Raw genomic sequence first — 41,114 nt, forward strand, 5'->3', positions numbered from 1 at the left:
AAAAACATGAGAACCCACATGAATAGGGGCAAAACGTTGATAACGTTTACCTTGCGCATCATAAACGAGGCAGGTACTACCATCATGAGTAATAAACTTAACGCCTGAGGTGACTGTAACGTGATTCCCTAGATGAATCAGAAAAGGTTCAGAACCCCAGCTCTTGATATAAATTCGACAATGCTCACCGATAGTCACACCTTTTTTACGCGCATAAGCAATACTGCCCTTGAACATAAAATAGGCTAAATCAAACACTGTGTTGAAAATTGACCGAATCAATGCCATGTATCAAAAAGACCCAAGATAAATAGATAAATGTGCAACAAAAGTACTGCAACGGGCTATTTTACTCTCAATTGTGCAACACGGATATGCTCTGTCCAACAGAGTTTTATTTTATTTTTTTCGCAGGTGTTCCCACGTAAACACCTGCCTCTGGAAGGCTTTTACTGACCAATGAACAGGCGCCAACCACCACGTTATTGGCAATGTTGACTCCATCAAGTACTGTTACTCGGGCACCAAACCAAATGTTTTCACCGATTTGAATCCCCTGTTTGGTAATTTGGTCTTTGACCAAAACCTCAGGATCATCAAACTTATGGTTACTGGCGATCATAATACTTTGCGTACCAATTCGGGTGTTATCCCCAATGTTCAAACCACCACAGCCATTGAGAAAAGATTTGGAGTTAATACTAACATTCTGTCCAATTTCGACCTTGCCACCAAAACATTTGATATAACAACTTTCACCAATAAAACTGTGATCACCAATACAAAGCGTGGCGCCTTTTTCCACAATAATCGTGACATCATCACCAATATAGACATTTTTCCCGATACTCACGACGCCAGCAATATCAAGCCTGGTGCGTTTACCAAAATATTTAAACTGACTTGAAAATGCCATGTTATACAGCGCTTTACGACACTGTGCAGAGAACCAGTTGAGCAACTTCAAAGTTTTAAAAAACATCACAATTTTGCTCTCCACACCACATATAAAATGGAAAAATTATAAAAAATGAGTGCTACGGGAACAGCCAAAAGCATATAAATTTTATCATTCATCATGGCATAGAGCGCAGCAAACAAAACGAACTTTAAAATCAATTCCACAATTTGCAGTTTAAATAAAACTTGGCTGTTTCGTTTTGCAATCAGATAAGCTGAACTAGGCGGATTACAAAAGACTGCCCAATAGCCCAATGCCAAAATTTGGAAATAGGTTGAAATACCAACCCATTCATGACCAAAAGCCCACAAATAAACACTTTCAGGTAATACAAAAAATACTGCAAAAAATGGCAATGAAATCAGGCTTAAAAGCACACTACTGTGCAAAGCTTGATGATTGGTATCTACGTGTTTAAATTTGCGAATAAAAAATTGGCGAAGGGTTTGCGACATTAGGTTAATTGGGACACGGAGCGTGCGTTCAACAATGGCGTAAAAGCCCATTGCCTGTACCCCGACAAAATGTGAAACCACATAGTAGGGAAGATTATGTGAAAAGCTATTTAGAAGTGCATGCGGCGTATTGCTATAGATAAAATCTTTATAATGTTTAAATGCCTGCCAACTCACGGTATAGAGTTGATTTTTGAGAATATAAAGCACAACTATCATAAGCATGATCACTGAACTGACCGCATAGCTACTCACCAGACCAATGCTCATCCATAAAGGCAAGCTTAACTGTACCACCACCACAACTAAGCTTCTAAAAATATTCAGCCCTGCACAAAAATATTCGGCATGTACTGAAAACTTATAGTTATAAAGGCTTTGAATCAAGGTATTGGCAAGTATTCCACTACAAATTGCCCAGACCATCGGTCCATCGAAGAACCAACTCAAAATACCAGCTGAAAGCAATGAAATAATAGTGGCAAAAACCGCACCTTCGAAAATGAGGCTTTTTTGATGCTGTTGTTCAGCCACCAATTGCGCTTGGTCCAAACGCAAATTCGCTACTGTCGATAAAACACTGACGATGGCTAAAGCAATGCCATATTCACCAAAGTCTTGAACCGAATATAAACGCGTTAAAAAAGGTAGGGCGATAAATGTCATTATCGCACCCACCAATAAACTGCTGGTGATTAAACCAATCGACTGGTATTTGGCGAACAGACGCGCAATCATGTCAGCCCGTTCAGGTCAAATTGTTGACATACCAGCGCATTGCCAACTGAATACCTTCAGCAATCGGGTATTCAGGCGCATATCCCAAAGCCTGTTGAATTTTGGCGATACTGGCTTGTGAATGACGGACATCCCCTGCACGAAACTCACGGTAAACTGCAGGCTTTCCGTAGTTAATCGAGTTTTCAAGCAAGGCGACTTGAATCGCAGCATACAGATCATTCAAAGTGGTACGATCACCCACAGCCACATTATAGACTTGGTTTTTCGCCTCTTCGGGAGCAGTAGCAGCCAAAATATTGGCTTGAACTGTGTTACCGATGAAACAGAAATCACGGCTGGTTTCACCATCGCCATTGATGAAGACATCATCACCTGCAATCATCGTTGCGGTCCACTTGGGAATCACGGCCGCATAAGCACCCTTTGGATCTTGACGCCGTCCAAAGACATTAAAATAACGCAAACCAATTGCTTTAAAGCCATAACTCCGCGCAAACACATCTGCATACAGCTCATTCACATATTTGGTCACAGCATATGGCGACAGTGGTTTCCCAATATTTTCTTCTACTTTGGGTAATGCAGGATGATCACCATAAGTTGAACTGCTTGCCGCATAAGTAAAACTTGCAACCGCAGCATCACGTGCTGCGGTTAGCATATTCAAAAAGCCACTGATGTTGGTGTCATTGGTTGTAATCGGGTCAGCAATTGAGCGGGGGACTGATCCCAAAGCCGCTTGGTGTAGGACATAGTCCACCCCATTACAGGCCTTTTGACAGTCTGCAAATTGACGGATGTCCCCTTCAATAAAGTCAAAATTACTCCATTGTTCCGTAGTTACACTTGCTTGGACTTCATCAAGATTATGTTGATGACCTGTTGCAAAGTTATCTAAACCGACGACTTTTTGATCTAGCTTTAACAAGGTTTCAAGCAGGTTTGAACCAATGAATCCTGCAACACCTGTGATCAACCACGTCTTTGGGGCGCGTTTTAATTGCTCGCAAACCGTTTGATACTGGTTCATGCTCTTTCCTACTTTAAACATTATAAACGAAGATCAGATTCAGCTTGATCCAGCACATACTTTAGGTCATATAAAACATGACTTTCTTTACCTAAAGCACGAATAGCATCAGCACCCATGACTTTAAATTGCTCATGTGCAACCGCAAGAATAACTGCATCATAGGTCTGGGCATTTAAAGTAGGAACTGGGGTAATACCATATTCACTTTCAGCTTCAATCGGATTCACCCACGGGTCATATACATCAACATCAATATGATATTCTTCAAGTTCTTTCACAATGTCGATAATACGGGTATTACGAATATCAGGGCAGTTTTCTTTAAAACTGAGCCCCAAAACTAAAACTTTTGCGCCTTCAACCTGAATCTTCTTTTTCACCATACTTTTAACAAGTTGGGTGACCACATAAGCCCCCATGCCATCGTTGAGACGGCGACCTGCCAAGATAATTTCAGGATGATAACCCATCGACTGTGCTTTATGGGTTAAGTAATACGGGTCAACCCCAATACAATGCCCACCTACTAAACCCGGACGAAACGGTAAAAAGTTCCATTTCGTTCCCGCGGCTTTCAGGACATCTTCGGTATCGATGCCCATTTTATTGAAGATCAACGCAAGTTCATTGATTAAAGCAATATTGACATCACGTTGTGTGTTTTCAATCACTTTTGCCGCTTCTGCGACTTTAATACTCGGCGCCTTGTGCGTCCCTGCTTCAATAATAAGGTTATAAACCTCATCGACAAAATCAGCAGTTTCAGGTGTAGAACCTGCCGTAATTTTTAAAATATTGGTCACACGGTGAAGCTTATCACCTGGATTAATCCGTTCAGGACTATAACCCGCAAAGAAATCTTGATTGAATTTTAAACCTGATACTTGTTCTAAGACAGGAATGCAAGCTTCTTCTGTTGCACCTGGATAAACGGTCGACTCATACACCACGATATTGCCTGACTTTAGGACTTGGCCGATGCTCTGTGATGCTTTAATCAGCGGAGTTAAATCAGGTTGTTTGAACTCATCAATCGGTGTTGGAACGGTTACGATATAAAAGTTACAACTTTTTAAATCTGCTAAATTGGCACTGTAGGTCAATTGGCTCGCCTGAGCCAACTCTTCAGGAGAAACTTCTAAGGTATGATCTTTGCCTGACACAAGCTCATTGATACGCGCTTGATGAATATCAAATCCAACCACAGGCACTTTTTTACCAAACTCTACGGCCAAGGGTAGACCAACATAACCTAATCCGATGATGGCAATTTTTAGATCAGCGAGTTGTAGCATGGTACAGCCTTGTGCAATTTTAAGAAAAGAAGATCAGAGACCTGAATGCAGCACAATATAGCAGAAATTTGATTTTTTTTAATGACTAAATTGTGTTACAGCAAGGCGGCAGCAGCAGAATTTCGTTGTAGGAACCTTACGCTTTAGCAACATCTTAGGCTATGTTAAATATATTAATTGATATAAAATCCACCTGTTTTATATAAATACTTTGGGTTCTCAGAAACCCTCATTCAATATTCAAATTATTTATAAATAGGATTTATTTTCGAGTGAGTTACTACCGTTATAATATGTTGTTAGCACTCAGTCTAGGAATGACTGGTTGTGCAGTGACCTCTGGACTTCAAACCTATGACCTTCCTGAGCAAGGCGCTTATAAAACGGATCAAGGTGCTGAACTCAATGTGGTACAACTAACGCAAAATAATATCGCCAATATTGCACCAGCTACGGACAATAATTTTTCAGATATTTATCCCTTGTTTAATAAAAGGCAAAATATTTATCGCTTAAATTACGGTGATGTCCTGTCTATCCAGCTGTGGGCATATCCTGAAATCACCCCACCCATTCAAGATGCTACCAATATCCGAACTGTGGGCTACCCCATAGACCCAAACGGCAATGTCCAATTACCCTTAATTGGATCTGTGAAAGTTTCGGGTAAAACACTGGCAGAAACACATAGTTTTCTTCGGAGTCAATTTAGTAAATATCTCAAGAACCCAGATGTTATTGTTCGTATCTTATCCTTTGAAGCGAATCGCTACTTTGTAAATGGGCAAGTTATGAAAGGTGGTCAATATACATTGAATGACCTGCCGATTAGTCTATATACCGCTTTAGGTCAAGCTGGCGGTATCGACACTAAAACTGGTGATACCACCAATATTCAGCTGATACGTAATGGCCGTACTTTTAATCTCAACACCATCCAACTCGAAAAACGTGGACTATCCCTACATAATCTGCTGATTCAGCCGAATGACACCATTTTCGTCAATACAAAACAAGAACAAAAGCTTTATGTCATGGGTGAGTCAAGTAAAAGCCAAGCTCTTAATTTAAGAGATCAGGACATGACCTTAAGCGACGTACTCGGTGAAAGTGAAGGGATTAATCCCTATTCTGCGAGTGCGGCGCGTATTTATGTGATGCGCACAGATTTAAATACCAAGCAATCGACGATTTATCATTTAAATTTGAGCAGTCTGGGTAACTTGGCCTTAGCCAATCAATTCAACATGAAAAAGAATGATATTGTCTATATTGATGCAACAGGTCTCACCCGTTGGCAACGTGTGATGAATCAAATTGTTCCGTTCTCAAGTACTTTGTATACCTTTGATCAACTTGGGAAGTAAGTCATGGCCATACAAAATATTTTAGTGGTTTGCGTCGGAAACATTTGTAGAAGTCCCATGGCAGAATATTTCCTGAAACATGAAAACCCGCAATTAAAGATTGATTCTGCTGGTTTATCAGCCATGGTGGGTTACGCCGCCGATGACAAGGCTATCCAGTGTATGGATCGGTTTAATATTGATATGCGCCAGCATGTAGCGAAACAGATTAATGCCAGCCTCATCAAAGCGGCCGATTTAATTTTAGTGATGAGCAACAACCAAGCACAACATATCGAAAAACAATGGCCATTTGCCAAAGGAAAAGTGTTTCGTCTAGGGCATTGGAAAAACCAAAATGTTGCTGACCCCTATCAGCATGATCAGGCTTTTTTTGATCTCACTTGTCGCAATATTCAAAGCTTTATTGCCGATTGGAAACTACATTTTTAATAAATTATTACGATATTAACTTATGAATCAAAATTCTAGCACTAGCGAAGATACAATCGACTTAAAAGAGCTGTTTTTTTCACTGATTGCGCAGTGGAAACTGATTGCTCTGTGTACCATCTTCAGTTTAATTTGTGCACTGCTCTATTTAAGAGTCACCCAACCAGTTTACTCCACAGATGCTCTGATACTGGTTGAAGATGGGAAAAGTGCCGCATCCGCTGCACTTCTGGGGGAATTAAGCCAGCTTTCTGGGGGAATGGGGCAAAAATCTCCTGCAGATGCAGAAATTGAAGTACTAAAGTCTCGAATGGTTTTGGGCCAAGTCATTCAAGATTTGAATCTTAATATCAAAATTAAGGATTCAGCAGATTCAGTGCTAAATCGTTTAGTGTCTACAAAACAATCAGAAGTCCAGTACACCCCAAGTGAAGTGGCTTATCAGAATGGAACCACCTCTGTTCAGATTAAACAATTGAACATTCCTGATTTTTATTTAGACAAACCTCTACAACTAAACTTCAATACGCCGAATACCTTTCAAATACACTATAAAGATGCTGTAGTTTTTGAGGGTAAAACTAATATCAAAAACCAAACTCCAAGTCAGTATGGTTTATGGGAAATCCATATTGCAAAAGACAGTACTTCAACGCCAGAGTTTGAAATAACCAAATACTCCTTGCCAACAGCAATGAAAAATTTGATGTTGGATTATGCTGTGGCTGAACGTGGCAAAATGACAGGCGTGATTGGTTTAAATTACCAAGGCACAGATAAAGAACATATCACTAAAGTTCTCAATCATATTTTAAGTGTGTACCACAAACAAAATATTGAGCGGAAATCTCTAGAATCAACGCAAACGCTTGCTTTCCTAGATAAGCAACTGCCTATACTCAAGCAGCAACTCGATGACTCTGAAATTCAATTCAATAAATTCCGTGAAAAATATAATACAGTTGATGTGACGCAAGAATCTGAACTGCTATTGAAGCAAAATATTGAACTCGAACGTTTAATGATTGAATTAAAGCAAAAACAAGCTGAGTTTTCAGCTAAATATACCAGTGACCATCCTTTAATGGCGGAGATTAATGCCCAATTAACAGAATTAAGCAGTAAAAAAGAACAGTTAAACAAGGCTTTGAAGCAACTACCAGAAACTCAACGTTTATATTTACAACTTTATCGTGATGTCAAAGTCAATGCTGAACAATACACTGCGCTCTTAAATAACTACCAACAACTCAAAATTGCAAATGCAGGTGAGATTGGCAATGTCCGTATTGTCGATACAGCGGTTAAACCGTTTGAGAAAATTAAGCCAAAGACACTGATTGTGCTCATCTTATCCATTTTTGTTGGTGGCTTCCTCGGTACACTCTTGGCATTATTGCGTAACATGATGCGTTCAGGGATCAAAGACTCTGCTCAAATTGAAAATGAGTTAGATCTGCCCGTTTATGCAACTGTTCCTCGCTCTCCAGTGCAGGAAAGCCGCATTAATGTTTTAAAGAAGAAAAAGAATATTCCTATATTAGCTGTGAAGCACAGCGATGATATTGCCATTGAAAGCTTACGTAGCATGCGTACAGCCATTCATTTCGCTCTAAGCTCTGCCCGAAATAATCTGATCACAATTTCAGGTCCAGCACCAGAAATTGGCAAATCCTTTATTTCGACCAACTTAGCTACGATTTTGGCACAAAGTGATAAACGCGTTTTAATCGTGGATGCTGATTTACGTCGTGGTTATTTACATAAATACTTTAACTATGACACGCAACCAGGTTTAACCGAATTCCTGAACGGTCAACAGACACTCGATGCCGTGATTCGTCCGACTGAAGTACCTGGTTTGAGTATTATTTCTCGTGGTAAAAGTCCTGCCAATCCATCCGAACTTTTAAGCTCTGCGCAATTTAAAGCGTTATTGGAACAGCTATCCGAAAAATTTGACCATGTGATTATTGATACTCCTCCAATCTTAGCCGTGACGGATGGCATCATTATTGCTCAATACACAGGGGTTAACTTAGTGATTGCCCGTTATGCGAAAACACAGATGAAGGAGCTTGAATTAACTCTCAATCGCTTCGAACAAGCTGGCGTGAAAGTGAATGGATTTATTTTGAATGACATTCAACGTTCAGCAGGTTCTGGTTATGGCTATAATTATGCTTATGCCTATAAAGCCAATAAAGAATCAGACTAAATACATCCTCTAACCAATAAAAAGCCAGAACTTAATTTCTGGCTTTTTATTTTGTATGACAAACGTTTATATATTCAAATCCTTATAGTTTTTTTAAGGACTTCGGCATATATTAATTTGAAAATGTACTGGTGGTACAAAACACGTCATTCATGAAGTCTGCTAAGATGCTAAAAAACTTTCTGAATGTAATAGAATTAGGAAAAATTTCACATGAGTAAAGCCTTACCCATTGCTGTAGCTGTTATTCTAGGCGGTGCTGCACTTGTTCCCGTTTATTATGCATCTCAACACCCAGCTTCAGCCGAAGCCCAAGTTTCAAAAAATGCATCTGCCGTAGAAAAAATTAGCTATGCACTGGGTTATGAGGTTGCTCATCAAACTCCACCAGAACTCGATATTAACAGTTTTGTAACGGGTGTCCGTGCCGGTCATGCCCGTAGCCAACCGGCCTATAGCGAAGAAGAATTAAAACAAGCCTATGAGCAGTTCCAACAAGAAATGCAGCAAAAACAGGCCAATGATGCGAAGCAAGCACAAACAACCAGCGACAGCTTCTTAACTGAAAATGAGAAAAAACCTGGGGTGAAAACCACAGCGTCAGGCTTACAGTACAAAATTACGCAAGAAGGCACAGGCAAGCAACCCACTGCCAGCTCTGTCGTGACCGTGCATTACAAAGGCCAACTGGTCGACGGTAAAGTCTTTGATAGTTCGCTTGAACGTGGTGAACCGATTGAGTTTCCTTTAAACCAAGTGATTCCAGGTTGGACCGAAGGCCTACAACTCATGAAAGAAGGTGGGAAAGCAACGCTCTACATCCCTTCGAACTTAGGCTACGGCCCACAAGGTGTACCCGGCATGATTCCAGCCAACAGCACGCTTATTTTTGATGTTGAACTGATCAAAGTAAAATAAGACAAGTCAATCAAAGGAGAGCTTTTGCTCTCCTCTTTTTATTGAGAATACAATATGAAAATTCAAACAACATTACTCTGTGGCTTGTTACTTTCTACACCTGTTTTTGCTGCACCGATTAATAATAAAAGCAGCATCAACCAACAAGTCGGTTATAGCTTTGGCTATCTCATGGGTCGGAGCAATGCCGAGTCAATTCAAGATTTAGACCTCGATGCTTTTGTGCAAGGGTTACGTGAAGCCTCTAAAGGCCAAGCTGCGTCATTAAGCGATGAAGAAATGGCGCGTGTACTCACCCAATATAAACGCCAAGCCGAGGCAAAACAGTTATTAGAAGTTAAACAACTGGCAGATAAAAATGCCAAAATTGGTGCAGCCTTTTTAGCTGAAAATGCGAAAAAAACCGAGGTAAAAACCACGGCTTCAGGCCTGCAGTATATGGTTTTACAACAAGGTCAAGGCAAGTCACCTAAAGCCAACAGCAAAGTCAAAGTTCACTATGAAGGGCGTCTGATTGATCAAACTGTTTTTGACAGTTCGATTGCACGCCAACAGCCTGCGGAGTTTCAAGTCAGCCAAGTGATTCAAGGTTGGACTGAAGGCTTACAGCTAATGAAAGAAGGCTCAAAATATCGCTTCTTTATTCCCGCTAAACTGGGCTATGGCCAAATTGGTTCAGGCGATGTGATTGAACCGAACAGCACCTTGATTTTTGATGTGGAACTGATTGAAGTGTTGCCAAAATAAGGCAGCAATGCAAAGGCAATGCTATATACAAAATAAAAGCCTGATCTTCGTGATCAGGCTTTTTATTAATTTCAATATATTCTTCAATCAAGCCATGCTTTTTTAAGCTATGCGCTTCGCTTGCAGTATAAAATAAAGTACTGCTTTGTTTTATGCTTCATGTTTGAGATGACGTGGTCTAAACCCGGTAAAGAGCAAACCAACCGCATAAGCCACAACTCCGACCACGCACAGCCCGATCACTTCGGCAACGCGAATCCACTGTGACACGTCACCATTATACCAAGTCAATGCATACCACAAAGCTACAATCATCACGGCGTTAGAAATACCAAACTGGATAAACAGTTTTTTCCAGTGTGCACCAAAACGGAAAATATCGCGCTTGTGTAGATAGAAATACAGCATCCCTGCATTCACCAAAGCAGAGCCTGAAGAGGCTAAAGCCAAAGCCATATGCTCCGCCTGCCAGTCAATCAGTTTAAAGAAGCCGATAAACACCACGTTTAAAATCGCATTTGCGGCAACAGCCATTAAACCGACACGGACTGGTGTTTTGGTGTCTTGCTGCGCATAAAATCCAGGTGCAAAGACTTTAATCAACATAAATGAAATCACCCCAGCACTCATACATTGCAGCGCTAAAGCCGTCATTTGTGTATCTTCAATGGTGAATTGACCGCGTTGGAATAGGGCCTGAATAATGGGGGTCGATAACATAAACAGAGCGATACTGGCAGGTACCCCCACCAGAACAATCACCTTTGCAGCCCAATCCATCATGCCACGGAACTTCGACATATCTTGCTCTGCATGACGAGTCGACAATGCGGGTAAAATCACCGTACCAATCGCCACCCCAATCAACCCCAAAGGCAACTCGGTCATACGTTCCGCACTGTACAACCATGACACTGAACCGTCTTGCATAAAGGAAGCCCAAATGGTGTTCAGGAGTAAATTGATTTGCGTGACAGAAACACCAAATAGCGCAGGCAGCATCAATTTCATGATGCGATCCACACCTTCATGCTTAAAATCAACTTTGGGCGGAATCAGTAATTTTTTATGCCAAAGTTCAGGAATTTGGATCGCCAGTTGCAATACACCCGCAGCAATCACCGCCCAACCCAGTGCCATAATCGGTTCTGCCATATACGGCGTCAGCCACCATGCCCCCGCAATCATCGCGACATTCAGCAATACTGGTGAAAAGGCGGGTGAAGCAAAGGAACCATAACTATTTAAAATACTGCTGGCAAATGCCGTCAGCGACATAAACAATAAATAAGGAATGGTGAGGCGGAACATTGAAACCGCGAGGTCGAACTTCTCTGGATCGGCATGGAAACCTGGTGCATAGATGTAAAGCACTGCTGGAGCTGCGACCATAGCGATGAAAGTTAAAGCCGTCATAACGGTCATCAAACAACCAAAGACACGGCTAATCAGAATTTGAACTTCCGCATGGGTACGCCCAGTTTTATATTCGGTCAGTACTGGAATAAACGCCTGTGAGAATGCCCCTTCAGCAAACAGCCGACGGAAGAAGTTCGGGATACGAAAGGCCACCACAAAGGTATCGAAATCTTTCCCCGCACCAAAGACATTCAGTAAAACAATGTCTCGTACCAAACCCAAGACCCGAGAAAGCATGGTCATTGCACTTACAATTACGGTTGACCGCCACAGCGCCATCGTATCCACCTAGTTTTTCATTTGCCGCTATTGTAATGAAACTTCAGCGAATATTTGATTGTTTAATGTTGTTGTCGACTCTCAATTTATTGACTTTTTAACTGCTGCAAACGATTTCGATAGCCTAACCAATCAAAAAATGTGCCTGGATCGGTCTTACGCCCTGGCGCAATATCGGAATGTCCTGCCAAATGCTGTTGAATTTGAGGATAGGCCTGTTGTAAGCAGGCCGTCACACGTACCAATGTTTCATATTGGGCATCTTCAAAAGGCAAATCATCACTGCCCTCAAGCTCAATGCCAATCGAATAATCATTACACTCTTTCTTGGCCAAATAGCTTGAGCGTCCTGCATGCCATGCACGGTCGTTAAAATTGACAAATTGTAAGACTTCTCCACTTCTTAAAATCAGTAAATGCGCTGAGACTTGCATGCCTTGAATGGTTTGAAAATATGGATGTACTGACCAATCCAATTGATTTTGAAAAAATTGTTCAATATAGCCGCCGCCAAACTGTGAGGGAGGCAAACTGATATTATGGATGACAATCAGTTGAATCTCAGTATCCACAGGACGTGCATTAAAATTAGGCGATGGAATTTGTCTCGCTCCCAGCAGTTGCCCTGCTTGCACTTGAAACGACGGAATGACCTGCATATTTTTATTCCTCAAACCCATTGCGCCCTTTGGGCAATCTTTTTTAATGTCTCTCATGCTAAATCTTTCCCAGTCATTTCTCAAATTGCTCAGCCTTTGATTCTGAAATTTTCACGCCTTTTTCAGGAAAAATGCTAATATATTGCGCAATTTTCATGGCTTCTATAAAGATACGGACAATCGGATGAGCATATCGCAGCAACTGCTTGAACAATCTATTCAACTGAATATTCAACAGGCATTACAAGAAGACATCGGTGAGGGTGACATTACGGCGCTGTTAACACCTGAAGATGAACAAGCGACTGCAACCATTATTAGCCGTGAAGACATGATTCTTGCAGGTCAGCCTTGGGTCAATGCATTAATTGCCGCTTTTGATCCAAGTGTACAAATCACGTGGCTCAAAAACGATGGCGATCTGGTTCGTGCCAATGAAACCATTTTCAAACTGGCGGGTTCAGCACGCAGCTTACTGACGGTTGAACGCCCTGCGCTCAACTTTGTACAAACGCTATCTGCTGTGGCCAGCAAAACTGCGGAATATGTCAAACAGCTCGATGGCTTAAACACCAAGTTGCTGGATACCCGTAAAACCCTACCGGGTCTGCGTATTGCCCAAAAATATGCTGTCGCGGTCGGCGGCGGTCAAAACCATCGTTTAGGCTTATTCGATGCTTTTTTAATCAAAGAAAATCACATCATGGCAGCAGGCGGCATCGCACAAGCCATTGCCAAAGCGCATCAAATTGCCCCGGGCAAACCTGTCGAAGTCGAAGTTGAAACCTGGGCGGAATTAGAGCAAGCATTGGAAGCCCAAGCTGATATCGTGATGTTAGACAACTTTAGCCAGCAACAAATGATTGATGCGGTCAAGCATGTTGCAGGACGTTGTAAATTGGAAGCGTCAGGGAATATCACCATTGCCAACTTACGCGAAGTCGCAAGCACAGGCGTGGATTATATTTCGATGGGTGTATTAACCAAAGATGTCAAAGCAGTCGATCTTTCCATGCGTTTTAATGCTTAATTTCAACAACTTGCATTCAATCGATACGTAATAAAAAACGCACTCTAGAGTGCGTTTTTTATTGGGTTAAAACTTACCAGCCCAGTGCTTGCTGTTGTTTTTTCACCAATTCTTGAATGCCCTTTTCCGCCATTTCTAACATGGCATTGCACTGTACACGGGTAAATGGTTTATCTTCTGCCGTGCCTTGAATTTCAATAAATTCGCCTGCTTGGGTCATCACCACGTTTAAATCCGTTTGGCAGTTTGAGTCTTCTTCATAGCACAAGTCTAAAAGCACTTCGTCTTGGAAAATACCGACTGAAATTGCAGCCACTAAGCCTTTTAATGGATCTTGCTTAATTTTCTTTTTCTCAAGCAACGTATTCATCGCATCAATGAGGGCCACGGCAGCACCAGTGATCGCAGCAGTACGTGTACCGCCATCTGCCTGAATCACATCACAGTCGATGGTAATGGTATTTTCACCTAATTTTTTTAAATCCACCATGGCACGTAGACTACGGCCAATCAAACGTTGGATTTCTTGAGTACGACCACTTTGCTTACCACGCGCAGCCTCACGGTCACTACGGGTATGCGTCGAACGCGGCAACATGCCATATTCAGCGGTTACCCAGCCCTGACCCTTGCCTTTTAAAAAGCGTGGTACGGAGTTATCAATACTTGCAGTACAAAGAACTTTGGTATGACCAAACTCAACCAATACCGAACCTTCCGCATAACGTGTGTAGTTACGAGTAATGGTGACATCACGTAATTGATCTAATGTTCGTTGGTCGATACGCATAATACGCCCTTCATCTGACTAAATAGGTTGGCGCATAGTATAGCAGAAGCAGACCCAAAGCATTTGTCTCACTGCATTGCATTTGTAATTGATCGCCTGCTTCCCTACCCGTCCATATTCTTTGTTAAACTGAAGCTTAAAAGAGGCTGAGGCAATCATCTATGTCGATTCGGGAAGAGCGTAAACAACAAAGCCGCCAAGCTTTGCTGAATGCTGCATTACAACTCAGCACCTCTGGTCGTTCCTTTGCTCGCATTAGTCTCCGTGAAGTCACTCGCCAAGTGGGTTTAGTACCGACCGCTTTTTATCGTCACTTTAATGATTTGGATGAGTTAGGACTTGAACTAGTCGACCAAGCTGCGCTCCACATCAAAAGTATGTTGACGCAATTAGGACAAAGCTATGTTTATGGTCCACATGCCACGATTGAGCACAGTCTAGACCTATTTTTTCATACTGTAGAGCAACATCCTGAACAGTGGATTTTCTTGATTGGAGAACGTTGGGGTGGGTCGGCCTTGATCCGTGCTGCCGTTGAGCGAGAAATTGCCTTTTTAATCGATGACTTCGCCCATGAATTAACCCGTATTGAAAGCATGCAACATATTCATGACAGCGAAGACCTCAAAGTATTGGCCAATATTTTAATGGATGCCTCCTTTAACTGGGCCATGCGCTGGATTGGTTTGAGTCGAGATGTGACTCCCGAGAAACTACAACAGCAGCAGGCTGCATTTAAACTGCAAACCATCGTGCAGATTCAACTCATGTTCCGCGGAATATCCAATTGGCAACGACCATCTGCTCAAACTAAACAAGCCAACCCGACCTTACATTAAGCCGCTCGCAGACGTAATTTTTGCTGTATTACAAAATTTTTAATGTGCTTTGCTCAAACTTGGATGCTTTTTCACTATCATAGAGCCAGTTTTTTCATCTGTAGCTCCTATGCGTTTTTTTCTTTTTTTAGCGGCGAGTGTCTGTATTGCCTTGGCATGGCTATTGCCCATTCATTATCGACCTTGGGTCACCTATACAGGTGAATTGTTTGCATTTTTATCTTTATTTGCACTCTCTGCCTTATTTTTAAAAGAAAAACTCTTGCTCCCGAAAGTGAGTCTACCGCTATTGCTGTTGAGCCTCGTACCCTTCATTCAGTACGGTTTTGGCGAGCTGTTCTTTTTCAGCAAAGCGCTGATGTGTGGCTTATATATCTTTGCATTCTGGTTGAGTATGGTTTTAGGTTTTAACCTGAGCCAAAAACCATTAGAACGTGAGCAATTATTTAGTGGTCTGTGTACTATATTTTGGTCTGTCGGTCTGGTAACAGCGCTCATCGCCACTTGCCAATGGCTCAATATTGAACAGTACATTCCCGGCATGACCGCCTTAAAAGGCGATCGTCCTTATGCCAACTTTGCTCAGCCGAACAATATGGCGAGCTTTCTGATTCTGTCCTTACTCGGCACACTGTACCTATTTGAAAAGAAAAAATTCAACTCGATTCTGCTGTGCGTCAGTGCCGCATTGGTGTTATTTGCAGTGGCACTGAGCCAGTCCCGCACATCATGGGTCGCAAGTATCTGTGTACTAATCTATTTACTCTATCAACAGTACAAGGGTGTGGTTCAACTGAAGTGGTATAGTGCCCTCGCATGGTTTGCGTTGTTCATTGCATTTACTGCGTTTATTCCACAGCTCAATCACCTGTTGGCTCAGCTGTCTAATGTCGAAGTGACCCAAACCCGTGATGCGGTTGCGCGAGCAACGGGCGATATGTCACGTCTTGCCATTTGGCAACAGATGCTCCATGCCATTGCTGAGCGACCTTGGTTTGGCTATGGTTGGCATCAAACCAGTGTTGCTTACACCCTAATCAGTGATCAGTTCCAAGGCCCCGTTTGGGTGAAAAGTGCGCACAACTTCATTCTCGACTTTATGTTGTGGAATGGATTAGTGATTGCGATTCCATTTTTTGCCTATCTCAGCTATTGGGGCTATCAACTGCAAAAGCATGCGACATCGCTCGAATCTGTGATTGGCCTATTGATGGTCGGCGCTTTACTGATTCATGGTATGCTTGAATTCCCGTTGTTCTATGCTTATTTCTTACTACCACTCGGATTAATTCTAGGCATTATTCAATCTCAGCAAAAAGTGAAAATATGGACTTTGCCGAGCTTTGCCATGCCGATCACATTTACTGTCTGTGTGGTCTTGGTCGTACTGATTATTCGTGACTATGAGCTGATGGTGCCGAAGCTGAATCAGGCTTCTCGTTATGAACACACCCCTGAAAAGTTCACCAATCACGATCATATTTTACTGCTGTCGGAGTTCAACCGCCGCATTGAATGGATTCAATTAAACCCATATAGCAAAGTCAGCCCTGAGCAAATTCGTGACTATGAAGAAATGGTGCTGAACTACCCGATTCCCTATGATTTGACCAAATTTGCCAAACTCTTGGCCTTCAATGGCTATGAAGCCGAAGCCCGTCATCAACTTTGGCGCTTAAAAACCTTAAGAAAAATTGAGCTGCGTTATGAGGATTTATTGCAGCCTGCATCAGCCGCGCAATAAACGTTGTTAACCCATAAAAAAAGCCTGCTGATGCAGGCTTTTTTAACTTAATACGGACTTAAAACAGATTCAGCTTATTTTGCAGCACGTTCTTTTTCAATCAAGTAATCCACGACTTGAGTCACTTTTCCATCTTCGCCTTGCACAATATATTTACCATTGACCGTCACCGCAGGTACGCCACTGAGTTGATAACGCTTGGCTAAGTCTTGTGCTTGGGCAATTTTTGAAGTAATCGCAAATGATTTATACGTGCTGTTAAATTTCGCTTCTGGAATACCAAACTGAGTATAGAACTTGGCTAAAGCAGGTTGCTCTAGAATTGGTTGATTTTGATCATGAATGGCATGGAATAAAGTCAAGTGGGTCTTTTTACGTACACCCAAGGCCTCAGACACATAATAAGCTCGCGCCGCTTGTTCCCACACTGGATTCATGGCTGCTGGCGTACGCACAAAACGTACATCTTTCGGGAGTTTTTTCAACCAAGTCTGCATATGGGGCTCTAGTTTAAAACAGTGACCACAGCCATACCAAAAGAATTCGCGGACTTCAATTTTTCCTGGCACTTCCACCTGTACAGGTGTTGGTACGACGATATAGTCCTGACCTGCCACAAAATTTGCAGCCATTGCACTGCCCGAAATTGCGAAAACAGCGGTTGCTAAGCCACTCAAAAGGAGTTTTTTCATTGAACTTATTGTCCTCAAAATCATTATGATAAGTTTATGCAAATACTATAAATCAAATATGCCAAATTCGTTTTCATTCTGTGAACTTTTTTCAGGCTTTTATCGCTTTTTCTAGAATAAACGCTACACTAAGCCCTATTGAACGTTTTAAATATCATGACTTAAATTGAGGTGCCGACGATGTCGCAACTGAATGTTGATCCACAAGAAATTGCCAAATTTGAAGCATTTGCTGCCATATGGTGGGATCAGCACTCGGAGTTCCGCCCTTTACATATGATCAACCCACTGCGCTTAAACTGGATTGATGAACATGCAGGTGGACTCAGTGGAAAAAAGGACATGCATGCGGCGGGGGTGGTGGGATTTTATGGTCAAGTATGGCACGTCCTGGTGCAAATGTGCTCGGTATTGATATGGGCGAAGCCCCCCTGAATGTGGCACGTTTACATGCAGAACAAGAAGGTGTTGAGCATATCGAATATCGCCAAATTCCAGTGGAGCAGCTCGCAGAAGAACAAGCAGGACAATACGATATTGTGACCTGCATGGAAATGTTGGAACACGTACCCAATCCAGCCTCAATCATTGAAGCCTGCCATAAACTGGTGAAACCAGGTGGTCATGTATTCTTCTCTACCATTAACCGTAATCCCAAAGCCTACCTGTTTGCCATTATTGGCGCTGAATATGTACTGCGCATGTTAGCCAAAGGCACCCACGATTATCAAAAATTCATTAAGCCCTCAGAACTGGCACATGATATTCGCGGCGCAGGGCTCAAACTGAAAGATATGACGGGTTTACATTACAATCCATTGACCAAACGCTATTGGTTAGCGCCGAATGTCGATGTCAATTACATGGTCTATACCGTCAAAGAAGGTGCTGCATGAAAGCCGTCTTATTTGACCTTGACGGCACACTGATCGACACTGCCGCCGACTTTATTCGCATTATTCAAGACATGTGCCGTGAAAAAGGCGTTGCTGTGGTCGACGCAGACCTGATCCGTAGCCAAGTCTCTGAGGGTGCGCGGGCGATGGTGAAATTGGTTTATCCAGAACTTGCCGTCGAAGACCCAATTTTTCTGGCACATCGTCAGCGTTTTTTAGATACCTACGGTGCCGATATTGCAGTAGATACTGACCTGTTTTCGGGCATGTATCCGCTTATTGAAAAACTTGAAACCCAAGAAATTCCTTGGGGCATCGTCACCAATAAACCGCGTTGGCTCAGTGAAGCATTATTAAACGCGCTGAATTTGACAGAACGCTGTGCAGTTTTGGTCTGCCCAGAAGATGTCTCGCAGACCAAGCCTGATCCTGAACCGATGTATTTGGCTGCCAAGCACATCGCGATTGCACCTGAAGACTGTATCTATGTCGGCGATCATCCACGTGACATTGATGCTGGTCGTAACGCACAGATGTATACCATTTTGGCGGCTTATGGTTATTTACCATTCGCGCACAAAGATGACTTAACAGCGTGGCAAGCAGCTTGTATAGTGAAGACTGTGGCTGAATTGGACGATGTTATTCAGTCTCTCGTGAGTCAAACTACACCGTCCAATTCACTGACTTGATCACAATTAAAAAATCAAAATAACGAGGAGGTAATGATGAAATATTCAGAATATCAACCTCGCCCCGATCTGCTCAAAGATCGCATCATCTTAATTACAGGTGCGGGCGATGGTATTGGTCGTGCTGCTGCATTAAGTTATGCCCTACACGGCGCAACGGTGGTGCTGCATGGACGTACCTTAAATAAGCTCGAAGTCATTTATGATGAAATTGAAGGCTTAGGTGCGCCGCAACCTGCAATTTTACCCTTGCAACTGTCGAGCGCCTCTCCTCGTGATTATGAATTATTGGTCGACACCTTAGAGCGCCAATTTGGGCGCCTAGATGGCATTTTGCATAATGCGGGCATTTTGGGTGAGCGCACCGAACTGGAAAATTATCCTGTCGATGTCTGGGATGATGTCATGGCCGTCAACTTGCGTGCGCCATTCGTTATGACTCAAGAGTTAATGCCCCTCCTGAAAAAATCTGAGCATGCCTCCGTGGTTTTTGCCAGCTCAGGTGTCGGGCGTGAAACGCGTGAACGTTGGGGCGCATATTCCGTGTCTAAGATCGCGATTGAAGCGGTTAGCCAACTGTTTGCTAAAGAAAATACCTCACCAAATATCCGCTTTAACTGTATCAATCCAGGGGCGACCCGCACTGCAATGCGTGCTAAAGCCTATCCCGATGAAGATCCAAAAACACTGCCAACACCTGAAAATATCATGCCTGCCTATCTATACTTGATGGGCGATGACAGCTTACATATGAATGGTCAAAGTATTGATGCACAAGACTAAAATGTGTCACTCAAAAGGAAGCTTCGGCTTCCTTTTTTTTATGTATCAAACTGAAGCTTAGTCATCTGCAACATGATTTCAAGGTTCAGAAAAGGTTGTCTTTTTTCAATTTTTGCGGATACTGATGCTCAACTCCATTTTTGAAGCATACGCCATGACGGACTTGAGCAACATCACTGTACAACCCACTGAAGATGGCATGGTTAGTCTGTTGATTGACCAACAACCCATTTCAGAGAAATATGGAATGAAGTTTGAAGCCAGTATTGTGGAGGAACTTCAAGCATTGGAAAATGGCGCTACACTGAAACTTTTCGACCAGTTTGTTTTTGCCCATACCGACTTGAACTTTGAACATAGCTATCATTACGTCACGGTCATTGCCAAGAATGATGAACAATACAGAGCAAAGAAAAGCTTTGTTTATCGCATCAAAATTGAAGGTCAGCCCGACATTGAGCATGCCATCAGTAAAAATGGTGAACCGATGACCACAGCAGATGTCCGTGAATTTATACAAGCGCATGTGCAGAAGTCATTGAGTGATTATACCGACCTCAACTACGCCTATTAAGCCGAATCAGCCAAGTTGAAAACTCAGCTTGGCTAGCTCGATATTTTAAATCGTATTTTTAAATTATTTTAATAAAAATATTCGGTTTTTCAGATTTAAATTTCCTATTTATCATCCTAATTCATCAAAATTGAAAATAAGGATGCAGCATGGCTGATTTACAACGTAAACATGACACCATTCGTCATATCCATAATTTACAACTCCCCGAAAGCCTGATTTGTGCTTTGGACGATGCCAGCCAAGCTGAAGCAGTGGTTCATTCAATCCGTTCATTGCAACATCTGGCGCAGCAGTGGAATTAAATAATGCACTATGCATTCTTTGACAAAGGGGGATCTGTGTCGCCAAAATGAGTCAAAAATCAAAAGATACAGACTGTTTGCTTTGGACTTTAGCGCAATTGATGATTTAATTCAGGCTTAGAATTGGGCATAATCTTCTTAATATCTCTGCATTTGTTAATAAATACCCAATTCATCTTCACAGTTTCTCTGCATTTTTTTCGTACATTATAGGAAAGAATGAAATTACCTTAATGAGGATTCAACATGAAAAAGATTTTGACAGTATTGGCAATCTCTTTCAGTGCTTTGATGGCAAGCAGTCTCAGTACTGCTGCCCCTCAGTTTGACCACGATCATCCACGCTATGGCAATGAGCCACGCGGACGTGACTTTCGCGAGTCAGATGATGACGATCCGCAAGATCGTCGACGTATGCGCGAAGAGCGCGGTGTCAAACGTTTACAACAGCATAAATGGCAACAAGGTTATGTCATGCCACAGCATTACCGTGGTAACGGCTATAAAGTCGAATATAAAGACCATAATCTTCCAAAGCCAAACCGAAACCAGCAGTGGTACAAAATCAATAACGACTACATCTTAGTCGATGCAGACAGCAACAATATTCTGCGGATTATGGGGCTTTAATCTGCGCTTCATCTTGTATAACGCAGCGACATTATTGAAACCTGAATCAACACCTGTTCACCCGCACTAGCGTGACTGCATACATTCCTCAGGAGACCGCAGTCAGGCACAGCATGGAAGGCGTTGTTTCAGGTTTTTTTATGCGCCAAAGCTTTTGTTTGCAAGCATTGCAGAAAAACAACAATCTCCTCAGTCTCTTCATACATTTCACAATTCACCTAAATAGCCCTCACGCTTTCTCTAGAGTTATTCGCTAATTTTGAATAATCGAAACAAGACTAATACTGGACGAAAGCAATGAAAAAAATTCTGACTGCAATCACTCTCTCTTTAGGCGCGCTCATGGCCACATCTGCAATGGCAGCACCACAGTACTATGACCGCTCGCATGATCATGACTCGCGTTGGGATCATCGCGATGACCGCCGTTGGGACAATGACAACCGCTACCAAAACAAACGTGTTAACCCAAGCCGTGACTGGCGCTCAGGTCAAACTTTGCCACGCGGCTATGACTCATCGCGTTACCATGTCAGTGACCGAGAAGCACGTCGCCTACCCAACACTGGGCGCTACCAACAGTGGTATAAGGTCAATGGTGACTATGTTTTAGTCAATGAACGTAATAACCGTATCCTGCGTATTATCGGTTAATTCTGGCTGGTGTCACAAAACCGATAGAACACCTGAACATTGCTTCAGGTGTTTTTCTATTTAAGACTTCCTCTTCTGCATTTTTTGATTAAAATCATGCTAAGCAGTTCATTTTGAGATAGGCATGCAAACGAATTCCATCGAAACACATCACAGTACAACTTTGCAGTATGTGCATTGGTTTCGACATTCTGCGCCTTATATCAATGCTCACCGTAATAAAACTTTTGTGATTATGTTCGATGGTGAAGCCGTTCAGCATGATAACTTTCAACATATTATTCACGACATTGCCCTGCTGCATTCACTCGGGATTCGCCTGATCTTGGTGCATGGAGCGCGTCCGCAAATCAACCACAACTTAAAACAAAGCCAACTACAAACGCCATTTCATCAGTATCGTCGCGTCACCACCCGAGAATCGTTGGGCTGTGTGATGAATGCGGTGGGGTCAATTCGTTTGCAAATTGAAGCCTTACTGTCGATGGGGCTGGCCAACTCGCCTATGTATGGCGCACGCATTGATGTGGTTTCAGGGAATTTTGTCACAGCCAAGCCCTATGGCATTCGCGATGGGGTCGATTTTCAGTTAACCGGCGAAGTCCGTACGGTCGATACCGACGCCATTCAACGCCATTTGGATAATCACAATATTGTGCTGCTCGGGCCAACTGGCTATTCCACCACAGGCGAAGTGTTCAACCTACTGGCAGAAGAAGTAGCGACCCGCACGGCGATTCATCTTAAAGCAGACAAATTGATTTTCTTGGGCAAACAACATGGTCTGCTCAATGAACATGGGCAGTTGCAACGCGAAATTTCACCACACAAGCTCGATGCACAAATTGAGAAGTACCAAGATTCGAATCCAGACATTGCGGTACATTTACGCGGTGCCAAAAAAGCCTCGACGCACGGCGTACATCGCGTCCATCTGATTTCCTATGCTTATGATGGTGCCTTGGTTGAGGAGCTCTTCACGCGTGATGGTTCGGGTACCATGATTACCGATGCCCATTATGAAGAAGTCCGTATGGCCAACATTCAAGATGTCGGCGGGTTGATTAACCTATTACGCCCACTTGAAGAAGAAGGCATTTTGGTTTATCGCTCACGTGAACGTCTCGAAAACGAAATTGGTCAATTTGCGGTGATTGAACGAGATGGCATGATCTTGGCCTGTGCTGCCCTCTACCCACTGCCAGCGGAAAACGGTGAAATCCGCAGTGCCGAGATTGCCTGTGTCGCAGTTGATCCTAGCTATCGCAAATCTAATCGCGGCAGCCAAATTTTGCATTATCTCGAAGGTAAAGCCCGCAGTATGGGCATTCAACAGTTGTTTGTACTGACCACACGTACTGCACATTGGTTCTTAGAACATGGCTTTGAAATGGCCAATGTCGATGAACTCCCCAATGCACGCCAAGCCTTATACAACTATCAGCGTAACTCGCTTGTCTTTAAAAAGCCACTTTAAGTGGCTTTTGCAGGATTATGGATATCTTTATTTCTCATATCTTTATCTAAAAAACACCGCAAAAATCGCTCAACTCTATATTGCGTGAAACACTAAGCTTATTCCAAAAATAAAAATACCTTTTAAATAATAAATATCAATCAGTTAATCTCAATAAATTTTATATTTTATGTTTTATATATTGCTGTTTTTTGCATAAGTTTTGCACTTTTGTTTTTATCTTTTTTTTTCATGTCTAAAGCCCGATTTCTTATTTTTTCTGAAAAGAAATGCCCATTAGCGTATGTGTTCACCAACTCACTCACCTTATTTATTTGGAGTTATGAAACACATGAGCACTTCTCGAGCACAGTTCTGGATCAAAACAAGCGTTCTTTCTGCAGCAGTCGTGGGTGCCATGATGTTATCTGGATGTGGGAAAAAAGAAGCTGAAACCGTCACACTCAATATTGGCTTTCAAAAATATGGCATTTTGCCAATCGTCAAAGAGCGTGGCTCTTTAGAAACTGCGCTTAAAGCACAAAATGTCCAAGTGAAATGGGTCGAGTTTCCTGCAGGTCCACAGCTCCTCGAAGGCTTAAATGTCGGCAGTGTGGTCTTTGGTGAAGCGGGTGAAGCGCCTCCGATTTTCGCACAAGCTGCAAATTCGAACTTGGTTTACATTGCCAACCAACCTGCTGCACCTAAAGCAGAAGCACTGATCGTACAAAAAGACTCAAAGATTCAAAGCATCCAAGATTTAAAAGGCAAACGGATTGCACTCAACAAAGGTTCAAATGTGCATTACCTGCTACTCAAAGTGTTAGAAGCGAATAACCTGAAACTTTCTGATATTGAAGCGGTGTATCTACCGCCATCCGATGCACGTGCTGCATTTGAACGTGGCGCAGTCGACGCTTGGGTCATTTGGGATCCCTTCTTTGCTGCCGCTGAACACCAAATCTCAGCACGTGTGATTGCTACCGGAGAAAACTTAGTCAGTAATCATCAGTTCTATTTGGCCGATCGTAAGTTTGCCGAAGCGCATCCAGAAGTTTTAAAAACGGTCGTAAATGAACTCAACACCACCACACAGTGGGTCGAACAAAATCAACAACAAGCAGCCAAATTGTTAGAAAAACCGACAGGCTTGTCTTTAGACATTTTACAAAGCTCGATTGGTCGGATGGGCTTTGGCGTTCAACCCATTTCAGCGGAAGTCGCAAAAAAACAGCAGTACGTTGCGGATGCTTTCTATCAACAAAAACTCATTCCGAAAAAACTGAATATTGACGCTGCCATTATTAAATAAAAATATAGAGATCATCATGAAAACACTTAAAACAGTTTCCAGTATTGGCATCGTCACCTTGAGTCTTGGACTCGGGGCATGCCAAAAGCAAGACACGGCAGCAACGAACACCCCAGAAAAGCAAGCTGCAGCTCCAGTTAAAACCCTGTCAATTGGCTATCAAAAGTCGTCTTTGAACCTGTTGGTCGCACGTGAGCAAAAATTATTTGAGCAGCAATTTCCTCAAGCCAAAATTGAATGGAAAGAGTTCCCCGCTGGTCCACAAATGTTAGAAGCTTTGGCTGTCGGTGCAGTTGATTTTGGCTCTGTGGGCAATACCCCACCGATCTTTGCCCAAGCCGCAAACAAAGAGCTAAGTTATGTCGGTTATGAACAAGTTCCAGCCAATGCTCAAGCGCTGTTGATTGCTAAAAATAGTACCATTGATTCAATTCAAGACCTAAAAGGTAAGCGGATTGCGGTACAACGCGGCTCAAGCGCACATGAGTTACTGGCGAAAGTCTTACAAAAAGCAGGGCTCAGTTGGCAAGATATTCAACCGATTTGGCTGCCCCCTGCAGATGCACGTGCCGCGTTTGATAAACAATCCATCGATGCATGGGCCATTTGGGAACCCTACCTCAGTGCAGCAGAGCAAGATGCACAGGCCAAAGTCTTGATTGATGGCACAGCATTTCCGCAAACCTATTCTTTTTATATTGGCAACCCGAAATTCATTCAGACCTACCCTGAGGCCACCGCTCAGTTCATTCACGGGCTAAATCAGGCCGATCAATGGGTACTGAAAAACCAACCGCAAGCACTTTTGGTCTATACCCAAAGTACAGGTTTACAGCCCTCTATTGCTCAACGCGTCATCGACAAACGTCTGAAGCCTTCACCAATTCAAACCCTGACGCCTGAAGTGGTGCAAGCACAACAACAAATTGCGGACTTGTTCCAACAAGTCCAGCTCATTCCGAAACACATTCAAGTTCAAAGTACCGTTTGGGTTGCACCGAGCAAACCTTAAACGACTCTATCTAAGGATTTTTTAAAATGAAAATTTTCTGGTTTATCCCAACTCACGGTGACAGTCGCTACTTAGGTACCAGCAAAGGTGCTCGTCAAGTGGACCATGCTTATATGAAGCAAATTGCGGTTGCCGTGGATAATTTGGGTTATGAAGGTGTGCTGATTCCAACGGGTCGTTCATGTGAAGACCCCTGGTTGACCGCAGCCAGTTTGATTGATGCCACGAAAAAATTAAAATTCTTGGTTGCACTACGTCCAGGCGTGACCACTCCGGCATTGGCTGCACGGATGGCAGCCACCTTTGACCGTCTCTCCAATGGTCGGGTTTTATTGAACTTGGTGACAGGTGGCGATGAAAAAGAACTGCAAGGCGATGGCGTTTATGAAGACCACTCCACTCGCTATAAAACTGCCAATGAATACGTCAAAATTTGGCGTGAGATTTTAACCCGCTCCCATACAGGTGAAAGCTTTACCTTTCACGGCGAACGTCTAAACGTAGATGATGCCAAACTGCTATATCCACCTGTGCAACAACCCTACCCTCCACTTTGGTTTGGCGGTTCATCAGATGATGCCATTGAGTTAGCCACTGATCAGGTCGACACTTATCTGACATGGGGTGAACCCCCTGCTGCTGTTAAAGACAAAATTGACACTGTCCGTGCCAAAGCTGAAGCCAAAGGTCGTACACTCAACTATGGGATTCGTCTGCATGTGATTGTGCGTGAAACCAATGAACAAGCATGGCAAGCGGCGGAAGAGCTCATTCAATATGTCGATGATGCCACCATTGCTGCAGCACAAGCCAAATTTAAGAGCATGGACTCGGTCGGTCAACGTCGCATGGCTGAACTACACAATGGTGACCGCAGCAAGCTTGAAGTGTCCCCAAACCTTTGGGCAGGCGTAGGTCTTGTTCGTGGGGGTGCAGGTACGGCATTGGTCGGTGACCCTGAAACGGTTGCAGCCCGTATTCAAGAATATGCCGACTTGGGCATCAACACCTTTATTTTCTCAGGCTATCCACATCTTGAAGAGTCGATTCGTTTTGCCGAGTTGGTGTTCCCACTCCTGCCGCTTGAAACTCAAGCAAAGTTGGCACAACCAAATTTAACAGGCCCCTTTGGTGAGATTGTGGCAAACAACTATACGCCCGATGAAAACAAAAAAGCAAAAGTGATTCAGGAGCCTGCCTAATGTCCAAAATCGTTTCAGTGCAAACCCTCCAGCAGGAAAAGGTTTCACGTGGAACTCAGTTGGGGCAGCTATTGCTGCCTTGGCTCTTTCCTATCGGCTTGATTGTGCTTTGGCAAATTTCCTCCAGCACAGGACTTTTAGAAAGTCGGATTTTACCTGCACCAACGGCTGTAGTTACTGCTTTTTGGCACCTGCTACTGAGTGGGGAACTATGGAAGCATGTGCAAGTTAGTGCAGGCCGTGCCTTACTCGGCCTATTGGTGGGTGGGGGTTTAGGTCTATTTTTGGGTTTGTTAAATGGTTCATCGAAAACAGCGTCAACTCTGCTCGACACCACCCTACAGATGATCCGAAATATTCCAGCACTGGCACTTATCCCGTTGGTGATCTTATGGTTCGGGATTGATGAAACCGCCAAGCTGTTTTTGGTTGCGGTCGGGGTCTTTTTTCCCATTTACATCAACACCTATCACGGCATACGTTCGGTAGATCCACAACTGATTGAAATGGGGAAAAGCTATGGTTTGACCCGTTGGCAATTGTACAAAGAAATTATTTTACCGGGTGCGATGCCTTCTATTTTAGTCGGACTACGCTTTTCACTGGGTTTGGTTTGGGTTCTGCTGATCGTTGCCGAAACCATTTCAGCCCAAGCCGGCATCGGTTATATGACAATGAATGCACGTGAATTTTTACAGACTGACATCGTTTTGGTGGGGATTTTACTGTATGCCCTACTTGGAAAATTGGCTGATGTACTGGCCGTCACATTAGAAAAATACCTGCTGCGTTGGCATGCAGGATACCAAAAATAAGGAGTTTGAGATGACTGATTTAAGCCTTGGTCGCCATGCCAATATTCCGTCGCCGCCAAATCACAATCAAGACATTAACCCTCAAGCGGTGCTTGGGGCCGAAATTATTATCGAACAACTGCATAAGTTTTATGGCTCAGTTAAAGTCCTTGAAGACTTAGATCTGCATATTCAGCCGGGTGAGTTTTTAGCCATTGTCGGACGCAGTGGTTGTGGTAAAAGTACCCTGCTGCGCCTGATTGCCAACTTAGAACAACAAAGCTACGGCGAAATTAAGTTTAAGTCCGCGCGACACCTCCGCGAAGGGATTACCGCAGACGATATACGGGTCATGTTCCAAGATCCACGACTGTTACCATGGCGCTCAATTGAACAAAACGTACAACTGGGGTTGCCGAAACAACAACATGCCACTGCCTCGGGTCTGCTTGAAAAAGTCGGACTCAAAGAAAAAGCGGGACTTTGGCCATCGCAGCTCTCTGGGGGACAGCGTCAACGGACCGCTTTAGCACGGGCTTTATCGCATAAACCGCGGATTTTATTGCTCGATGAACCTTTGGGTGCACTCGATGCCTTAACCCGCTTAGACATGCAGAATTTGATTGAAAAATTATGGACGGAACAAGGCTTTACTGCCATTTTAGTCACCCATGATGTCAGTGAGGCCGTTCAACTGGCAGATCGGATTATTTTGCTAGACCGTGGCCATATTGCCAAAGAGTTTCAAGTCGACCTGCCCCGCCCTCGCATCAAAGATATGCAGTTCAATACCCTTGAACAGCAGGTGTTAAATGCGGTTTTAGCCACATAAGTAGACTAAAAAATCCTTAGCTTGGGGGGCTAAGGATTTTTATGCTGAATTTCAGTAAAAAAAGCAGAAGACCATCATATAACTTAAGCATACTTTATTTTAAATAATGTAATAAATTTCACGTTATTTTTATCAAAACATACCACTTCACATTGAATCATTTCATATAGTTTAGACAAAATAGTTTTTATATAATTATATTTTATTGGACAACTTTTAGAATTTATCGCAATTTAAGAGCCAATCTACAGAATAAATGATCATTATTCAAAAAATTAAATTTCCACTTTGTGCACAAATCTGATGATTTGCCGTACAATTTGTCCTTCCCCCTTTTTATTGTTTTTTAAATTAGAGAATGGAACAGAAAAAGAGTACTCAAAAACGCCACCAGCTGCTGAATGCTGCACTAGACGTCTTCTCGCTCTATGGATTTAATGGAGCAAGCTTAGATGAAATCGCACAGATTGCTGAAATGCACAAATCGAATATTTTCTATTACTATGAAAATAAAGAAGCTTTGTACGTTGAAGTTTTAACGACGGTTTTACAAAAATGGTTAGCCCCACTACAAATGTTAGAAGCTGACTTAGAGCCGGAAGAAGCGATAACCAACTACTTATTGCAAAAGATTGAGGTTTCTCGGACTCAACCGAAAGCATCTCGCTTGTTTGCGTTAGAAGTGATCCAAGGGGCTCCGCATATTTTGGAAATCCTCAAAGGGCCTTTAAAGAAGTTGGTCAAACGTAAAGCCAAAGTCATTAGCAATTGGCAAGAGCAAGGTAAAATTTCAGCTGAAATAGACCCTGAGCTGTTAATCCTCAACATTTGGGCATTAACACAAAACTATGCTGATTTTGCCACGCAAATGGAAATGGTAACAGGTAAAACCCTACGTAACCGCAGTATGCAACAACGAGTCATTCAACATACCGTGCATATGATGCTGTATGGCGTGATCCCGCGAACACCGTCTGAATTATTCAAAGCTGAGTAATTTTGGCATACGACCATAGCACTCTATGGTCGCCGAATTGAAAAAGACAGAATCCAAGCCTCAGATACTTTCAAATAATGCTAATAATTTCTGAGCTCCCAATAACAAATTGTCTTCCCAGTCCAAATGCGCGGTGTCGTTGGCACCATCTGAAATATATTTGACCGAAATCAGGCGGACACCCTGTTTTTTACAGACCTTTGCCAGCGCATATCCTTCCATATCAACCAAATGACACGGTACTTTGGGTTCACCCGTTTCAAAGCTATCCCCTGTTCCACAGATACCAGTGCGGAGTTGTTGGAAAAACGGTTCTAAATGAATTTCCGCAGGATGCATGGTGTCAAATGGGGTAAAGCCGACAGCGAAACCCAGTGGAGAGACATCCATGTCGCGTTGTACAAATTGAGAAACTTCAACCAACTCGTGCTTATCAAAATAAGTACTGCCTGCTGTACCTAAATTAATCAGGGTTTTACAGCCTGTTTTTTGAATCACTTCAAATGCTTTATAGGCCGCGTTGACTTTACCAATACCACTGTAGTGAACTTCAATCCCTGCTTGCTCAAACAATCCTTTAGACTCATTTGGCAAAGCCATGATTAGTGCAACATCCGACATAAAATACTCAAATAACAGACTTCATTCATGCCATTAGAAAACAAATCGATCCGAAAGAAAAGCGCCTCTGGTCTCTGCTAAAACACAGTGTATAAGGCCAGATGACGCTTTGAACTAAAATGAATTCTGACTTCATTTATACTGCTGTTCTAAATAGGTTTTTAAGCACGGCGAAAAGAACAAATGACCTTGATAAAACCCCTGTGCCGTCTTGGTTGCGACCAAACCCCATAACAACATTAGTATGGCTGCAAAAGCATAGCCAACGGCATACAGGAAGGCCAAATTGAGTTGCTGGGCTAAGGTTAAGATTGCGAGTGTATATACGCCCAATGGGAAGGTCAGTCCCCACCAGCCCAAATTAAACGGTAAGTCCTGTTTGGCATGGTGCAAAGTCGTCAGCACCGCAATTCCCAACCACCACAGTCCAAAACCCAGCAGAATTAAACTGGCTAAAATCCCCGCCTGCTGAAATAACTGACCCAGTTGTGCTAAGCCCAAACTCGCCATCAGCGTCGGTGCCTGATGCCCTAAAACCAATAACGCCAAAGCAGCAGTGCCTATCGGACCCAAAGCCAACCAACTGCTGACCGCCAACTCTTTTTCAGGCAGTTTATGTAAGACCAAACGCAACATTAAAATCGTTAAAATAGCAAAGGCGGGTAATACTGAAACACCCCACAACACATAACTGCCCAATAGAATCGCAACTGCATGAGTATCAGTTGCCAAATGCCCCAGCAATAAACCACCACTGCTAGCGGCAACTTCACAGGCCACGATCGGCAATAACCACACCGCAGTCATCTGCTGTAAAGCATGCTCCTGATGTCGATACATAGCAAAAGGAACTGCCCACGCCACCAAGAGCGCCAAGACCACATCGGCATACCAGAGCGTTTGCGCAATCTGTACAGCTGTGTCGCCATAAATAGGCTGACCATACTTTAAAAAGCCATTGAGGATGGTGGCCAGCGCCATCGGGATCGTCCCTAAAAATAGGCTCATACTTGGATGTTGAAAAATCTGTTTGGCTTCGTGCGGATAAAATGCCCAACGTAAGCCATATAGCACACTAAAAAGTACAAACAGTAAAATATTGAAATACCACAGCCCTGTGCCGAGTTGCCATGTGAGTGCCTTTAACATCGGAAACTCTGATACAATTAACGCCACAACACCTGTTCCCATACTGACAGTGAACCAGTTGGGGGTGAACTGACGAATGATATTGTGGCGCTGTCCAAGTTGTGTAAATGGTTTTTGCATGAGTTCGGCCTCATTTAAAATCTACATTTATACTAATCAAATTTATAAATAAGAAAAATTGATTAATTTATATTAAATAAATCAATAAAATTGATATGAATATACTTTGCACTAAATTTTGCGTTGTCAAAAAACAACCACAAGACGAATGCCCAAGAATATGGCAATATATAAGCCGTTCTTAATTCCAAGCACTTGATTTGCCCATGAAGCTGCTCCGTCTAAATGCTTTGCCCTCAAATACCCAATTAGAAAAAACCGCTGTCACTATCGGTAATTTTGACGGGGTGCATTTGGGTCATCAAGCCATGATTCATCAGCTCAAAGCCGTTGCAAAACAACAAAATCTAAAAACTGTGGTGATGATTTTTGAACCTCAACCACTTGAATTCTTTAAAGGTTATGATGCTCCACCGCGTATTTCATCATTGCGTGAGAAAGTCGAATATTTAACTGAGCTGGGTGTGGACTATATTGCGGTCGCGAAATTTGACAACAGCTTCCGCAGTTTAAGTGCAGAACAATTTGCCGATATTTTAAAAGAAAAACTTAATGCCCAAAGTTTGGTTTTAGGCGATGACTTTCACTTTGGTAAAAACCGCCAAGGCAACAGCGAATTTCTCGAAAACTATGGTTTTCAAGTCCACAATCTAGAAACCATCCTCTCAGAAGGTGAACGCGTCAGTTCAACTCGAATTCGCCAAACACTGGCCGCAGGGGACTTGGCGCTGGCTGCTCAGTTATTAGGGCGCCCTTATAGCATTACGGGTCGCGTACAATATGGCGACCAAATTGGCCGAACCCTTGATTTTCCAACCATTAACGTACGTTTAAACCGTCATAAACCCTGTTTAAACGGCATTTATGGTGTAGATGTGATCTGTGAAACCACGTCTTTACGCGACAAAGTGAAAGCAGACCACCCTAATCGATTAGGGGTTGCAGGATATGACCATTCAGCGCTTTTTGGTGCGGGTCATGTCGGAACACGTCCAGCCATTCAACAAGCACAGCCAGAATGGCGATTAGAAGTACATTTCCCTGATGTTTCTGCTAATCTGTATGGCTTGTTAATGCGGGTCACTTTCTTAAACTATTTACATGGTGAAAAGAACTACCCTTCGCTGGAAGCACTAAAAGCGGGAATTGATGATGATGTGGTGAAACTGCTTGAGTTCCGCCAAAACACCCCCACATTTCCCTTTTAAATACCAATCAATTTTATGTAAAACGCGTCAGCCGAGCCGCTGATTAAATTGGAAGACATCTTGCATGAGCGATAAGCAAACTACTGAAAATGCAGTGGATTATAAAGCCACACTCAACCTCCCAGGTACCGAATTTGCCATGAAAGCAAACCTTGCGGTGCGTGAAGCAAAATGGTTAGAAGAGTGGTATGCCGACAACATTTATCAGCAGATTCGTGCGTCGCGTATTGGCAAGAAAAAATATGTCCTGCATGATGGCCCTCCTTATGCAAATGGCCAAATTCACTTGGGCCATGCGGTCAATAAAGTTTTAAAAGATATTATTATTAAAAGTCGTATTCTCGACGGCTTCGATGCCCCTTATGTACCGGGTTGGGACTGTCACGGCCTTCCGATTGAACTGAAAGTAGAAGAGAAAGTCGGTAAAGTGGGCGTGAAGGTGGATGCTTCTACTTTCCGTAAAGCCTGCCGTGAATATGCTTACACCCAAGTTGAACTGCAAAAGAAAGACTTTGTACGTATGGGTGTGTTTGGTGACTGGGACAACCCTTACCTGACCATGAACTTCAAGCAGGAAGCAGACATTGTGCGCTCTGTCGGCGCGATTGCAAAAGCAGGTCATATCGAACCAGGTCTTAAACCTGTGAACTGGTGTTTAGACTGTGGTTCAGCTTTGGCTGAAGCTGAAGTGGAATATGAAGATAAAAAATCTGACGCGATTGACGTTGGTTTTACGGTTATCGACTTAAAAGACTTAAGCGCACGTTTAAATATCAACGTAGAAGCCGCAACAGACATCGTAATTTGGACCACCACACCTTGGACTTTGCCTGCAAACCAAGCAGTTGCCGTCCATGCTGAAATTGACTATCAACTGGTTCAAGTCAGCACCGACCGTGGCGTGCAAAACTTTATTTTAGCCAAAGACTTGGTTGAGTCGGCAGTTGAGCGTTATAAGCTTGAAAACCCTGTGGTTCTAGCTGATTTTAACGGCTCAGCAATTGAAAACTTATTATTACAACACCCGTTACTGACCGATCGCCAAGTGCCTGTGATTTTAGGTGAACACGTGATTGCAACCAGCGGTACGGGGGCGGTACATACGGCACCTGGCCATGGTGTGGACGACTATAAAGTTGGTTTACAGTACAACTTAAAAGTTGAAAACCCAGTGGGCGGTAATGGTGTGTATTTACCAACTTCACCCATTTTTGCAGGCGAGCACATCTACAAAGCCAATCCAAAGATTATTGAAGCTTTGGGTGCAGTTGGTCGCTTATGGGCACATCAACCGATCAAACACAGCTACCCACACTGCTGGCGCCATAAAACACCGATTATCTTCCGTGCGACCCCACAGTGGTTTATCAGCATGGATGCGCAAGGTCTTCGTCAGAATGCTTTAAATGCGATTGAAAACGAGATTAGCTTTGTGCCTGATTGGGGTAAAAATCGTATCCAAGCCATGATCGAAGGTCGTCCAGACTGGTGTATTTCACGTCAACGTACTTGGGGTGTGCCAATCCCATTCTTCGTACATAAAGACACCAACGAACTCCATCCGCGCACAGCTGAGTTGATCGAAGAAGTCGCGAAATTGATCGAACAAGAAGGCATTGATGCTTGGTATAACCGTGAAGCGAAAGACTTTATTGGTGATGAAGCGGAACAGTACAACTGTGTGCGTGACACTTTAGACGTGTGGTTCGACTCAGGCACAACGCACTATGCCGTGCTGCGTGAACGCGAAGAACTCACCGATCCTGCTGATTTATACCTTGAAGGTTCAGACCAACACCGTGGTTGGTTCCAGTCTTCATTGCTCACCTCGATTGCGATCAATGAACGTGCGCCGTACAAAGGCTTACTGACCCATGGCTTCGTGGTGGATGAAAAAGGCCGTAAGATGTCAAAATCTTTGGGCAACATCATCACTCCGCAAGACATCATTAAAGACATGGGTGCAGACGGCTTACGTTTCTGGATTGCATCGGCCGATTACCGTTATGAAATGACTGCTGGTAAAGAAATCTTTAACCGTGCATCAGATGGCTACCGCCGTATTCGTAATACTTTGCGCTTCTTGTTGGCGAACTTGAATGGGTTTAAACCATCGACGGATGCACTTCCTGTAGATCAATTGATCGCACTCGATCAATACATCTTGCAACGTGCAGCGGACGTACAGAAAACCATTCAGCAAGCCTATGAAGATATGAACTTCCATATCGTAGCAAATGCGCTGACCAACTTCTGTATCAATGACTTGGGTGGTTTCTACCTCGACATCATCAAAGACCGTCAGTACACCACCAAAGCCGATTCACAAGCGCGCCATTCAGCTCAAACTGCGCTGTATCATTTGGTTCAAGCCTTTGTACGTTGGATGTCACCAATCTTAAGCTTTACTGCTCAAGAAGCATGGCCACTGATTCCAGAACAAACTGAGAAATATGTGTTCACTGCGGAATGGTATGACATTCCTGTGGCTTCAAAAGCAAACTTGTTGTCTGAAGCCGATTGGCAAACCCTGATTGCAGTGAAGTCTGCGGTGAACAAGTTCATCGAAACTGCGCGTACCGCGAAAATTGTGGGTTCAAATCTCTCTGCCAAAGTTGAACTGTGGGCAGATGCAGAACTCAAAGACGTACTGGATCGTTTAGATGATGAACTTCGCTTTGTTATGATCACTTCACAAGTCTTGGTCAATGCATTTGATGCAACTCAAGGTGAAGCCTCTGATCTGGCGGGTCTGAATGTTCAAGTCTCGGCGGCTGATGGTGAAAAATGTGTACGCTGCTGGCATGTTCTGCCAGATGTGAATACACATGTTACACATCCAGGTCTATGTGGTCGTTGTATTATCAACCTTCCTACAGGCCAAGGCGAAGAGAGAAAGTATGCCTAACCCTCAACAGAAAAAGGGCTTATTCCAATTCTATCCGCACAATTTAGTGTGGGTAGGTTTGGCTATTCTAGCGATTGTCTTAGATCAATGGACCAAATGGATTGCCAGTACCCATCTGAATTATGCAGATCCCGTACCAGTCCTGCCCTTTTTAAATTGGACTTTATTGCATAACTATGGCGCAGCCTTTAGTTTCTTGTCCGATGCGGGCGGCTGGCAACGCTATTTCTTTACCTCTCTTGCAGGTATTGTATCTGTCATTTTCCTGTTTTGGCTGATGCGTATGCCCAAAACCGTGAAAGTGCTGCCCATCGCGATTGCTCTTATTTTAGGTGGTGCTATAGGGAATTTAATTGACCGTGTAAGCTTAGGCTATGTGGTTGATTTTATTCATGTGTACTATCAAAACAGCCACTTCCCTGCGTTTAATATTGCAGATAGTGCGATTACGCTAGGAACGATCCTTTTGTTGATCGATACCTTTTTTCTCGAAAAAAACCGTATCCAACGTGCCGAAGTAAACAATGACTGATTTTATTAATCCCAATGAAGAAACTCGCGTAAGCGAAGGTTCAAAAGTAGAGTTACATTTTTCTGTTTGCATTGAAAATGGCGTAGAAATTGATAACACACGTAGCCGTGAAGAGCCTGTGAGCTTGGTGATGGGTGATGGCAGCTTACTCCCTGGTTTTGAAAAAGCACTGTTCGGTTTACGTGCTGGCGACCGTCGTACTGTAAGCCTACCACCAGAAGATGCTTTTGGTCCGTGGAATCCTGAAAATGTACAACAGTTTGATACGGTCAAATTTGAACAGCGTCCTATTGAAGGACACATGATTGAATTTGAAGACAAAGCCAAACAAAGTCTTTATGGCGTGGTTAAAACTGTAGGTGATGACATCACCGAAGTCGACTTTAACCATCCATTGGCAGGTAAAGATATTACTTTTGAAGTTGAAATCTTCAAAGTAACGCCTGCTGGCCAACAAGGTATCAAAATTATGTAAAGCAACAGGTCGACCATCTGTGTGTTAGCCAAAGCCCCTTCAGGGGCTTTTTTAATGCCTCAAACATTTGTCGATCAGATACACATTCAATCTATGCAAAGCCTATTTTTCATACTACCGTAGCGTAATCACATTTATTTCCCAAGGATTTTTCATGAAAATTCAGGTCATTATAGGTAGTGTGCGCGAAGGTCGGACTGCTATTAAAGTTGCGCGATGGGTGCAAAAAGGCTTTGAACAACTAGAACTCAATACGGTCCAACTCGAGTTAGTCGACTTAAAAGAGTGGGATTTGCCAATTTTTTCAGGTGCCAATCCTCCTATGACGGGCATTTATGATCAACCCAAACAACAAGCATGGGCTGACCACATTGCGCAAGGCGATGCCTTTATTTTCATTAGCCCCGAATACAATCATGGTTATAGCCCTGCACTTAAAAATGCTTTGGATTACTTAGGCAAAGAATGGCAAGGGAAACCTGCAGCCTATATCAGTTATGGCGGGACCAATGGCTCACGTTCCATCGATCAAATTCGCCAAGTCGGTACTCAACTCGGCCTGGTCGATACCAATGCGGTGATTGAAATTCGAGATATTTTTTCACGCAATAAAACCGAAGACTTTGAATCGAATCCTTTTGATGAGAAGAATCTAAAAGCCGCAATTGATAAACTCATTAAATATGTCAGTACATAAGCATGAGATTCTTCTGTACGCTATTGCTTACAGTAACTTGAGTATTTGGCGGCTTTTCAATAAACAGCATCGACGCTATAGTTAAATCATACAGAGACAGGATGTCTCAGATTAAAAACAAAAATAACAACATACACAGCAGGATGCTGATCGGTAGGACAGGAGTTATACCGCTTGAAAGAATTTAAAAAGCCCTCGACAGGATGTCGGGGGCTTTTTAATTGTCTTCAAATTTTCACATCAAAACCCAAGTCAACATCAGAGGCTGACTTACCACCACGTATTCCCCAATTTTCTAGCTGAGACTCTCGAATTAAGATAGAGACATGGTCTTTGGGGATACCGAACTGTGCTAAATGATGTATCAATTTCTGATAAAGTTTTCGCTTGGTTTCTATCGACCTTCCTACGAAGCAATCAATTTCAATCCAAGTAAAAGAAACCGGTTGTGTTAAATGAAGAGGACAAGCAAAGTGGTCTGGTTCATGTACGACCAAACGAATATTACGATCATATTGAGGAAGTGCAAAAACCGTAGATAAAGTGCTATGAACCGCCTCCATTATGGCTTGCTCTTCATCAACACTATATTTTTTCCGAACATGAATTTGTGTACTAGGCATTCCCCACTCCGTTATTATTTTCAATGCTTTGAACGGTTTATATAATCATACTTTTATGATGCATAAACCATCATCCTCTTCACCGTTTGTCGGTATGTTCTTCAGCACCACAAAATATTACATCTGGCGCTCGAACTACACTTTATACTCTCGCCCACTGAACATCTGCGGCTTCAACCAAAATGCTTCAGTCCAATACAATAAATTAAAAAAACAAAAATAGAGACCATTCACATGCAACTAAACACCATACTTTTAAATGATTATTGCAAAATTTATGTCGCTGACTCCGAATATACAGATGTAGATGCTCTAGCCGCCTACGTTAGAGTCCATCGTACGGAACTTATGCAAGAGTTGCATCAGTACGGCATCTTATTATTTCGCGGCTTTAAATTACAACGTCACTATGAATTTCATGAATTGATCGAACATCATTTTCAGCTTGAACCTTGGCATATATTTACACCTAAAAAATCAGGTTGGTTTACCTCTTTCATGCGTAAATATAGCGAAAATCGTGCAGGTGATGATAGAGATTATCTCAACCACAATACTGTGCAATTAGGCTCTGTTGAAAACTCAATTCAAGGTCCTCATGTCGAAGGTGGCCTACACTCGACTCGCTCACGTTATATTGCCTTGTTTTGCCAAGAACCTGCGAACCATGTGCTCGAAACAGGGTTTAATAACCTCGAAAGAATTTGGGCCCATTTTCCAGTTAGCATACAACAAAAATACTTAGGTGCATGGAACCATTTTTCTTATATTTCAACACGTAAACTTAATCTATTTGATCGACTGACCTTCAATAAAAGCTCATTTGGTTTCCAGAAAAAATCAAATAAAGAAAGCAAACTTACCTTAAAACGCTCACCTTTAGTTGTCATACACCCGAACACTCAAAAATTGATGATCCAGCCGTGGGCTTTTGCAAACAATACCAACGCTTTTGCCCATCAAGCTGCACAAAAAAGCTTTAAGAAGCGAGGAAAGCTTCAACCAGACCCCTCGGCTAATTGCATGCAACTGTCATGGGAGCTTTTTACCCATGAAGGTGAAAAAATTGAATGGACCGATCAGGAAAAACAGCACTTCTTTGAAGCCTTATATCACGATGCACTCTTGCTCCAGTGGCAAAAAGGGGATGTCGCCTTGGTCGATAATATTAAAATTGCCCATTGGCGGATGAATGGCAAACAAGGACAACGAAAACTGATGCAAATCCAAGCCAATGTCTTTAATGCCGATCAACATGCTGCGCTTTAAGACCATCTTTCTTAGCAACACTCTGTTCGGGTGATTAATGTGAAAGCAGCTGAATTAAATCAGCATGTTTCCCATCCTCAATCACCCAAATACTGCCATCTTTCGCTTGTTGTACACCACGGATACGTTGTTTCATATCTATCCTTTGAATTTCTTTTACTGGCTGTACTGTGGTGTCTACAATAATCAACGCTTTAGATGAAAGCCCGCCAATGATGGCTTTATCCTGCCACTTTGGAAACATATGTCCCGTATAAAAAATCAAACTCGATGGAGAAATCACAGGGGTCCAGCCTAATTTCGGCGCTTCAAACTCAGGTCGTGTAGCGTGGTCAGGGATATTCAAACCACTATAATGATCACCATTCGAAACGATTGGATAACCATAGTTTTTAGCCTTTTGAATTAAATTGAGCTCATCCCCACCTTTGGGCCCCATCTCCACCACCCAAAGTTGTTTTTTGGCATCCAAAGCCATTCCTAAAGGATTACGATGCCCCAAACTCCATATTTGTTTTGCGACATCACCCTGCATCTGAAATGGATTATCTGAGGCAACCGAACCATCATCATTCAAGCGGATCATTTTCCCAAGATTCGATGTTAAATCTTGTGCAGGATCAAATTTTTGCCGTTCTCCTGAACTAATCCATAATTTGCCTGCGCCATCAAATAACATCCGATGAGCATAGTGTCCCTGTCCATGCACCTTAGGTACTTGTTTCCATATCGTTTTAAGGTTGTCTAATTGTGGCCGCGCTTGATCTAAATTCAAATCAGCACGAATCACAACTGCACCATAACCATCTTGCCCTGCTTCTGCATAGCTGAGATAAATTTGATGGTCTTGTGCAAACTGAGGATGTAAAACAATATCACCTAATCCGCCCTGACCACCATAAGCCACTTTAGGTATATTGCTAATGAGGGTCTTTGTCTGATCTACAGGATTGAATAAAATCAACTGTCCAGATCTTTGTGTAATTAATAAACGTCCATCGGGCAATACCGCTAACGCCCATGGCTCATTAAATTCAGCGATACGCTTTGGGTGCATAGATGTGCCTAAAGAAGCGGAACGGTCCTGTTGTTCCTGTGCTGCTGACTCTGTCTGACTTTGGGTATGACATGCCATTAAGCCCAAAAATGCACTCACTGTCATCAACAAACAAAACGCTTTTTTGCTCAGCATTGCCTTATCCATTCAAATGCACGATTACCATTCATTGTAGAGAGATCATAAGCATAACGTTATCCGCTTTGGTAACAAGATGAATCTATGTAAGTTAAAGCTTACAAATACTGAGGAAAGTGACCACTAGCCTTAAAACAGTTTACAACATATATTAAATACATCAGGAAACAGGATGTTCCCCAAACTTAAAACAACAATAATCAGTTTGAGCATCAGGACGTGAGATATGACAGGAGTTGTATCTAAGCACTGAAATACAAAGAAGCCTCGACAGGATGTCGGGGTTTCTTTTTTTATTGAACATATTAAAACTTAAATTAAACCTTGTTTTGACATATTTTGTATGAGCACGAGTTAACTATAGTCATTCTTTTCCAACGGATATAAATGGAATAGCTGTTCAATTGCTCAAAATACATTCTAATAGTTAATTAAAATTTCTTTTCGTGGATAAGAAACCATCAAATTCCAATGATAAAAACTAAACCTATTAAATTTTAAGCTAATTTTCTCTATTTTTTATATTTTTAATCTTCCGCACATAAAAAATCCCCCTCAG

At 42.8% G+C, this 41,114-nt stretch carries 40 protein-coding genes and 1 pseudogene (1 of these 41 cut by a window edge); 28 read left to right on the forward strand and 13 right to left on the reverse strand.

Going from position 1 to position 41,114, the window contains the following annotated elements; genetic code table 11:
* From RR876_RS12485 to tviB, 5 genes are all read right to left on the reverse strand, one after another.
* Positions 1-288: the 5' portion of an acyltransferase gene (locus tag RR876_RS12485; RefSeq protein ID WP_279732323.1), read on the reverse strand. The gene continues 264 nt to the left of window position 1, outside the view; only the first 288 of its 552 coding nucleotides appear in the window; the start codon lies at positions 286-288; the stop codon falls past the left edge of the window.
* Between the two features lie 106 nt (positions 289-394).
* Positions 395-982, reverse strand: a complete 588-nt coding sequence (locus RR876_RS12490) for an acyltransferase (RefSeq protein ID WP_332477767.1) — start codon at positions 980-982, stop codon at positions 395-397.
* A complete protein-coding gene (locus RR876_RS12495) occupies positions 982-2,154 on the reverse strand; it encodes an oligosaccharide flippase family protein (protein ID WP_332477682.1) in 1,173 nt (390 codons plus the stop codon). The genes RR876_RS12490 and RR876_RS12495 overlap by 1 nt, the downstream gene beginning before the upstream one ends.
* A 10-nt stretch (positions 2,155-2,164) precedes the next feature.
* Entirely contained in the window at positions 2,165-3,187 is a 1,023-nt protein-coding gene (locus tag RR876_RS12500; protein ID WP_332477681.1) for an NAD-dependent epimerase/dehydratase family protein, read from the reverse strand.
* Positions 3,188-3,207: 20 nt separating this feature from the next.
* Positions 3,208-4,485: a Vi polysaccharide biosynthesis UDP-N-acetylglucosamine C-6 dehydrogenase TviB gene (gene tviB, locus RR876_RS12505; protein WP_332477680.1), complete on the reverse strand. Its 1,278-nt coding sequence runs from the start codon at positions 4,483-4,485 to the stop codon at positions 3,208-3,210.
* 293 nt (positions 4,486-4,778) lie between these two features.
* Between tviB and RR876_RS12510 the strand changes: the two genes are divergently transcribed.
* From RR876_RS12510 to RR876_RS12530, 5 genes are all read left to right on the forward strand, one after another.
* Positions 4,779-5,852 (forward strand): polysaccharide biosynthesis/export family protein, encoded by a 1,074-nt coding sequence (locus RR876_RS12510; RefSeq protein WP_332477766.1) that lies wholly within the window; start codon positions 4,779-4,781, stop codon positions 5,850-5,852.
* A 3-nt stretch (positions 5,853-5,855) separates the two neighbouring features.
* A complete protein-coding gene (locus tag RR876_RS12515) occupies positions 5,856-6,284 on the forward strand; it encodes a low molecular weight protein-tyrosine-phosphatase (RefSeq protein WP_332477679.1) in 429 nt (142 codons plus the stop codon).
* 22 nt (positions 6,285-6,306) lie between these two features.
* On the forward strand, positions 6,307-8,502 hold the full coding sequence (locus tag RR876_RS12520) for a polysaccharide biosynthesis tyrosine autokinase (protein WP_332477678.1): 2,196 nt from the start codon (positions 6,307-6,309) through the stop codon (positions 8,500-8,502).
* 213 nt (positions 8,503-8,715) lie between these two features.
* Positions 8,716-9,420: an FKBP-type peptidyl-prolyl cis-trans isomerase gene (locus tag RR876_RS12525; RefSeq protein ID WP_332477677.1), complete on the forward strand. Its 705-nt coding sequence runs from the start codon at positions 8,716-8,718 to the stop codon at positions 9,418-9,420.
* A 54-nt stretch (positions 9,421-9,474) separates the two neighbouring features.
* A complete protein-coding gene (locus tag RR876_RS12530) occupies positions 9,475-10,167 on the forward strand; it encodes an FKBP-type peptidyl-prolyl cis-trans isomerase (RefSeq protein ID WP_332477676.1) in 693 nt (230 codons plus the stop codon).
* A gap of 150 nt (positions 10,168-10,317) precedes the next feature.
* Here RR876_RS12530 and murJ read toward each other — a convergent pair whose 3' ends face one another.
* Positions 10,318-11,874, reverse strand: a complete 1,557-nt coding sequence (gene murJ, locus RR876_RS12535; RefSeq protein ID WP_191225548.1) for a murein biosynthesis integral membrane protein MurJ — start codon at positions 11,872-11,874, stop codon at positions 10,318-10,320.
* A 77-nt stretch (positions 11,875-11,951) separates the two neighbouring features.
* Positions 11,952-12,524: a 1,6-anhydro-N-acetylmuramyl-L-alanine amidase AmpD gene (ampD, locus tag RR876_RS12540; protein ID WP_332477765.1), complete on the reverse strand. Its 573-nt coding sequence runs from the start codon at positions 12,522-12,524 to the stop codon at positions 11,952-11,954.
* Positions 12,525-12,708: 184 nt separating this feature from the next.
* Between ampD and nadC the strand changes: the two genes are divergently transcribed.
* A complete protein-coding gene (gene nadC / locus RR876_RS12545) occupies positions 12,709-13,554 on the forward strand; it encodes a carboxylating nicotinate-nucleotide diphosphorylase (protein ID WP_332477675.1) in 846 nt (281 codons plus the stop codon).
* A gap of 73 nt (positions 13,555-13,627) precedes the next feature.
* Here nadC and rph read toward each other — a convergent pair whose 3' ends face one another.
* Positions 13,628-14,344, reverse strand: a complete 717-nt coding sequence (rph, locus tag RR876_RS12550) for a ribonuclease PH (protein WP_004684198.1) — start codon at positions 14,342-14,344, stop codon at positions 13,628-13,630.
* Positions 14,345-14,505: 161 nt separating this feature from the next.
* Here rph and RR876_RS12555 point away from each other — a divergent pair, with 161 nt between their 5' ends.
* Both RR876_RS12555 and RR876_RS12560 read left to right on the forward strand, forming a co-directional pair.
* Positions 14,506-15,183: a TetR family transcriptional regulator gene (locus tag RR876_RS12555; protein ID WP_332477674.1), complete on the forward strand. Its 678-nt coding sequence runs from the start codon at positions 14,506-14,508 to the stop codon at positions 15,181-15,183.
* A 109-nt stretch (positions 15,184-15,292) separates the two neighbouring features.
* Positions 15,293-16,927, forward strand: a complete 1,635-nt coding sequence (locus RR876_RS12560) for an O-antigen ligase family protein (RefSeq protein WP_332477673.1) — start codon at positions 15,293-15,295, stop codon at positions 16,925-16,927.
* Between the two features lie 74 nt (positions 16,928-17,001).
* Here the strand turns inward: RR876_RS12560 and RR876_RS12565 are convergent, their stop codons facing one another.
* A complete protein-coding gene (locus RR876_RS12565) occupies positions 17,002-17,619 on the reverse strand; it encodes a thiol:disulfide interchange protein DsbA/DsbL (RefSeq protein ID WP_332477672.1) in 618 nt (205 codons plus the stop codon).
* A gap of 180 nt (positions 17,620-17,799) precedes the next feature.
* Between RR876_RS12565 and ubiG the strand changes: the two are divergent.
* From ubiG to RR876_RS12635, 14 genes and pseudogenes are all read left to right on the forward strand, one after another.
* Positions 17,800-18,515, forward strand: a pseudogene (gene ubiG / locus RR876_RS12570) (bifunctional 2-polyprenyl-6-hydroxyphenol methylase/3-demethylubiquinol 3-O-methyltransferase UbiG).
* Entirely contained in the window at positions 18,512-19,207 is a 696-nt protein-coding gene (locus RR876_RS12575) for an HAD-IA family hydrolase (RefSeq protein ID WP_332477671.1), read from the forward strand. The pseudogene ubiG and the gene RR876_RS12575 overlap by 4 nt, the downstream one beginning before the upstream one ends.
* Before the next feature lie 36 nt (positions 19,208-19,243).
* Positions 19,244-19,990: a YciK family oxidoreductase gene (locus RR876_RS12580; RefSeq protein WP_005401600.1), complete on the forward strand. Its 747-nt coding sequence runs from the start codon at positions 19,244-19,246 to the stop codon at positions 19,988-19,990.
* Positions 19,991-20,144: 154 nt separating this feature from the next.
* Complete coding sequence (locus RR876_RS12585) at positions 20,145-20,564, forward strand: hypothetical protein (protein WP_148827126.1); 420 nt, start codon at positions 20,145-20,147, stop codon at positions 20,562-20,564.
* Positions 20,565-20,713: 149 nt separating this feature from the next.
* Positions 20,714-20,869, forward strand: a complete 156-nt coding sequence (locus RR876_RS12590; protein WP_171056710.1) for a hypothetical protein — start codon at positions 20,714-20,716, stop codon at positions 20,867-20,869.
* A 246-nt stretch (positions 20,870-21,115) separates the two neighbouring features.
* Positions 21,116-21,499, forward strand: coding sequence for an RcnB family protein (locus RR876_RS12595; RefSeq protein ID WP_332477670.1), 384 nt, complete (start codon positions 21,116-21,118; stop codon positions 21,497-21,499).
* A gap of 297 nt (positions 21,500-21,796) precedes the next feature.
* Positions 21,797-22,153: an RcnB family protein gene (locus RR876_RS12600; RefSeq protein ID WP_058952456.1), complete on the forward strand. Its 357-nt coding sequence runs from the start codon at positions 21,797-21,799 to the stop codon at positions 22,151-22,153.
* A 124-nt stretch (positions 22,154-22,277) separates the two neighbouring features.
* Positions 22,278-23,630, forward strand: coding sequence for an amino-acid N-acetyltransferase (gene argA / locus RR876_RS12605; RefSeq protein ID WP_332481887.1), 1,353 nt, complete (start codon positions 22,278-22,280; stop codon positions 23,628-23,630).
* A 331-nt stretch (positions 23,631-23,961) separates the two neighbouring features.
* On the forward strand, positions 23,962-24,921 hold the full coding sequence (locus RR876_RS12610) for a sulfonate ABC transporter substrate-binding protein (RefSeq protein ID WP_332481888.1): 960 nt from the start codon (positions 23,962-23,964) through the stop codon (positions 24,919-24,921).
* Between the two features lie 16 nt (positions 24,922-24,937).
* Complete coding sequence (locus tag RR876_RS12615; protein WP_332477667.1) at positions 24,938-25,933, forward strand: aliphatic sulfonate ABC transporter substrate-binding protein; 996 nt, start codon at positions 24,938-24,940, stop codon at positions 25,931-25,933.
* A 26-nt stretch (positions 25,934-25,959) separates the two neighbouring features.
* Positions 25,960-27,135 (forward strand): FMNH2-dependent alkanesulfonate monooxygenase, encoded by a 1,176-nt coding sequence (gene ssuD, locus RR876_RS12620; RefSeq protein ID WP_332477666.1) that lies wholly within the window; start codon positions 25,960-25,962, stop codon positions 27,133-27,135.
* Positions 27,135-27,950 carry an aliphatic sulfonate ABC transporter permease SsuC gene (gene ssuC / locus RR876_RS12625; protein WP_078390026.1) on the forward strand — a complete coding sequence of 272 codons (816 nt, stop codon included), beginning with the start codon at positions 27,135-27,137 and terminating at the stop codon, positions 27,948-27,950. Before ssuD ends, ssuC begins: the two co-directional genes overlap by 1 nt.
* A 10-nt stretch (positions 27,951-27,960) precedes the next feature.
* Positions 27,961-28,761 (forward strand): ABC transporter ATP-binding protein, encoded by an 801-nt coding sequence (locus RR876_RS12630; RefSeq protein WP_281199574.1) that lies wholly within the window; start codon positions 27,961-27,963, stop codon positions 28,759-28,761.
* 358 nt (positions 28,762-29,119) lie between these two features.
* Positions 29,120-29,758, forward strand: a complete 639-nt coding sequence (locus tag RR876_RS12635; protein ID WP_332477665.1) for a TetR/AcrR family transcriptional regulator — start codon at positions 29,120-29,122, stop codon at positions 29,756-29,758.
* A 60-nt stretch (positions 29,759-29,818) separates the two neighbouring features.
* On the opposite strand, the gene RR876_RS12640 is transcribed toward RR876_RS12635, so the two are convergent.
* Entirely contained in the window at positions 29,819-30,379 is a 561-nt protein-coding gene (locus tag RR876_RS12640) for a 5'-nucleosidase (RefSeq protein ID WP_004684171.1), read from the reverse strand.
* A gap of 132 nt (positions 30,380-30,511) precedes the next feature.
* Positions 30,512-31,648, reverse strand: coding sequence for a TDT family transporter (locus RR876_RS12645; protein ID WP_332477664.1), 1,137 nt, complete (start codon positions 31,646-31,648; stop codon positions 30,512-30,514).
* Between the two features lie 206 nt (positions 31,649-31,854).
* Here RR876_RS12645 and ribF point away from each other — a divergent pair, with 206 nt between their 5' ends.
* The 5 genes from ribF to RR876_RS12670 all read left to right on the forward strand — a co-directional run bounded on the left by ribF (position 31,855) and on the right by RR876_RS12670 (position 37,468).
* The gene (gene ribF, locus RR876_RS12650) at positions 31,855-32,856 is read left to right on the forward strand and encodes a bifunctional riboflavin kinase/FAD synthetase (protein ID WP_332477663.1); all 1,002 of its coding nucleotides are present in this window, start codon (positions 31,855-31,857) and stop codon (positions 32,854-32,856) included.
* A gap of 64 nt (positions 32,857-32,920) precedes the next feature.
* Positions 32,921-35,764, forward strand: a complete 2,844-nt coding sequence (gene ileS / locus RR876_RS12655) for an isoleucine--tRNA ligase (protein ID WP_332477662.1) — start codon at positions 32,921-32,923, stop codon at positions 35,762-35,764.
* The gene (gene lspA, locus RR876_RS12660) at positions 35,757-36,296 is read left to right on the forward strand and encodes a signal peptidase II (protein ID WP_279737339.1); all 540 of its coding nucleotides are present in this window, start codon (positions 35,757-35,759) and stop codon (positions 36,294-36,296) included. The genes ileS and lspA overlap by 8 nt, the downstream gene beginning before the upstream one ends.
* The gene (locus tag RR876_RS12665; RefSeq protein ID WP_004684162.1) at positions 36,289-36,771 is read left to right on the forward strand and encodes a peptidylprolyl isomerase; all 483 of its coding nucleotides are present in this window, start codon (positions 36,289-36,291) and stop codon (positions 36,769-36,771) included. Before lspA ends, RR876_RS12665 begins: the two co-directional genes overlap by 8 nt.
* A gap of 154 nt (positions 36,772-36,925) precedes the next feature.
* Positions 36,926-37,468, forward strand: a complete 543-nt coding sequence (locus tag RR876_RS12670; protein ID WP_332477661.1) for an NAD(P)H-dependent oxidoreductase — start codon at positions 36,926-36,928, stop codon at positions 37,466-37,468.
* A 227-nt stretch (positions 37,469-37,695) separates the two neighbouring features.
* Here the strand turns inward: RR876_RS12670 and RR876_RS12675 are convergent, their stop codons facing one another.
* Positions 37,696-38,091: a tautomerase family protein gene (locus RR876_RS12675; RefSeq protein WP_332477660.1), complete on the reverse strand. Its 396-nt coding sequence runs from the start codon at positions 38,089-38,091 to the stop codon at positions 37,696-37,698.
* 234 nt (positions 38,092-38,325) lie between these two features.
* Here RR876_RS12675 and RR876_RS12680 point away from each other — a divergent pair, with 234 nt between their 5' ends.
* A complete protein-coding gene (locus RR876_RS12680) occupies positions 38,326-39,360 on the forward strand; it encodes a TauD/TfdA family dioxygenase (protein WP_332477659.1) in 1,035 nt (344 codons plus the stop codon).
* Between the two features lie 34 nt (positions 39,361-39,394).
* On the opposite strand, the gene RR876_RS12685 is transcribed toward RR876_RS12680, so the two are convergent.
* Positions 39,395-40,552 (reverse strand): PQQ-dependent sugar dehydrogenase, encoded by a 1,158-nt coding sequence (locus RR876_RS12685; protein WP_332477658.1) that lies wholly within the window; start codon positions 40,550-40,552, stop codon positions 39,395-39,397.
* Between the last annotated feature and the right edge of the window lie 562 nt (positions 40,553-41,114).

This window comes from Acinetobacter sp., assembly GCF_036666595.1.
Lineage (GTDB): Bacteria > Pseudomonadota > Gammaproteobacteria > Pseudomonadales > Moraxellaceae > Acinetobacter.

Coding starts and splice junctions, on each gene's coding strand:
- tviB (WP_332477680.1), bottom strand. CDS start 4,485: ATGCTACAACTCGCTGATCTAAAAATTGCCATCATCGGATTAGGTTAT.
- lspA (WP_279737339.1), top strand. CDS start 35,757: ATGCCTAACCCTCAACAGAAAAAGGGCTTATTCCAATTCTATCCGCAC.
- nadC (WP_332477675.1), top strand. CDS start 12,709: ATGAGCATATCGCAGCAACTGCTTGAACAATCTATTCAACTGAATATT.
- RR876_RS12530 (WP_332477676.1), top strand. CDS start 9,475: ATGAAAATTCAAACAACATTACTCTGTGGCTTGTTACTTTCTACACCT.
- RR876_RS12635 (WP_332477665.1), top strand. CDS start 29,120: ATGGAACAGAAAAAGAGTACTCAAAAACGCCACCAGCTGCTGAATGCT.
- RR876_RS12600 (WP_058952456.1), top strand. CDS start 21,797: ATGAAAAAAATTCTGACTGCAATCACTCTCTCTTTAGGCGCGCTCATG.
- RR876_RS12680 (WP_332477659.1), top strand. CDS start 38,326: ATGCAACTAAACACCATACTTTTAAATGATTATTGCAAAATTTATGTC.
- ampD (WP_332477765.1), bottom strand. CDS start 12,524: ATGCAGGTCATTCCGTCGTTTCAAGTGCAAGCAGGGCAACTGCTGGGA.
- RR876_RS12525 (WP_332477677.1), top strand. CDS start 8,716: ATGAGTAAAGCCTTACCCATTGCTGTAGCTGTTATTCTAGGCGGTGCT.
- RR876_RS12555 (WP_332477674.1), top strand. CDS start 14,506: ATGTCGATTCGGGAAGAGCGTAAACAACAAAGCCGCCAAGCTTTGCTG.
- RR876_RS12615 (WP_332477667.1), top strand. CDS start 24,938: ATGAAAACACTTAAAACAGTTTCCAGTATTGGCATCGTCACCTTGAGT.
- RR876_RS12585 (WP_148827126.1), top strand. CDS start 20,145: ATGACGGACTTGAGCAACATCACTGTACAACCCACTGAAGATGGCATG.
- RR876_RS12640 (WP_004684171.1), bottom strand. CDS start 30,379: ATGTCGGATGTTGCACTAATCATGGCTTTGCCAAATGAGTCTAAAGGA.
- ssuD (WP_332477666.1), top strand. CDS start 25,960: ATGAAAATTTTCTGGTTTATCCCAACTCACGGTGACAGTCGCTACTTA.
- ileS (WP_332477662.1), top strand. CDS start 32,921: ATGAGCGATAAGCAAACTACTGAAAATGCAGTGGATTATAAAGCCACA.
- RR876_RS12685 (WP_332477658.1), bottom strand. CDS start 40,552: ATGCTGAGCAAAAAAGCGTTTTGTTTGTTGATGACAGTGAGTGCATTT.
- RR876_RS12630 (WP_281199574.1), top strand. CDS start 27,961: ATGACTGATTTAAGCCTTGGTCGCCATGCCAATATTCCGTCGCCGCCA.
- RR876_RS12565 (WP_332477672.1), bottom strand. CDS start 17,619: ATGAAAAAACTCCTTTTGAGTGGCTTAGCAACCGCTGTTTTCGCAATT.
- RR876_RS12610 (WP_332481888.1), top strand. CDS start 23,962: ATGAGCACTTCTCGAGCACAGTTCTGGATCAAAACAAGCGTTCTTTCT.
- RR876_RS12520 (WP_332477678.1), top strand. CDS start 6,307: ATGAATCAAAATTCTAGCACTAGCGAAGATACAATCGACTTAAAAGAG.
- RR876_RS12665 (WP_004684162.1), top strand. CDS start 36,289: ATGACTGATTTTATTAATCCCAATGAAGAAACTCGCGTAAGCGAAGGT.
- RR876_RS12670 (WP_332477661.1), top strand. CDS start 36,926: ATGAAAATTCAGGTCATTATAGGTAGTGTGCGCGAAGGTCGGACTGCT.
- RR876_RS12500 (WP_332477681.1), bottom strand. CDS start 3,187: ATGAACCAGTATCAAACGGTTTGCGAGCAATTAAAACGCGCCCCAAAG.
- RR876_RS12490 (WP_332477767.1), bottom strand. CDS start 982: ATGTTTTTTAAAACTTTGAAGTTGCTCAACTGGTTCTCTGCACAGTGT.
- RR876_RS12675 (WP_332477660.1), bottom strand. CDS start 38,091: ATGCCTAGTACACAAATTCATGTTCGGAAAAAATATAGTGTTGATGAA.
- RR876_RS12580 (WP_005401600.1), top strand. CDS start 19,244: ATGAAATATTCAGAATATCAACCTCGCCCCGATCTGCTCAAAGATCGC.
- RR876_RS12495 (WP_332477682.1), bottom strand. CDS start 2,154: ATGATTGCGCGTCTGTTCGCCAAATACCAGTCGATTGGTTTAATCACC.
- RR876_RS12515 (WP_332477679.1), top strand. CDS start 5,856: ATGGCCATACAAAATATTTTAGTGGTTTGCGTCGGAAACATTTGTAGA.
- RR876_RS12560 (WP_332477673.1), top strand. CDS start 15,293: ATGCGTTTTTTTCTTTTTTTAGCGGCGAGTGTCTGTATTGCCTTGGCA.
- RR876_RS12645 (WP_332477664.1), bottom strand. CDS start 31,648: ATGCAAAAACCATTTACACAACTTGGACAGCGCCACAATATCATTCGT.
- RR876_RS12590 (WP_171056710.1), top strand. CDS start 20,714: ATGGCTGATTTACAACGTAAACATGACACCATTCGTCATATCCATAAT.
- ribF (WP_332477663.1), top strand. CDS start 31,855: ATGAAGCTGCTCCGTCTAAATGCTTTGCCCTCAAATACCCAATTAGAA.
- ssuC (WP_078390026.1), top strand. CDS start 27,135: ATGTCCAAAATCGTTTCAGTGCAAACCCTCCAGCAGGAAAAGGTTTCA.
- RR876_RS12595 (WP_332477670.1), top strand. CDS start 21,116: ATGAAAAAGATTTTGACAGTATTGGCAATCTCTTTCAGTGCTTTGATG.
- rph (WP_004684198.1), bottom strand. CDS start 14,344: ATGCGTATCGACCAACGAACATTAGATCAATTACGTGATGTCACCATT.
- RR876_RS12510 (WP_332477766.1), top strand. CDS start 4,779: ATGTTGTTAGCACTCAGTCTAGGAATGACTGGTTGTGCAGTGACCTCT.
- argA (WP_332481887.1), top strand. CDS start 22,278: ATGCAAACGAATTCCATCGAAACACATCACAGTACAACTTTGCAGTAT.
- RR876_RS12575 (WP_332477671.1), top strand. CDS start 18,512: ATGAAAGCCGTCTTATTTGACCTTGACGGCACACTGATCGACACTGCC.